Raw genomic sequence first — 55218 nt, forward strand, 5'->3', positions numbered from 1 at the left:
CGCGCGGGCGCCTGAGCCGGCGCGCCACTGGCGTGGAATAGAACGGCCTCGCGTTCGTCTATAACAAGACTCGCTGCGCCCAGCACCAGGAGACTGCCATGTCGATACGCAAGCCCGGCCCCGCGCCGCTCCCTTCTGAAATCACGCCGGAAGCGGTCTGGCAGTCGCGCCGCGCCTGGCTGGCGCGCGCCGGCCTGGCCGCCGCGGCCGCCGGCCTGCCGGGCTGGGCCATGCGCCAGGCCGCCGCCCAGGAAACCGGCGGAGCCGCGTTGCCAGGGCAGCCCAGCCCGCAATTCACGGTCATGGACAAGCAGACGTCGTTCAAGGACGTCACTACCTACAACAACTACTACGAGTTCGGCATCGACAAGGGCGACCCCGCCCAGTACGCCGGCCGGCTGCAGACCCGCCCCTGGACGGTCAGCGTCGAGGGCGAAGTGCTGCGCCCGCGGACATTCGACATCGACGAACTGCTCAAGCTGGCGCCGCTCGAAGAGCGCGTCTACCGCCTGCGCTGCGTCGAGGGCTGGTCCATGGTGATCCCCTGGGTGGGCTATCCGCTGGCGGCGCTGCTCAAGCAGGTGGAGCCCACCGGCAATGCCAGGTATGTCGAGTTCACCACCGTCATGCAGCGCGACAACATGCCGGGCCTGCGCTATCCAGTGCTCGACTGGCCCTATGTCGAAGGCTTGCGCCTCGACGAGGCCATGCATCCGCTGGCGCTGCTGGTCTTCGGCCTGTATGGCAAGGTGCTGCCCAACCAGAACGGCGCGCCGCTGCGCCTGGCGGTGCCCTGGAAATACGGCTTCAAGTCGGCCAAGTCGCTGGTGCGCATCCGCCTGGTCGAGCGCCAGCCCACCAGCTCCTGGATGCAGGCGGCCGCGCGGGAATACGGTTTCTATGCCAACGTGAATCCCGACGTCCCGCACCCGCGCTGGAGCCAGGCCACCGAGCGCCGCATCGGCGAAGACGGCCTGTTCACGCCCAAGCGCAAGACCCTGCTGTTCAACGGCTACGCCGAGCAGGTGGCGGCGCTCTACCAGGGCATGGACCTGAGGGCCAATTACTAGCGCCTGTTGACGCCGGGAAACCCGCATGACGAGGCCCTACTAGCATGGCAGGCACCCAGACCGCCCCGCGCCCGGCGCAGTGGTCGGCCGCGGCAATCGGGCGGTTCAAGCCCATCCTGTTCGCCGCCGGCCTGTTGCCGTTCGCCCGCTGGATCTGGCTGGGCCTGCACGACGGCCTGACCGCCAATCCGGTCGAGTTCCTGACCCGCTCTTCCGGCACCTGGACGCTGGTGTGCCTGCTGGTGACGCTGTCCATCACGCCCCTGCGACGCCTGCTGCGCCAGCCCGCCCTGGTGCGCCTGCGCCGGCCCTGCGGGTTGTTCGCCTTTTTCTACGGCAGCCTGCATTTCCTGGCGTGGGTATGGTGGGACCGCGGGCTGGACCCGGCCTCCATGCTGCGCGACGTGGCCGAGCGTCCCTTCATCACCGCCGGCTTCGCGGCCTTCGTGTGCATGACGGCGCTGGCCGCCACCTCGACACAATGGGCCATGCGCAAGCTGGGCCGCCGCTGGCAGGCGCTGCACCGCGCCGTCTACCTGATCGGGGTGCTGGCCATCGTGCATCTCTGGTGGCACAAGGCTGGCAAGCACGATTTCCAGCAGCCCCTGGCTTACGGGGCCGTGCTGCTGGCGCTGCTGGGCTGGCGCGTGGCGGCCTGGCTGCGGGCGCGCGCCTAGGGGGGGCAGGCCCTAGCCTGGCGCCGGCAGCGCCATCATGATGGCCGCTGTCTCGGCGTCGGGCCGCCCGCTGTAGTCGGCCGGGCGGTAGTGCATCTGGAATGCCGCCAGCACGTTGCGCGTGGCCCGGTCCAGCCGCCCGTGCTGCGGGCAGGCGTAGCCCAGGCGCGCCAGTTGCCGCTGGAACCAGGCCACGTCCGGCGTGCCCTCGCGCTGCAGCGTGATCCAGTGCGAGGCCGCCAGGGCTTCGTCGTACCAGCGGCCGATGCCGGCCTGCGCAAGCCGTTTCCAGGGGAAGAGGGGGCCGGGGTCGGTCTTGCGCTGCGGTGCGATGTCGCTATGGCCCACGATGTTCTCGGGGCGCACATGGTGCCGTGCGAGCAGGTCCTGCAGCAGTCGCACCAATGTCTCGATCTGCGCGTCGGAGTAGGGCTGCCAGGCAGGGGCGCCGCCGGCGCCGTCCCGGCGGCCGGCGTTGACCAGCTCGATGCCGATCGACACCGGGTTCAGCGACACCTGGTCGTACCAGGCGCTCTCGCCCGCATGCCAGGCGCTGCGGGTTTCGTCGACCAGGCGGTAGATGCGCGGCCGCGCATCGTCGGTGATCAGGTAGTGGGTGCTGACGCCGCCGCGCGACAGCAGTTCGAGCGCCCGGTCGCGCCCGGCCGAGGTGTAGTGCAGCACGATATAGCGCACCCGGCTGTCCTGGCTGGCCGCCGTCAGCGACGTGTCGACGTCGAGCTGGTCGGGCGCGCGACTGGCGCATCCGCCCAGCAGCAGCACGGCCGCCGCGAGCGCCACCAGGCGGGCAGGGATGCGCGACCGGCTCATGGGCGGCCGGCCAGGTACAGGAACAGGGTCGGCCGCTTGTCCAGCTCGGGCGCTGGGCGGGTCTTCCATTCAGCGATGCTGTGCGTGCGCACCCATTCGTCGGCGGTCGTCAGGGACCGGGCCACGCACAGGCGCGTGTCGCCGCGCAGCGAGGCCAGCAAGGCGGCGAACATGGCCGCATTGCGGTAGGGTGTTTCGATCAGCAGCTGCGTCTGGTGGTGGCGCGCCGAGAGCTGTTCCCAGGCGCGCAACTGGCGGGCACGCTCGGCGGGGTCGACCGGGGCATAGCCATGGAAGGCGAAGCGCTGGCCGTCCAGGCCGCTGGCCATCAGGCCCAGCAGGATCGACGACGGCCCCACCCAGGGACGCACCGGCACCCCCAGGCGGTGCGCCGCCGCCACTACCGCGGCGCCCGGGTCGGCCACCGCCGGGCAGCCGGCTTCCGAGACCAGGCCGATATCGCGGCCCTGGCGCGCCGGGGCCAGCCATTGCTGTATCTGGCCGGCGCCGGTCTTGTCGGTCAGCGTGTGGATGGTGATTTCCTGCAGGGGGCGCGTCGTGCCGACCTGTTTCAGGAAGGCGCGCGCCGTCTTGGCGTTCTCGGCGATATAGGTATCGAGGCTGCCGGCCAGGGCGCGGGCGTCGGCGGGCAGCCAGCGTTCGGGCGGCGCCTCGCCCAGGCCGACCGGGATCAGGTGCAGGGCGCCGCTCATGCCGCGCCCTGGTTGAGCGGATCCAGGCCGAACGAGGCCAGCATGCCGGTGAGCGCGATCAGCGGCAGGCCGATGATGGCCGTGGGATCGTCGCTTTGGATGGATTCCATCAGCGCAATGCCCAGGCTTTCCGCCTTGGCGCTGCCCGCGGTATCGTAGGGCTCCTCGGCGCGCAGGTAGGCATCGATGGCGGCGTCCGTCAGGGGGCGGAAGCGGCAGCGCGTCACGACATCGGCTTTTTCCACCCGCTCGCCGTCGGTCACCGCCAGGGCGCTATGGAACTCGACCTGGCGGCCGGCCAGCGCCCGCAGCTGGGCCTGGGCGCGGGCGAAATCGCCTGGCTTGCCGATGGGCTGGCCGTCGGCCGTGGCGACCTGGTCGGAGCCGATCACGATGCAGCCCGGATGGCGCGCGGCGATTGCCATCGCCTTGTCGACCGACAGCCGCAGCGCCAGCGCGGCCGGGGTTTCCCCGGCCCGCGGCGTTTCGTCGACATCCGGCGAGATGGCCTCGAATGGCAGGCGTAGCCGGGACAGCAGCTCGCGCCGGTAGCGCGAGCTGGAGGCAAGGATCAGGCGAGGGGGGAAAGTAGGCATGCAAAGTTTGACGATGATACGTAAGTCACGGTATTATCTAACGTTTTGCGGGATTTTTGCAGGAGCCGGGTTTTCTGGCCAGGGCCGTGGTTTGCGCAAGCGGTGTGGTCCTGTGGCTCGCGTTGTCGGCAAAAGCATGTCAGCATGGAGTTCGCATGAGCAAGAATGAACGGACGGAAGCGGCACGGCTGCCCGGTCCGGTTGGCTCGGCTGCGGCGAATACCGTGATCGATGCGTTTGCGCTGGCCCGCAAGGGCGATACGGTACAGGGTACCGTGCCGCTCGCGCGCTTGGCCAGGGCCGTCGAAGGGCTGCCCGGGCAGCCCGGCGGCGAAGCTGGCCTGGTCAAGTGGTCCGTGCGGGGCGAAATCGGCAAGGGCGTGGCCAAGACCGGCATCGCCGCCGGCCAGCCGCTGCTGAACCTGCATGTGCAGGCCAGTCCGGTGCTGGTTTGCCAGCGTTGCAATGCCCCGTTTGCTTATGCGATAGATTCCCGGACAGTGCTGCAGCTGGTCGAGTCCGAAGACGAACTCGACGATGACCTGTCCCTTGATACGCAAGACCCGGATCTCGCGGACTCGCTGCCCGAAAAGGTAGTGGGCTCGCATCGCTTCGATCTGTTGGCCCAGGTCGAAGACGAGCTCATCCTGAGCATTCCATACGTACCCAGGCATGATGAATGCCCGGGCGCGCAGGCCAAAGACGGCGACGCCCCCCGGGCTCCCGCCGCCGAGCGTCCGTCGCCGTTCGCGGTGCTCGAACAACTGAAGCATAAAGATTAGGTCAACATCGGGCCGCATCGCGTACAATGCGGCCCGTTTCTAGGAGTCATCATGGCTGTTCAACAAAACAAGAAGTCCCCGTCCAAGCGCGGCATGCATCGCTCGCACGACTTTCTGGTCAACCCGCCGACGGCGATCGAGCCCAACACGGGCGAAACCCACCTGCGCCACCACATCAGCCCCAACGGCTTCTATCGCGGCCGCAAGGTCCTGAAGACCAAGGCCGACGAGTAAGCCGCGGCGGAGCCCGCTTCCCGGACGATTACGGCAGCGCTGAACTGGCACCCGTGATACGCATCGCCATCGACTGCATGGGCGGCGACTTCGGTCTGCCCGTCACGATTCCGGCCGCCATCGAGTTCGCCCGGAAATTCCCGGACTCCCGGTTGCTGCTGGTCGGCCTGCCCGATGCCATCGAGGCGGCGTTGGCCGAGCACAAGGACGCGCCGCGCGAGCGCCTCGAAATCGTGCCGGCCACCGAGGTCGTCTCCATGGACGACCCGGTGGAGGTCGCCCTGCGCCGCAAGAAGGACTCCTCCATGCGCCTGGCGGCCCAGGCCGTCAAGGACGGCCGCGCCGATGCCTGCGTGTCGGCCGGCAATACCGGCGCCTGGATGGCCATCTCGCGCTACGTGCTCAAGACGCTGGACGGCATCGACCGGCCGGCCATTGCCACGTCCATCCCCAACCAGACCGGCCGCGCCACCACCGTGCTGGATCTTGGCGCCAACGTCGACTGCACGGCCGAACACCTGCTGCAGTTCGCCATCATGGGCGCGGCGCTGACCCAGGCGGTCGATCACCGCGACAATCCTTCGGTGGGCCTGCTGAACATCGGCGAGGAAGTCATCAAGGGCAACGAGGTGGTCAAGGAAGCCGCCGAGCTGCTGCGCCGCAGTCCGCTCAATTTCCAGGGCAACGTCGAGGGCAACGATATCTTCAAGGGCACGGTCGATGTCGTGGTCTGCGACGGCTTCGTCGGCAATGTGGTGCTGAAGTCCGTCGAAGGCCTGGCCAAGATGCTCTCGAGCGTGATCCGCGAGGAATTCAAGCGCAACCTGGTCACGCTGCTGGCGGGCGCCATCGCCAAGCCGGTCCTCAATCGCCTGCGCAACCGCGTCGACAACCGCCGCTACAATGGCGCCGCATTGCTGGGTCTGCGCGGCGTGGTCATCAAGAGCCACGGCTCGGCCGACGTCTACGCCTATGGCTTCGCCCTGCAGCGCGCGCGCGAGGCGGTGGTGAGTAAACTGCAGGAACGCACCGCCCAGGCGGTGGCGCTCATTACCCAGCGCGTCCAGATGGGCGAGGCCGCCGCCGGCGCGCCCGAGGCGGCCGGGGACACCGTTTGATGGATACCGCAATGACTTACGCCGTGATTGCCGGCTCGGGCAGCTTCCTGCCGGAGCGGGTCGTGTCCAACGACGAGCTGGCCGCCGAGCTGGCTACGCGCAACATCGCCACTTCCGACGAGTGGATCGTCGAGCGCACCGGCATTCGCCAGCGGCACCTGGCCGAGCGCGGCGTCACCACCAGCCAGCTGGCCACCGAGGCCGCGCAGCGCGCCATGGCCGACGCCGGCGTGCAGGCCGCCGATCTCGATCTCATCATCGTCGCCACTTCCACGCCCGATTTCGTCTTTCCCAGCACCGCCTGCCTGGTGCAGGCCAACCTGGGCGCCAAGGGTGGCGCCGCCTTCGACGTGCAGGCCGTGTGCAGCGGCTTCGTCTATGCCCTGAGCACCGCCGACGCCTTCATCCGGGCCGGCCGCGCGCGCTGCGCGCTGGTCATCGGCGCCGAGGTTTTCTCCCGCATCCTCGACTGGAACGATCGCCGCACCTGCGTGCTGTTCGGCGATGGCGCGGGGGCGGTCGTGCTCAAGGCTTCCGACCGGCCCGGCATCCTGGCCGCGCATTTGCATGCCGATGGCTCGCAAACCAGCATTCTCTGCGCGGCCGGCAACGTCGCCTATGGCGATGTCACGGGCGACCCGTTCCTGCGCATGGACGGGCAGGCCGTGTTCAAGCAGGCCGTCACGGTGCTCGACCGGTCGGCGCGCGACGTCTGCGCCGAGGCCGGGGTCGACGTGGCCGACGTCGACTGGCTGGTCCCGCACCAGGCCAACGTCCGCATCCTCAATTTCCTGGCGCGCAAGTTGCGTGTTCCCACCGAAAAGGTGGTGATCACCGTCGATTCGCACGCCAACACCTCGGCGGCCAGCGTGCCGCTGGCGCTCGACGCCGCGCGCCGCGATGGGCGCATCAAGCCCGGCCAGCTCGTGCTGATGCAGGGCGTCGGGGGCGGCTTCACCTGGGGTTCGGTCCTGGTGCGCATGTAACGCCGGGCCTGCCGCCCGGGCACCGCGCCCCGAGGTCGGGTTATCCTCATCGATTCTGCATTCAAGTCGATACACTCCATCATGAAAATCGCCTTTGTCTTTCCCGGCCAGGGATCCCAGTCGGTCGGCATGCTCGATGCCTGGGCCGGCAACGTGGCCGTGGCCGATGTCGTGGCCCGGGCCGGCGGGGCGCTCGGCCAGGACCTGGGCGCCCTGATCGCCCAGGGGCCGGCCGAGCAACTCAACCTCACCACCAACACCCAGCCCGCCATGCTGACCGCGGGCCTGGCCGTATTCGCCGCCTGGCGCGCCGCCGGGGGGCGCCTGCCCGACGTGATGGCCGGCCACAGCCTGGGCGAATACGCCGCCCTGGCCGCCGCCGGCGCGCTGGCGCTCGAAGATGCCGTGCGCCTGGTGCGCATCCGCGCCGACGCCATGCAGGCCGCCGTGCCGGTGGGCACGGGCGCCATGGCCGCCATCCTGGGGCTGGACGACGATGCGGTGCGCGCCGCGTGCGCGCAGGCCGCCCAGGGCGAAGTAGTGGAAGCCGTCAACTTCAATGCGCCCGCCCAGGTGGTCATTGCCGGACACAAGGCCGCCGTGGAGCGCGCCTGCGAGGCCGCCAAGGCGGCTGGCGCCAAGCGCGCGCTGCCGTTGCCGGTATCGGCGCCGTTCCATTCCAGCCTGCTGCGTCCGGCCGCCGAAGTGCTGGCCGGCGCGCTGGCGCAGGCCGCGGTGTCCGCACCGCAAGTGCCCGTCATCAACAATGTCGACGTGGCGGCGCCGGCCGAACCCGCCGCGATCCGGGATGCACTGGTGCGGCAGGCATGGCATCCTGTGCGCTGGGTCGAGACCCTGCGCGCCATGAAGGCGCAGGGCGTGACCCATGTCGTGGAATGCGGCCCCGGCAAGGTATTGGCCGGACTGACCAAGCGCATCGACGGCGAGCTCACCGGCCTGTCGATCACCGACCCGGCCTCGCTCGACGCCGCGCTGGCCGCCCTGGGCAGGGACTGACAAAGGCGCGCCCCGTGGCGGGGCGGGCCGCCGACAACGGAAACTGACATGGAAAAACAATCCGCAGATTTGCAGGGCAAGATGGCCCTGGTGACCGGCGCCACGCGCGGCATCGGCAAGGCCATCGCACAGGAACTGGCGGCGCGCGGCGCCGTGGTGGTGGGCACCGCCACCAGCGAGTCCGGCGCGCAGGCCATCACCGATGCGCTGGCGCCCCTGGGCGGACGCGGCGTGGTGCTCGACGTCACCGATGCGCAGGCCTGCGACGCCCTGATCGATGCGCTGGGCAAGGAAACCGGCGGCGGGCCGCACATCCTGGTCAACAACGCCGGCATCACGCGCGACAACCTGGCCATGCGCATGAAGGACGACGACTGGTCGGCAGTCATCGACACGAACCTGGCGGCGGTCTTCCGCCTGTCGCGCGCCGTGCTGCGCGGCATGATGAAAGCCCGCTGGGGCCGCATCATCAATGTGACATCCGTGGTCGGGGCCAGCGGCAACGCCGGCCAGGCCAACTACGCGGCCGCCAAGGCGGGCGTCGCCGGCATGTCGCGGGCGCTGGCGCGCGAACTGGGCAGCCGCAACATCACCGTCAATTGCGTGGCGCCCGGTTTCATCGACACCGACATGACCCGCGCGCTGGGCGAAGACCAGACCGCCGCGCTGCTGCAACAGATTCCCCTGGGGCGGCTGGGGGCGCCCGTTGACATCGCTCATGCGGTGGCCTTTTTATCGAGCCCCCAGGCAGGTTACATTACCGGAACCACCTTGCACGTCAACGGCGGCATGTATATGCAATAAGGCCGCCCCAGAGCGGCCAGCCAGGGGCACACAGTCATTTTTGTCACGGCCGGGCGTTGGCATTCCTCTACGCTTGGCTATAATTCGCGGGATTTTTCCCAATTGGAGATCTGCATGGAAAGCATCGAACAGCGCGTCAAGAAGATCGTCGCTGAACAACTTGGCGTCAACGAAGCCGAGATCAAGAACGAATCCTCCTTCCTTGACGACCTCGGTGCCGATTCGCTCGATATGGTTGAGCTGGTCATGGCGCTCGAAGATGAATTCGAGACCGAGATCCCCGACGAAGAGGCCGAAAAGATCACCACCGTGCAGCAAGCGATTGACTACATCAATTCGCACGGTAAGCAGTAAGCTCAACCTGTATTCTCCCGGACGCCACCGCCTCGCGGGCGCGGCCGGGAAGCGGGGCGGTTTCAGGAGTGCCGTGCGGTCCGTGCGCGGGGACGTCCTAGCGATGTCTCCGCGGTCGGGCGTTCCGCACGTGCAGCGCATCCGAAAACCGCCTTTCTTTTGTCTGTTTTAGGAGTCATCCGTGAAGCGACGAGTCGTCATCACCGGCCTCGGTATCGTGTCGCCCGTGGGCAACGACATTTCCAGCGCCTGGGACAATATCGTCAACGGACGTTCCGGCATCGGCCGCATCACCCGTTTCGATCCTTCGGCCATCACCACGCACATCGCGGGAGAGGTCAAGGATTTCGACGTCACCGCCTACCTGCCCGCCAAGGAAGCCCGCCAGATGGATACCTTCATCCATTACGGCATGGCCGCCGGCATACAGGCATGGCGCGACAGCGGGCTCGAAGTCACCGACGCCAATGCCGAGCGCATCGGCGTGATCGTGGGTTCCGGCATCGGCGGGCTGCCCCGCATCGAGGAAACCCAGACCGAGCTGCTGGCCAAGGGCCCGCGGCGCATTTCGCCGTTCTTCGTGCCGGGCTCGCTCATCAACCTGATCTCCGGCCAGCTGTCCATCATGTTCGGCATGAAGGGCCCCAGCTACGCCGTCGTATCGGCCTGCACCACGGGCCTGCACTGCATCGGCGACGCCGCGCGCCTGATCGAATACGGCGATGCCGACATCATGCTGGCGGGCGGCGCCGAGTCCACGGTGTCGCCGCTGGGCATCGGCGGCTTCGCGGCCATGCGGGCGCTCTCCACGCGCAACGACGACCCCGCCACCGCTTCGCGTCCCTGGGACCGCGATCGCGACGGCTTCGTGCTGGGCGAGGGCGCCGGCGTGCTGGTGCTTGAGGAATACGAACATGCCAAGAAGCGCGGCGCACGCATCTACGGCGAGTTCGCGGGCTATGGCATGAGCTCCGACGCCCACCACATCACCGCTCCCGACAAGGACGGGCCGCGCCGCGGGGTGCTCAACGCCCTGCGCAATGGCGGCATCAACCTCGACGAGGTCGACTACGTCAACGCGCACGGCACGTCCACGCCGCTGGGCGACAAGAACGAGTCCGACGCCCTGAAGCTAGCCTTCGGCGACCATGCCAAGAAACTGGTGGTCAACTCCACCAAGTCCATGACCGGCCACCTGCTGGGCGCCGCGGGTGGCATCGAGGCCGTGTTCACCACCCTGGCGGTCTACCACCAGAAATCGCCTCCCACTATCAACATCTTCAACCAGGATCCGGAATGCGACCTGGATTACTGCGCCAACCAGGCGCGGGACATGAAGATCGACGTGGCGATTTCCAATTCCTTCGGTTTCGGCGGCACCAACGGCTCCATGGCCGTTCGCCGGATCTGATTTGGACTTGCGCCGGGATCTCGGCCGCCGGACGCTGCGCGTGCCGGTGCGCTGCCCGAACAGCGTGGCGCTGCTGGGCCGTACGGCCATGGCGGGCGCCGCGGCCGGCCTCGCGGCGTCCGTCTGGTGGCAGGCGGGGGCTGCCGGGCTGGCGGTCCTGGCCGGCACGGCCGGGGGCGCTGCCATGATTCGCCGGCCGCGCCGCGGCGGCGCATCCGTCCAGGCGGTCCGGGCCGTCGCGGGCACGCGGCGCTGGCAGGTGCGGTGCGCGGGCCAATGGCGCCACGCCACGCTGTCCGGCAGCTGGCGCGGGGCCTGCTGGCTTGACCTGCGGCTGCGGCTCGAGGCCATGCCGGGGTCCGCTGTTACAAATTGCCGGGCCACCGTATGGCGGGCCGGCCTGTCCGCGCCCCGCTGGCGCCGGCTCTGCCTGCTGGCCGGGGCCGCGCAGCGCCTGGCGCCACCCGCCGAGGGGGCGCCATGAGCGAACGCGACGTCGACGCCGAACTGGTCGCCCGCGTCCAGCGCGGCGACAAGAAAGCCTTCGACCTGCTGGTCCTGAAATACCAGCGCAAGATCCTCCGCCTGCTGAGCCGCATGATCCGCGACCCGGCCGAGATCGAGGATGTCGCCCAGGAGGCCTTCATCAAGGCCTACCGGGCCCTGCCGCAGTTCCGCGGCGAAAGCGCTTTTTACACTTGGCTGTATCGTATTGCCGTCAATACGGCCCGGAACTGGCTGGCCTCGGCCGGGCGGCGTCCCAGCGCGCCCAACGCGATCGAGACCGAAGACGGTGAAACTTTTAACGAAACAGACAACCTAACCGATATCAGCACGCCGGAAGCCATGGTCGCCAGCCGCGAGATCGCCGAAACGGTCAACGCGGTCATCGAGGAATTGCCCGAAGAGCTCCGGACCGCTATCGTGCTGCGTGAAATCGAAGGTATGAGTTACGAAGACATCGCCCAGAGCATGGATTGCCCGATTGGTACCGTGCGTTCCCGTATTTTCCGGGCGCGCGAAGCCATTGCCAATCGGTTGCGTCCCCTGCTGGACACCGATGCCGAGCGTCGTTGGTAAGGAGCGGCAGTCATGCAAACAGCAGCCAAATCCGCGGTGGATGCCGATATATCCCTGGAGGAATCGGTCTCTGCCTGGATGGACGGCGAAGCGTCCGAAGACATTTTCCACGATCTCGCCTCCCCGCAGGGCCGCCGAACCTGGGACACCTATCACCTGATCGGCGATGCCCTGCGCAACGCCGACCTGGCCGTCAACCCCAGCGCGGGGTTCCATGCGCGCCTGTCGCGGGCGCTGGACGCCGAATTGCCCATCGTGGCCCCGCAGCGGCGCCGCTCGCCGCTGCGCCTGGGGCTGTCCGGCCTGGCCGTGGTCGCCGCCGTGGCCACCGTGGCCTGGGTGGCGCAGCCGTACATCATGGGCGGCTCGAGCCGGCCGGCCGACACGCGCGTGCTGGCCGACGCGTCGACATCCGAAACCCCCGGCCTGCGCGACTATCTCGAAGCCCATCGCCAGATGGCCGGCCCCAGCGCGGTACGCCAGGTCTCGTTCGATGCCGGAGCCGGACGTTGATCGCACAGTTGCAACAGTTCTGTCGACCCCGCGGCCTGGCCCGCTGGCCCGCCCAAAGCGCCGGCTGGGCCCTGACCGCGGCCTTCCTGGTGGCGCTGGCCGGCCACGAGGCGGCCCGGGCGGCCGAACCGTCCCAGTCCAGCGCGGCCTCCATCCAGCTCCTGTACGACATCCAGCAGGCGGCCCGCAAGCAGGACTACGCCGGGGTGTTCCTGTACCAGCAGGGCGAGGTCATCCAGTCGTCGCGCCTGGTGCACGTCATCGACGGCACGGGCGAGCGCGAGCGGCTCGAGATCCTCGACGGGCAGCCGCGCGAGTACCTGCGCCACAACGACGAAATCCAGTGCCTGATCCCCGAGCGCAAGACGGTCCTCATGGAGCCGCGCCGCGGTGATCGCTTCCCGGGCCTGCTGCTGGGCAATCCCACCGACCTGGCCCAGCATTACGACATCCGCGCCCAGGACAAGCTCCATCGCGTCGCCGACCGCCAGTGCCGCATCGTCACCATCGAGCCGCGCGACGGCCTGCGCTATGGCTATCGCCTGTGCGCCGACGTCGACACCAACCTGCTGCTCAAGGCCCAGACCGTCGATCCCGAGCAGGGCGTGGTGGAGCAGGTATCGTTCACGTCCATCCAGGTGGGCGGCGGCGTCGACCCCGCCGAGCTATCCTCGCGCTGGAGCACGCGCGACTGGAAAGTACTGCAGCCGCGCATCGAGCCGGTCGACCTGGCCGCCCAGGGCTGGCGCATCCCGGCGCCCAGGGGCTTCGTGGCCATGATGCAGGTGAAGCGCTCGATGGGCCGCAGCACGGTCAACCAGCTGGTGCTGTCCGACGGCCTGGCGGCCATTTCGGTGTTCATCGAGCCGTACGACAGCGAGCGCGAGCATCCCATGTCGGCCGGCGCGGCGCGGCGCGGCGCCATCAATATCTACGGCACGCGCATTGCTGATTTCTGGCTGACCGCGCTGGGCGAGGTCCCGGCCGCCACGCTGGAACAGCTCGCCACGTCCACTGAATACGTGCCCGTATCACCTCAATAACAACAAAGCCTGCAAAAGGTTGGGGAATTTTCGGAGTCCTCTCATGAAAACACTTTCAGTGTCGAACTCTTTTTTCCGGCGCTTCCTCCTGGCCCTGCTGGCCGCCGTCATGCTGGCTGGCGCCTACGGGCCCGTGGCGCAGGCCCAGACTCAATCCGCCCCGCCCGCGGTGGCGCTGCCCGATTTCAGCGGCATCATTGCCAAGGTCGATCCCGGCGTCGTGAACATCCGCACCACGGCCAACGTGCCGGTGCGCTCGCCCGGCGGCACCGATCCCTACGAATTGTTCCGCTGGTTCTTCGGCCCCGATTTCCAGCCGCCCGGCATGCCGCCGCAGCAGCAGATGCCGCGCCAGGCCCCCGAGGAACGCAAGGTGCCGCGCGGCGTGGGGTCCGGCTTCTTCATCTCCGAAGACGGCTATATCCTCACCAATAACCACGTCGTCAGCGACGCGGCCGATATCTACGTGACGCTCACCGACGGGCGCGAATTCAAGGCCAAGGTCATCGGCACCGACGAGCGCACCGACGTGGCCCTGATCAAAGTCGACGCGAAGGGCATGACACCGCTGTCCATCGGCAATCCGAAACAGCTCAAGAAGGGCCAGTGGGTACTGGCCATCGGTTCGCCGTTCGGCCTGGATTCCACCGCCACCGCCGGCATCGTCAGCGCCATCGGCCGCGACACCGGCGAATACCTGCCTTTCATCCAGACCGACGTGGCGGTCAACCCGGGCAACTCGGGCGGTCCGCTGCTCAACCTGAACGGTGAAGTGGTCGGCATCAATTCGCAGATCATCTCGCGCAGCGGCGGCTTCATGGGCATTTCGCTGGCGATCCCGATCGACGAGGCCATGCGCGTGGCCGACCAGCTGCGCGCCACCGGCAAGGTGACGCGCGGCCGCATCGGCGTGCAGATCAGCGAAGTCGGCAAGGACGTCGCCGAGGCGATCGGCCTGCCTCGCGCCGAGGGCGCGCTGGTCAGCAACGTCGAGGCCGACGGCCCGGCCGGCGACGCCGGGGTGAAGCCGGGCGACGTGATCACCTCGTTCCATGGCGAGCCGATCAAGCGCTGGTCCGACTTGCCGCGCATCGTCGGCGAGACCAAGCCCGGCACCCGCGCCGACATGGAAGTGTGGCGCCGTGGCAAGACGATCACGCTGTCGGTCAAGGTGGGCGAGCTCACCAGCACGGCCGCGGCCGCCGACGACCAGCAAGAAGCCGTGCCCGAGCAGACCGGCAATGCGCTGGGGCTGGCGGTGGTCGACCTGCCGGCCGACGTCCAGCGCAAGCTTGGCGTCAAGGGCGGGGTACAGGTGCGCGTCGCCGACGGCCCGGCCGCCATGGCGGGCCTGCGGCCGGGCGACATCGTGCTGGCCGTCAACAACACCGACGTGACCGGCGCCAGCCAGTTCCACGACCTGGTCAAGCGCCTGCCGAAGGGCAAGGCGGCCGGCTTGCTGGTGCGCCGCGGCGAGCAGACCCAGTGGGTGGCGGTAGAGCCGTCCAAATAAACCGCAAGACCAGCTAAAATGGCTGGTTGCCGCAAAAAGGGGGCGCCATGCGCCCCCTCGTTTTTGGCCCGCCGCCGGGCGGGCGCACGCGCCGGTCCCGCGCGATTTGTCCCTTTTTAATCCACCCTATGCAGCATATCCGCAATTTTTCCATCATTGCCCATATCGATCATGGCAAATCGACCCTGGCCGATCGCCTGATCCAGCGTTGCGGCGGATTGGCGGCGCGCGAAATGTCCGCGCAGGTGCTGGATTCCATGGACATCGAGCGCGAACGCGGCATCACCATCAAGGCCCAGACCGCGGCCTTGCAGTACCAGGCCCAGGATGGCAAGGTCTACAACCTGAACCTGATCGACACCCCGGGCCACGTGGACTTCTCGTACGAAGTCAGCCGTTCGCTGTCGGCGTGCGAGGGCGCGCTGCTGGTGGTGGATGCCTCGCAGGGCGTCGAGGCCCAGACGGTGGCCAATTGCTATACCGCCATCGAACTGGGCGTCGAGGTGCTGCCCGTATTGAACAAGATGGACCTGCCCCAGGCCGACCCCGATGCCGCACGCCAGGAAGTCGAGGACGTCATCGGCATCGATGCCTCGCAGGCGGTGCTGGCCAGCGCCAAGACCGGCCAGGGCATCGACGAGATCCTCGAAACCATCGTGGCGCGCGTGCCGCCGCCCCAGGGCGATCCCGACGCGCCGCTGCAGGCGCTGATCATCGATTCCTGGTTCGACAACTACGTCGGCGTGGTCATGCTGGTGCGCATCATCAACGGCGTGCTGCGTCCCAAGGACAAGATCCTGCTGATGGCCTCCGGCGCCACCCACCTGTGCGAGCAGACCGGCGTGTTCACGCCCAAGTCGCAGCCACGCGCCGAATTGTCGGCCGGCGAGGTGGGCTTCGTCATCGCCGGCATCAAGGAACTGGCCCACGCCAAAGTGGGCGATACCATCACCCTGGCCGGCAAGCCGGCCTCCAGCCCGCTGCCCGGCTTCAAGGAAGTCAAGCCGCAGGTGTTCGCCGGCCTGTATCCGGTCGAAAGTTCGGAATACGACCAACTGCGCGATTCGCTCGAGAAGCTCAAGCTCAACGACGCGGCGCTGATGTTCGAGCCCGAGGTTTCGCAGGCGCTCGGCTTCGGTTTCCGTTGCGGCTTCCTGGGGCTGCTGCACATGGAGATCGTGCAGGAACGCCTGGAGCGCGAATTCGACATGGACATCATCACCACCGCGCCGTCGGTGGTATATGAAGTCGAGCAGCGCGACGGCAGCCTCGAGGTCATCGACAGCCCGTCGCGCATGCCGGAGATCGGCAAGATCGCCGACATCCGCGAGCCCATCGTCAAGGTGACGCTGTTCATGCCCCAGGAATACGTGGGGCCGGTCATGACGCTGTGCAACAACAAGCGCGGCGTGCAGATCAACATGAGCTATCACGGGCGCCAGGTGCACCTGACCTACGAGATCCCGCTGGCCGAGATCGTGCTCGATTTCTTCGACCGGCTCAAATCCGTGTCGCGCGGCTACGCCTCGATGGACTACGAGTTCCTCGAGTACCGCTCGGCCGACGTGGTCCGGGTCGACCTGCTCATCAACGGCGACAAGGTCGATGCGCTGGCCATGATCGTGCACCGCGCCAATGCCCGGCATCGGGCCCGCGACGTGGTCACCCGCATGCGGGGCCTGATCCCGCGCCAGATGTTCGACGTGGCCATCCAGGCGGCCATCGGCGCCGAAGTCATCGCGCGCGAGAACGTCAAGGCATTGCGCAAGAACGTGCTGGCCAAGTGCTACGGCGGCGACATCACCCGCAAGAAGAAACTGCTCGAAAAGCAGAAGGCCGGCAAGAAACGCATGAAGCAGGTTGGCAGCGTAGAAATCCCGCAAGAGGCTTTCCTGGCCATTCTGCAAGTCGAAGACAAGTAGCGATAAAAGGCGGCATAACCCATGAGTTGGAATTTTGCACTGATACTTTTTGTGCTGCTGGTAGTAACCGGCGTCATCTGGGCCCTGGATATCGCGGTATTGCGGCGCCGGCGCGCGCAACGCGGCCAGGCGGCCGCCGCGGCGACCGACACCAGCCATGCCGCGGATCCCCAGGAAGCGGCGCGCCTGCGCCAGGAAGCCACCTCGGCCGCCACCCGCGTGCCGTGGTGGGTCGAATACGCGGTCAGCTTCTTCCCGGTGATCCTGTTCGTGTTCGTGCTGCGCTCGTTCGTGGTGGAGCCGTTCCGCATCCCGTCGGGTTCGATGCTGCCCACGCTGCAATCGGGCGATCTCATCCTGGTCAACAAATTCAGCTATGGCATACGCCTGCCCATCGTCGACCAGAAGATCATCGACGTGGGCTCGCCGCAGCGCGGCGACGTGGTGGTGTTCCGCTATCCCGTCGACCCCGCGGTCGACTACATCAAGCGCATCGTCGGCCTGCCGGGCGACGAGGTCGCCTACGTGGACAAGAAGCTCTACGTCAATGGCCAACTCGTGCCGCACAGTGCCGACGGCCAGTATTTCGAGCCGGACCGGGTTTCTTATATTGCCCAGTATAAAGAGAAATTGGGCGAAATTGAGCACAAAATCCTGCTTGATGAAGGCAAATCGCAGATTTACGGCCCGATCTGGAAATTTCCGAACCTGAAGAACTGCGATTACGCCCGTAATGGAGTACGCTGCAAAGTGCCTGAAGGCCATTATTTCGCCATGGGCGACAACCGGGACAACAGCGCCGACAGCCGCTACTGGGGGTTCGTCCCTGACGCTAATATCGTCGGGAAGGCATTCTTCGTCTGGATGAACTTCAGCGACCTCAGCCGTATCGGCAGCTTTAATTGACATGTCCCTCGCCACGCTGGAAACCCGCCTGGATCACCGCTTCGGCAACCCCGCCCTGCTCGAGCAGGCGCTGACGCACCGAAGCCACAGCGCTCGCCACAACGAGCGCCTGGAGTTCCTGGGTGATTCCGTGCTGAATTTCGTCGTGGCGGCCATGTTGTTCGAACGTTTTCCCAAGCTCGACGAAGGCGATCTGTCGCGGCTGCGGGCCAACCTGGTCAAGCAGGCGTCGCTGGCCGACATCGGCCAGCGGCTGGAACTCTCGCAACACCTGCGCCTGGGCGAGGGCGAGCTCAAGAGCGGCGGCTTTCGCCGCCCATCCATCCTGGCCGACGCGGTCGAGGCGATTTTCGGCGCCACGTTCCTGGACGCCGGCTTCGAGGCGGCGCGCAAAGTCATCGTGCGCCAGTACCAGCCGGTGCTGGCCAGCGTCGACCCCAAGACGCTCGGCAAGGACGCCAAGACCCTGTTGCAGGAATTCCTGCAGGGCCGCAAGCTGGCCCTGCCGCTGTACACCGTGGTGGCCACCCATGGCGCCGCGCACAGCCAGCAATTCGAGGTCGAATGCGCCATTCCGGCGCTTGAGATCAAAGTCGTGGCGCCCGGCGCCAGCCGGCGCGCGGCCGAGCAATCGGCCGCCAAGCTGGCGCTCGAGGCCGCCCAGACCATCAGCCCGGCCAGCCGTGCCGCGCGCAAGTCCGGCAAGGCGCGCAAAACCGCGCAACTGTCGCTGCCCGTGGCGGTTGCCCAAGAGGTCAAATGAGCGATACCCCTTTCCGGACCGGCTTCGTGGCCGTGGTCGGCCGTCCCAATGTCGGCAAGTCGACGCTCACCAACGCCCTGATCGGCTCGAAGATCTCCATCGTGTCGCGCAAGGCGCAGACTACCCGGCACCGCATCCATGGCGTGCTGACGCGCGAGCGCGAGCAGTTCGTGTTCGTCGACACGCCGGGTTTCCAGACGCGCCACGGCGGCGCCATGAACCGCATGATGAACCGGGTGGTCACGCAGGCGCTGGCCGAAGTGGACGTCGTGGTGCATGTGGTCGAGGCGGGCAAGTGGACCGACGGCGACGCCAAGCTGCTGCCGCTGCTGCCCGATCCGCGCCGGACCATCCTGGTGGTCAGCAAGATCGACGCGCTCAAGCGCCGCGACGAGCTTTATCCGTTCGTCTCCAGGATCGTCGCCCAGCATCCCTATGATGCCGTGGTGCCGGTCAGCGCCGCCAAGAACCAGCAACTCGGCGAGCTGCTCGACGAGATCGCCAGCCGCCTGCCCGAGGGCGAGCCGCTGTTCGAGGAAGACACGCTGACGGACCGGCCGGTGCGCTTCATCGCCGCCGAGCTGCTGCGCGAGAAGATCTTCCGCCTGGTGGGCGACGAACTGCCCTACGGCTGTACCGTCGTCATCGAGCAATGGGAGGAAACCGACCAGAACGCCCGCGTGGCCGCCTGTGTCGTGGTCGAGCGCGACAGCCACCGGCCCATCCTGCTGGGCGCCGGCGGCGCGCACATGAAGCGCATCGCCACCGAGGCGCGCCAGGACATCGCCAAGCTGCTCGACAAGCCGGTGCACCTGGAGGTCTATATCAAGGTGCGCAAGGGCTGGTCGGACCGCGAAAGCGCGCTGCGCGACCTGGGCTATGAGTAGACGGGCGCACCGCGTCCAGGATTGCGCCGCCTATATGCTCCACGCCACCGCGTGGCGCGAGACATCCCTGATCGTCCAGAGTTTTTCCCGCGAACACGGCTGCGTGGCGCTGGTGGCCAAGGGCGCCAAGCGCCCGTATTCGGTGTTGCGGCCGGTGCTGTCGGCCTTCCAGCCGCTGCTGCTGTCCTGGAGCGGCGCCGGCGAGGTGAAGACGCTGACCCGCGCCGAGGTCGCCGGGCTGCGCGCGCTGACCGGCACGGGCCTGATGTCGGCCTGGTACATGAACGAACTGCTGCTGCGCCTGCTGCCGCGCGAAGACGCCCACCCGGCGTTGTTCGACGCCTACGACACCGCCTTGCAGCAACTGGCGGGCGGGACGCGGGCGGCTGGCGCGTTGCGGCGCTTCGAATGGACCCTGCTGCGCGAGACGGGCTACGGCATCGACGAGGCCGAGCCGGATTTCGACGATCCCGCCATCGAACCGGCGCTGCGGCGCGACCTGCGCGAACGGCTGGCCGCAAACCTGGCCGGCCGGCCCCTGTCGACGCGGCGGGTGCTGCTGGACCTGCAGCGGATCTGACCACGGCGCGCCGCCATGACCTTCACGCTCAAGCAGGTCGAAACCTTCCGCACCGTCTACGAAACCGAGAGCGTGACGGCCGCGGCCCGGCGCCTGGATGTCTCGCCAGCCACCGTCAGCGCCACGCTGGCCGCGCTGGAGGCCAGCATAGAGCTGCGGCTGTTCGAGCGGGTGCGCCAGCGCATGCAGCGCACCCCCGAGGCGACCCTGCTGTATGAGGAGATCCGGCGCCTGAACGTGGGCCTGGAAAGCCTGGGGCGCAAGATCCGCGCCATCCGCGGCGCGGCGCAGCCGCGCCTGCGGGTCGGCAGCATCCATGCTTATAGCGGCGTGGTGGTCAGTCCGGCCATCGGGCGCTTTCGCGCACGCTATCCCGACACGCCGCTGTACCTGCAGATCCGCGACTCCAATACCCTGCGGGACATGGTGGTGTCGGGCGAACTCGACCTGGCCCTGGTGGCCGACGAGTCCGAGCTCGAAGGGCTGCGCGGGCACCGGCTGGCGAGCCTGCGGGCAGTGGCGGTGTTTCCGAGGACGCACCCCATGACGCGCCTGGAGCAAGTGGACCTGGCCTGCCTGGCCGAGGCGGATGTGATCGCGCTCAACAGCGAAGACGGCTCGCGCAAGCGCCTGGATGCCCTGTTGCGGGCGGCCGGCGAGACCCTGCGCGTGGCGATCGAGACGCCATATTCCAGCACAGTGTGCCAGCTGGCGCTGGCGGGCCATGGCGTGGGTATTGCCAACCCGGCCACGGCGGTAGGCATGGAAGCCATGGGGCTGGCGTTCCGGCCCCTGGCCGTGCCGGTGCATTTCGAGTGCCACATGATCCTGCACGGCAGCCGGCCGCTGTCCGAGGCCGGCAAATTCTGGGCGACCTGCCTGCGCGAGGCCTTGGCGCCGCTGGTGCAGCGGTTCGGCGTCTGACCGCCCCGCGCGGCCGGTCCGATGCCGCGCGACCGCGCCCCGGCCGTCCTCAGCCGCGCCGGCCGTCCGACGTCAGCAGCAGCACCACTGACGATTCCGCATCGACCAAGCCGGCTTGCTTGAGCTGCGCGATGCCCGCCAGGGCCGCGGCCGATGACAGCTCGGTGGCCAGCCCCAGGTGCGCCAGCCGTTGCTGCGCCTGTGCGGCGGCGGCGTCGGAAACCGCCAGCGGCGTGCCGCCGGAGCGCGCCAGCGCCTGCAGCGATTGCAGGGTGCAGGTGCCGCCGGCGATCGAATACTGCCCGGTGGTGCCATCCCACAAGCCCCGCGCATCGCCGCTGGCAAGGGCCCGCGCCAGGCGCGGGTACGGCTCGATGGCGTGCAGCCGCGGCACGCGAGCCACCCGGCCCGTGTCGCGCAGGTGCTGCCAGCCCAGCATAATGCCCCACAGCAGATCGCCGCGCGCGGTCGGCACCAGGATGTCCGTCGGCAGGCCGGCGCTGTCGAGGATTTCCTCGGCGATCGGCTTGTAGCCCTCCACGCCGAACGCGTGCGTGCCCACGGGCGGGTTCAGGTAGTTGGTGCCGGCGAAGGCGCCTTCCTCGCGGCACAGCCGCGCCACATACGGCCAGCGCGCCAGGCTGTCCTCGAAAGTGGCGAGCTGGGCGCCGAAGCGCTCCATGGCTTCGCGCTGCAGCGGCGGACAATTGCGCATGATGGCGATGTCGGCCTGCAGCCCCGCGGCCGCGCAATAGGCCGCCAGCGCCACGCCGGCATTGCCGCTGGAAGCGGCCGCCACGCGTGCGGCGCCCGCCAGCCGGGCGCGCGAGACCAACTGGGCCGCCATGCGGTCCTTGTGGCTGCCGGTCGGGTTGGCGCCCTCGCATTTCAGCCATACGCTGCCCACGCCCTCGGCGAGCGCCAGGGCGGGGGCGGGCAGGCAGGGCGTGGCGCCTTCCCCCAGCGTGACCGGATCGAGCACCGGCAAGGGCATGCGCGTGTCGCTGGACGGTTCATACAGGCACTCGAGCGAGGCGGGGTGGCCGGCGGCCAGGCAGTGCGGGCAGCCCTCGGGATAATCGGCCACGGGCAGGACGGCCTGGCAGCGGATGCAGCGCAGGCTGGACAAGCGGGGGTTCATCAGCATGGTTCAGTACAGCTCGACAAGGGAATCCAGGGCGCGGGCGGGCGCCACTTGCAGCAGGCAGTCGCCATCGTCGCTGCGGGCCATGGCGCGCAGGCAGACGACCGTGCCGGCCTGCGGGCTGGCAAGCGCCAGTGAGGGGGTATCCGGGCGGGCCGGCTCGACCATCTGGCCTACCGCCTGCCCGGCCGCGACCGCATCGCCCAGTTCGACGGCGGGCACGAATACGCCGCCATGGCGGGCGCGCAGGGTGGCGGCCGGCGCATCCAGGTCGTAGAGCGCGGGCGGCGCGGTAGTACGGTCGCGCGCCTCGAGCAGCCCCAGCTCCGCCAGGCATCCCAGCAAGCCGTCGCGGCATTGCCGGACCAGCGCGGCGCGGGTTTCCGCGCCGCCGCCGATTTCGGCGCTCAGGCGCAGCACGCCGTGGCGGCTGGCGGCCGCCGGCATGGAGCCGTCTTCGCCTGACCGGAAAAATACGCAATGGGGCAGGCCGAAAGCCCGCGCCAGCGCGGGCAGGCGCGGATCGCAGGCATCCGAGCCGTAGCGCGTGATCACCGAGGCGGGCAGGTAGCGCAGCGAGGCGCCCCCGCTGTGCACGTCGATCATCGCGTCGATGCGCGGCAGCAAACGCGCCTCGAGCGCGGCCGCCACGCTTTCCGTATAGCCGCGCACCGGCGCGCCCAGGAAGGCGCGGTTGAGGTTGCCGCCATCGGAGGGCGAGAGCCGGGTGCCGGCCAGGGAGGCCTCGGCGTTGGCGGCGGGCAGCAGGTAAACCGTCCCGCGCTGCAGGCTGTCCGGCAGGCTGTGCCAGAGCTCCAGCATGGCCGCCTGGCCCTCCCATTCGTCGCCGTGCACGCCGGCCACCAGGGCGACGGCTGGGCCGGGGCCCGCGTCAATGCGCAATACCGGCACCGTGACGCGGCGATAAGCCGAGGCATTGGTCGCGGCGGCGCAGGAGAAGTCTTCGCGGCTGGTCTTGGCCATGTGGCGGGGTTCCTCGCTTCAATCCAGGGTGGTGCCGGAGGCTTTGATGATGCGCTCCCACTTGGGCAGTTCCTTCGCGATCTGGACCTGGACGTCAGCCGGCTTGCCGCCCAGCGGCTCTTGCGAACGGCCGCGCAGTTCCTGGCTGACCGCGGGCGAGGCCAGGGCCGCGTTGAGCGCAGCGTTCAGGCGTTCGATCGCTTGCGGCGGGGTGCCGGCAGGCGCCACCAGCGCGCTCCAGGCCGATTGCTCGTAGTCCGGATAGCCTTGCTCGGCGACAGTGGGCACGTCCGGGTTGGAAGCGGCCCGCTGCCGGGTGGTGACGGCCAGCGCGCGCAGGCGGCCGTCCTTCAAATTGCCCAGCAGCGGCGGCAAGTTCTCCATCATGGAATCCACATGGCCGCCCAGCAGGTCGGCCAATTGCGCCGCGGTGGCCTTGTAGGGAATCTGGCGCACGGCGGCGCCGGTCTGCGCGACGAACAGCTTGACGCCCACTTCGCTGGTCGTGCCGGGGTCCGCCGACGTCATGGTCAGGCGGTCGGGCTGGGCCTTGGACGCCTCGATGAAGCCGCGCAGGTCTTGCCACGGCGACGAGGCGTTCACCACGATCACGTTGGGCGTCTCGGCCACCAGGCCGATCGGCACGATGTCCTTGTCGAGGTCGTAGAGCTGTTGCTTGAACAGGTAGCGGTGCAGCACCAGGGTGCCTACATGCGCGTAGCCGATGGTGTAGCCGTCGGGCTTGGCGCGCGCCAGGGCCTGCGTGCCGATGCGACCACCCGCGCCCACGCGATTCTCGATCACCACGGGCTGGCCCAGTTGCTGGCTCATGGCCTGGCCGACCAGGCGGGCAGTGATGTCGGCATTGCCGCCCGCGGCGGCGGGCACGATCAGGGTAATGGCGCGTTCAGGGTAATCGGCCATGGCGGGCGGCGCGGCCAGCAGCAGGGCCAGGGCGGCAAGACGGATAGTGTTTTTCATGACGACCTCCCGAGTCGTTGAGGGCTGCGCCATTGTGCGGCGCGGCCGTGGGGAAGTCGTTCGTTTTCTTGATATGGATGTTCGATAAAAGCGAATAGGTGCCATTGAGCGCGACGCTCATCCTAGGCTGAGCGCCGCCTCCACCTCGTATATCGGCAAGCCCTGCCCGATGCGCTCGCGCATTTCGTCAAGCAAGGGCCCATCGCGCAGGATCGCCATGCCCGCTGTCTTCGGCCGACTGCCTGGCCGGCCCTTCAAGTGTTCGGGGCAATTCTCGAACATGGCGCGATTGCCGGTGTCGACGTAGGATTCGACCGGCACGCCTTCCGCGATCAGGATATCAAAGCTCTCGAGCTCAATATGGAAATATTCGAAGACGGCGAGCGAGTCGTCCTGGGCGATGGTCGTGCCGTTAACAAGCAGGTACGCGGCGACCAGCTTGCCGTTTATATATAGATGGTGCCCGGGGGAAAGCGCCAGCTCCCGCTTCGGCATGTCTGGCCCAAGAGAGCCGGCGGCGAACCGAATGGGAAATGCGCGCGGGGCTTGTCCGGGCGGGATCCAGTTCTTGCGCAGCCTGCGGGTACCGATCCACTTTATGGCGGTGGCGCCTCCACGATGAAGCGAGACCAGGTCGCCGCATTGCAACGTTTCCACCGGCTTGTCACCTTGAGGTGTGGCGATCAGCGTGCCGCGCAGGAAGCAGGCAAAGCTGACCGAACCGTCGGGCTCCACCTCGAATCGAGTGTCTTCGGGCACGCCGGGCATGCCAAACCTCGCGATGGGCACATCCCCGTTGTACGCAGTCAGGACCCCATCGGCGAATTCCACGCGGGTCGCCGACGAGACAGATCCGTCCGCGTTTTCCTGCACGATCTGCAAGGTGCTTTCGGGTCCCATGGGCGCCTGTTCGGATATGCGGGGAAAGAGGGAAAGATCCGGCGCGCCCTCCAGAGCCGTGTATTTGATCAGCGAGGGGCCACTGGAAAAGCTGAACTCGGTCAGGCCCAGGGAGGCTGCATCGAAGGTATCCCCACGGAACGATACGGAGCAGTTATCCTGCAGATAAATGCCGGCCGTCTGGCCTTCCTTCAAGCCCGTGAAATTGGTGAGCTCGACGTCCGAATTGCTCTCGATCGAGATCCGGTTCTCGCCCGGAGCATCCCCCACGATGCGGACATCGAGTATCCCGTGGAATTCAACCCCGCTTCTTTCCGAGCCCGCAAAGAAATAATTCTCGCCCTGCATCAGCAAAGTGAAATCATTGAACGGAGGAAGGTCCTCCGACCAGATGCCTTCGCCGGGCAATTGATACTCCACCGGGTGTCCCATGTGCGTCTCCTCAGCTGGCTTCCGAGAGCGGCCGTTCGACCGCGCCGGTCTGCAGGATGTTCAGAGAGCAGTCAGGGTAGCCCTTTTTATTTCGTCAGGACTTTTCCGGCATTGAAAAGTAGTGATATGTCTGATTTTGACATGAATTCGGAGTGGCACCGGCTTGGCCCAGGGTGCTCCCTGGACTACGGCATCTTCGCCAATGCCGGCAGCCAGCGCAGGCGCTTGCCGTCCTCGATCTTGTAGACGTCCAGCGTCCGGTAGTTGCCCGAGCCCGCCGTGACGAGGGTCACCGCCAGTTCAGGCTGCCCGTCGCCGTCCAGGTCCTTCAGCTCGGCCTGCCGCAATTCACCGTCGCGCGGCCGGATCAAGCCATCGGCATAGTCGCCCACGGAAAGATCGCGGTACAGGCGCACGCTGTACGAGCCGATCGAGGCCGGTTCGCCTGGTTCCTGGGCCACCACCACCGCAGCGGGCGCGGCGGCCAGCGGCACCACGATGGGCGCGGGCGCGGCGGCGTCGGCCGGGCTGGCAGAGCCGGTCCATTCGACGACGCTGGCCTGGCCGCTGCGCCGATCCACCAGGCACAGCATGCTGACCGGCACGCCCTTCATATGGGGCTGGGTGGCGTTGCCGCGCACCAGCAAGGCGGTCTGGCCGGAGCGGTCGTCGAATTGCATCGGCGTGCCAACCTGTTCGGCCTGCGCCAGCCCCGAGGCTTGCGCGCATTGACGCAGGGCCTTGTCCTGCTGCTGTTGCCAGGCGGCCGGCGAACTCGCCAGGGCCGGCTGGCCGGCCAGCGATGCGGCGAGCAGGGCGGCGGCCAAGGTTGGGCGGAGGGCGTGCGGGGTCATCCGGTTTCTCGCGAAGGGTGGGGGCATAGGTCATTTAGCACGCGCCGTGCCTGCTGTCCATGGCGCATGAAAAAGGGCCCGCAGCGGCGGGCCCCGAAATGCGGAGTATGGCGGGTTATTCGCGGTCGCCGCCGAAGATGCCGAGCAGCATCAGCAGGTTCGAGAAGACGTTGTAGACATCCAGGTAGATGGCCAGGGTGGCGGACACGTAGTTGGTTTCGCCGCCGTTGACCACGCGCTGCAGGTCCACCAGCATGAAGGCCGAGAAAATGACGATGGCCAGCACCGAGATGGTGAGCATGAGGGCCGGCATCTGAAGGAAGATGTTGGCCAGCGCCGCCACCAGGATGACCACTGCGCCGGTGAACAGCCACTTCTGCATGCTGGACAGGTCGCGCTTGATGGTGGTGGCCAGCGTGGCCATGGTGCCGAACACCACGGCGGTGCCGCCGAAGGCCGTCATGACCAGCTGGGCGCCGTTGCCCATGCCCAGCACGAAGCCCAGCAGGCGCGACAGCATGATGCCCATGAAGAACGTGAATGCCAGCAGCAGGGCCACGCCCACCGAGCTGTGCTTGTTTTTCTCGATGGCGAACATCAGGCCGAAGGCGCCCACCAGGAACACGATGGCCGACAGGCCGGGGCTGGCCATCATCACCTGGTTCACGCCGGTGTACAGCCCGACCGCCGCGCCCAGCACGGTGGGGATCAGCGACAGGGCCAGCAGCCAGTAAGTGTTGCGCAGGACCTTGTTGCGGACGACTTCGCCCGGCGCGCCGGCGTAGGCGCCGGAGCGGTTGAAGGGGGAAGGACGGTATTCGTTCATGGACGGCTCCTCTGAGCGGCAGATAAGGGGTTGCCCAATGGGTTTAGAGGGTTAGGATACCTGACAGTTCCCTGAAAAATCCATTCCCGGGGCTTTTTTTCGCGGGTCCGTGTTCCGGGAGCCACCCGGCGGTGGACGGGCGCGGGCTCAGCCCGGGCGCACGCTGCGTACCGCCCGGTCGATCAGGGCGGGCAGCTCGGCCTCGAGCCGGGCGCGCAGGTTCGCCGAGGCGTCGTCGAGGGCCCGCTGCAGGGCCTGCTCCAGTTCGGCTTGCAGGGCGGCGCGCAGCACGGTGTCGCCGGCGCCCACGCCCGTGGCGGTGCTCCAGGCCGCGTGCGGCAAGCCGGTGCCGCCGGCGGCGTGCGCCGGCATCGGAGGCGCCTGCTCGTCGGCGACCTGTGTCAGCACCGGCAGGTCCGGGGCTGCGGGGGCGGAGGAGTGGGCCGGCGGGGCCGTTTCCGTGGGCGGCGCCAGGGTGGGTTCGGCGCGCTGCGTCAAGGTAGGAATGCCGGGGTCCGAATAGCGTGGCATCGGGGGCTCCTGAGAGTGGCCGTCAGGCGGTGCGGCCGGCCAGGTCATGGCTGTGCGGCGCATGGCCGGCGGCCTGGTAGGCGCGCCAGCGCTGCCGGGCCGCCTGGCGGTCGGCCGGGTCGTCGGAGACGATTTCGAGCAGGCGGGCGAAGCCATCGTAGGCCGGCGGGCAGTCGTCGTCCAGGTTGAGCAGCCAGGCTTCGCCGTCGGCGCTGCCGGCGGCGGCGCGCGGATCGGCTGCCGTGAGCACGACCGGCGTGTCCGGCGCCAGCGGGTCATTGGCCAGCACGTGCGGCACGAATGAGGTGTCGTCGAACGCCCAGAGCATCCGGTCGAAGGCGGCCAGGCGCGCGCCGTCGGCACAGTAGACCACCAGCCGCTGGCCCGCCAGGTAGCGCTTGCGCGCGGTCTGGCAGGCCGCGCGCAAGCGGTCCTGGGCGCCGAAGGCGAAGTCGATGCGCGTCATGGGCGTGGCCGGGGCCGGCTCAGGCCTGGTCGAGCAGGAACTGCATCAGCAGGGGTACCGGGCGACCGGTGGCGCCCTTGTCCTTGCCGCTGCGCCAGGCGGTGCCGGCGATGTCGAGGTGGGCCCAGCGGTAGGCCTTGGCGAAGCGCGACAGGAAGCAGGCCGCGGTGACGGCGCCGCCCGGAGGGCCGCCGATGTTGGCGATATCCGCGAAATTCGACTTGAGCTGGTCCTGGTAGGCGTCGTCCAGGGGCATGCGCCAGGCCGTGTCGAGCGCCTGGCGGCCGGCCGCCAGCAGGGCGTCGGCCAGGGCGTCGTCCGGCGTGAACAGGCCGGTATTGACGTGGCCCAGCGCCACCACGCAGGCGCCCGTCAGGGTGGCGATGTCGACCACGGCCGAGGGCTTGAAGCGTTCCGCGTAGGTGAGGGCGTCGCACAGGACCAGACGGCCTTCGGCGTCGGTGTTGAGGATCTCGATGGTCTGGCCCGACATGCTGGTGACGATGTCGCCAGGCTTGTTGGCCTTGCCGCTGGGCAGGTTCTCGCAGGCGGCGATCAGGCCCACCACGTCGACCGGCAGTTCGAGCTCGGCCAGGGCGCGGAAGGTGCCCAGCACGCTGGCCGCGCCGCACATGTCGTACTTCATTTCGTCCATGGTGGCGGCGGGCTTGAGCGAGATGCCGCCGGCATCGAAGGTGATGCCCTTGCCCACCAGCACCACCGGCCCCGCCTTGGCGGGCTTCTTGGCCGCCTTGCCGGCATGGCGCAGCACGATGAAGCGCAGCGGCTCGTCGGAGCCGCGCGCCACCGACAGGAACGAGCCCATGCCGAGCGCCTCGACCTGCTTGCGGTCCAGGACTTCGACCTTGAGCGACTTGAATTCGCGCGCGAGTTTCTTGGCGGTGTCGCCCAGGTAGGTAGGCGTGCACACGTTGCCCGGCAGGTTGCCCAGCGTGCGGGTGAGTTCCATGCCGTGCGCGATGGCGGCGCCCTCGCGCAGCCCCTGCTGGGCCTGCGCGGCGTCGCCGCGTTCGACGACCTGGACGATTTTCTTGAGTTTGGGGCGGGCGTCGCGGTCGGGTTTGCCGAAGGTCGCGTCGTAATGGTAGGTGGCATTGCCCGCCGCGACAGCCGCGGCGCGCGCGCGGGCGCGCATGGCCACGTCGGCGATGGGGTTGGCCGCCAGCGTCGAGACGCCCTCGGTGACGCGCGCCGCCACGCAAGCCGCCGCGAAGCCTTGTTCGGCGGCGGCATGCGCGCGCGCGCCGTATTCGGCCTGCTTGCCCAGGCCCACCAGCACCACGCGCTGCGCCGATACGCCGGGCAGGGCGCGCAGCACCAGCGTGGCGCCGGCGCGGCCGCGGAATTCGGCCTTGACGACCGTGCGCACCGCGTTGTTGCTGGCGCGGTCGATGATGTCGGCGGCCGGGCTGAGTTCGCCGTCGGCGTACACGCCCACCGCCAGCGCGGCGGTTTTGATCTGGTGCAGGGAAGCGGTGGTCTGTGTGCTAAATTCCATGGAGGATTCCCGTGTGCGTGATGCAGTGCGGTTGATTATCCCGCATATTTTCACATGTCTCTATTCAAACGGTCTGTCGTCGCCGAGATCACCAGCCACGCGGGCGTCGTCTTCTCCACCCTGGTGGTTGTCTGGCTCAGCGTGCTGCTGGTGCGCCTGCTGGGCGAAGCCGCGGGCGGCACCATCGGCGCCGACGTGGTGCTGGGCCTGGCCGCCTTTTCGACCATCACCGCGCTGCCCACTGTGCTGGCGGTGTCGCTTTTCATCGCCGTGCTGACCACCGTGACCCGCAATTACCGCGAGTCGGAAATGGTCGTGTGGTTCGCCAGCGGCCTGTCGCTGGCGGACTGGCTGCGGCCGGTGCTGCGCGTGGCGGTACCGGTGGCGGCGGTGGTCGCGGTGCTCACACTGGCGGCGTCGCCCTGGGCCTACCGGCAGATCGCCGAATACCGCGAGCGCTTCGAGCAACGTTCGGACCTGTCCAAGGTTACCGCCGGCCAGTTCGCTGAATCGGGCGAGGGCGAGCGCGTGTTTTTCGCCGAAGAGCCCACCAACCCGGACGACGAACTCGGCAACGTGTTCGCCCGCGAGACCGGGCCGGAGTGGCTCAGCGTCATGACCGCCAGCAGCGCGCGCATCCAGACCGAAACCAACGGCGACCGCTTCCTGGTGCTGGGACGCGGCCACCGCTACGACCTCAAGCCCGGCACGCCCGAGATCCGCCTGGTCGACTTCGCGCAGTATGGCGTGCGGCTCGAAAGCAAATCGGGCGACCCCATCGCCGAGGCGCGCGCGGCCGCCGAACGTTCCAGCAAGGCGCGTCCGACGCTGCAGCTCATTGCCGACGACACCGACAGTTCGTGGGCCCAGATCATGTGGCGCATATCGCTGCCGCTGGCGGCGCTGAACCTGGCCTTGCTGGCCATTCCGCTGGGGGCGGTGAACCCGCGGCTGGGGCGTTCGGGCGACTTGCTCATCGCCGGCCTGGTGGGGCTGCTCTATATGAATCTGATCAACCTGTCGCGCGCCTGGATCAGCAGCGGCAAGTTGCCCTTCGGCGTCGGCGTGTGGGCGGTGCATGCCGTGGTGGTGGCATTGGCCGCCTATCTGCTGATGCGGCGGCTGCGCGTCAAGGCGCCGCGCACGTCCTAGCGCCCGTGCCGCGGCGCCCGCGCCCTGCTATGGCAGGTAGCGCATGGCGCCTTGCCGGCCGGCCAGCAGCTCGGCATTGTGCGTGGCCGAGCGGCGCATGAAATCCCACAGCACGGCCATGCGCTTGAGCTTGTGCAGGTCCTCGTGGCAGTACATCCAGAAGCTGCGGGTGATGGCGATATCGTCGCCCAGCACCGGCACCAGGCGCGCGTCCTGGGCCGCGATGAAGCAGGGCAGGATGGCCAGCGAGCGGCCCTGCAGCGCGGCGTGGTATTGCGCGATGACGCTGGTGCTGCGCAATACCACGCGGCTCTCCGGCAGCAGGTCCTCCAGATAGCGCAGCCGTTCGCTGAACAGCAGTTCGTCCACATAGCCGATGAAGGTGTGGCCGGCCAGGTCGCCGCGCGTCGCGATGGGCGGGTGGCGCGCCAGGTAGCCCGGGGTGCCGTACAGGCGCAGCGTGTAGTCGCACAGCTTGGTGCACACATAGGGGCCGCGCTGCGGGCGTTCGATCGTGATGGCGAGGTCCGCCTCGCGCTTGGACAGGCTGACGAAGCGCGGCACCGGCAGGATGTCGAGCGTGATGTGCGGGTAGCGGCGCTGGAAATCGGCTGCCAGCGGCGTCAGCACATAACTGCCGAAGCCCTCCGTGGCGCCGATGCGCAGGTGGCCGGACAGCGCCTGACCGATGCCGGACAGATTCTCCCGCGCGCTTTGCACCGCGCTCTCCATCTGTTCCGCGTAGACGAACAGGCGCTGCCCGTCCTCGGTGAGGACGAAGCCCGCGCCGCGCGACTTTTCGAACAGCAGGCTGTCCAGTTCGGCTTCCAGGGCGCGGATGCGACGTGACACCGTGGTATGTTCGACGCCCAGGCGGCGCGCCGCCGCGCTGACTCGCTGCGTGCGGGCCACCTCGAGGAAATAGCGCAGGCCGTCCCAGTCCAGCATTTGGCGTTCCCTTGTTCATTTATGCACAACGAATGTGCAATTTGTGCTGTTGCTGGCCGATTTTTACACATCTACACTAGACTGGCAGGCCCGCATCCGTCGGCGCCGCCGCCAACGACAGCAAAAATCACCGGAGACAAGCCATGACATTGCACGCTCGCGGGTTCGCCGCAGGCCTCTGCCTGGGCGCCGTGCTGGCCGCCCCGGCGCTCGCCGCCGACCGTCCCCCCGTCAAGATCGGCGTCCTGACCGATATGTCGGGAACCTACGCGGCCATGGGCGGGGCCGGCTCGGTGGCCGCCGCCCAACTGGCCATTGACGACTGCCTGGCGGCCGAATGCAAGGGCATGCAGATCGAGCTGGTGTCGGCCGACAACCAGAACAAGGCCGACGTCGGCGCCGCCCGCGCGCGCGAATGGTTCGACCGCGACGGCGTGACCGCCATCGCCGACCTGACCAATTCGGCGGTGGCGTTGGCCGTGCAGGGCATCGCGCGCGAGAAGAACAAGGTCGTGATGTTCTCCGGCCCGGCCACCACCGCGCTGACCAACAAGGAATGCTCGCCGGTGGGATTCCACTGGATGTTCGATACGTATTCGCAATCGGCCGGCGGCGCCAAGGCGACCGTGCGGGCCGGCGGCAAGTCCTGGTACTTCATCACGGTTGACTATGCATTCGGGCATTCCCTGGAAGCCGACACCGCCAAGGCCGTCAAGGCGCTGGGCGGCACGGTGGCCGGCAGCGTGCGCCATCCGCTGAATGCGCCCGACTTCGCCTCGTACCTGCTGCAGGCGCAGAGTTCCGGCGCGCAGGTGGTGGCGCTGGCCAACGGCGGGCAGGATACGGTCAACGCGGTCAAGCAGGCGCGCGAGTTCGGCATCGTCGAAGGCGGCCAGCGCCTGGTCTCGCTGCTGATCTTCCTGTCGGACCTGCGCGCCCTGGGCCTGGAAAACGCCCAGGGCCTGTCGTATGTGGACGGCTTCTACTGGGACTACGACGACCAGACGCGCGCCTGGTCCAGCCGCTTCGAGAAAGCGTTCCGCGGGCTCAAGCCCACCATGACGCAGGCCGGCGTCTATTCCAGCGTGCTGCACTACCTGCGCGCGGTGGCCGCCGCCGGCAGCACCGATGGGCGCGTGGTGGCCGACAAGATGCGCGAACTGCCCATCAAGGACCCGATCATGCGCAATGCCAGCATCCGGCCCGATGGCCGGGTCATCCATGACATGTATCTGTACGAGGTAAAGAAGCCGGGCGATTCCAAGGGCGGCTGGGATTATTCCAAGCTGGTCGCCACCATCCCGGCCGACGAGGCCTTCCAGCCGCTGGCGGACTCGACCTGCCCGCTGCTGAAGCAGTAAAACGGACGTACGGGGCGGCCCGCGGGCAGCCCTGGCGGCCGGCGGTATCCCGTTATTCATGAGGAGCATCCAATGAGCGAAGTCCCCAGCGTGCCGCTGTTGATCGGCGGCAAGCTCGTGCAATCCAAGACCACCGAATGGCGCGACGTGATTGACCCCGCCACCCAGAAAGTGGTCGCCCGCGTTCCCTTTGCCACGCGCGAGGAGCTGGACCTGGCGGTCGCCAACGCCAAAGAGGCCTTCCAGACCTGGCGCAACACCGGGCAGGGCGCGCGCATGCGCGTCATGCTGAAGCTGCAGCAGCTGCTGCGCGAGAACACCGGCAAGCTGGCCGAGATGATCACCCGCGAGCATGGCAAGACCCTGCCCGACGCCGAGGGCGAAGTCGGCCGCGGCCTGGAAGTGGTCGAGCATGCCTGCTCGATCGCCAACCTGCAGTTGGGCGAATATGCGGAGAACGCCGCCGGCGGCATCGACGTCTACACGCTGATCCAGCCGCTGGGCGTGTGCGCCGGCATCACGGCGTTCAATTTCCCGGTAATGCTGCCGTGCTTCATGTTTCCCATCGCGGTGGCCTGCGGCAACACCTTCGTGCTCAAGCCGTCCGAGCAGGACCCGACCTCCTCGCTGTTCCTGGCGCAGCTCGCGCTCGAGGCCGGCCTGCCGCCCGGCGTGTTGAACGTGGTGCACGGCGGCCCCGAGATCGCCAATGGCCTGTGCGAGCATCCCGACATCAAGGCGGTGTCGTTCATCGGCTCGACCCGCGTCGGCTCCGAGATCTACCACCGCGCCTCGAACGCCGGCAAGCGCTGCCAGGCCATGATGGGCGCCAAGAACCATTGCGTGATCCTGCCCGACGCCGACCCCGAAGTGGCGCTGAACCAGCTGGTGGGCGCGGCGTTCGGCGCCGCCGGCCAGCGCTGCATGGCCGCCTCGGTGGCCGTGCTGGTCGGCGAGGCGCGCAATTGGCTGCCTGATTTCGTCGAGCGCGCCAAGCGCTTGAAAGTCAATGCCGGCACCGACCGCGAAGCCGACCTGGGCCCGCTGGTGTCGCCCAATGCCAAGAAGCGCGTCGAAAGCCTGATCCAGCAAGGGGTGGACGAAGGCGCCAAGCTGCTGCTGGACGGCCGCAACCTGAAAGTGGCGGGCTTCGAGCAGGGCAACTTCGTGGGGCCGACGGTGTTCGAGGGCGTCACCGAGAACATGACCATCTATACCGAGGAAATCTTCGGGCCGGTGCTGTGCGTGGTAGGCGTCGAGACGCTGGAAGACGCGGTGGCCTTCATCAACCGCAATCCGAACGGCAATGGCGTGGCGCTGTTCACGCAGGACGGCGGCGCGGCGCGCTATTTCCAGAACAACATCGACGTCGGGCAGGTGGGCATCAACATTCCCATCCCGGTGCCGGTGGCCTGGTTCAGCTTCACCGGTTCGCGCGGCTCGAAGCTGGGCGACCTGGGCCCGAACGGCAAGCAGGCGGTGCAGTTCTGGACCCAGACCAAGACCGTGACCGCGCGCTGGTCGGCGCACGGGCGCACGGTCAACACCACCATCTCGATGCGTTGACCTGGCGGCGGCGCGGCGTCCATTGCCGCGCCGCCGGACTCAGCCGTGGCCGGCGGCCGACGGCTGCGGCAGGTGGTCCAGCGGCAGGGCAGTCTGGCCCTTGATCGTGGCGATCGCGAAATTGCTGCGGATGTCGCTGACGCCGGGCAGCTTGAGCAGCGCTTCCATCAGCAGCGACTCGTAGGCGGCCAGGTCCGGCACGACCACCTGCAGCAGGAAATCGGATTCACCGGACACCAGGTGGCATGACACCACCGCCGGCAGCAGCGCCACCGCTTCCCGGAATGCCGCGGCCTCTTCGGCATGATGGCGGTCTACCTTGATTCCCACGAATACCGTCAGCCCCAGGCCGATGCCGGTGCGGTCCAGCGCCGCGTGATAGCCGCCGATGATGCCGGCCTCTTCCAGCAGGCGCACGCGGCGCAGGCAGGGGGAAGGGGACAGGCCGACCTCTTCGGCCAGTTGTACATTGGTCAGGCGCGCGTCGCGCTGCAGCGCCGCCAGGATGCGCCGATCGAGGTTGTCGAGTTTCATTGGCATAAAATCAAAATTTCAAGGTGCCTAGTGGCGTAATGTGCCATTTCTAGGCTGGAAAATACACAATTACGCAATACGCGCCGGCCAGGCAGCCGATATGCTTTTGTCGATGAATTGCCTCGACAAAGGTTCGCATGCCTGACATTGCAATGTTCGTGGGTGCCCTCGTGGCGGTATACCTGGTGCCAGGGCCCGATATGGTGCTGGTGCTGCAGACTTCCGCCACGCAAGGACGCGCCGCGGCCATGGCGGCGGCCGCCGGCCTGGCCCTGGCGCGCGCGTCCCACGTAGCCCTGGCGGCGCTCGGGCTGGCGGCGCTGTTGCAAACGGCGCCCTGGGTATTCGAGGCCGTCAGGGTGGCCGGCGCGGCTTATCTGGTGTGGCTGGGGATCAAGATCGGCCGCACGGCATCGCTGGTGCCCGGCGCCTTCCCGGCCGGCCCGGCCGGCCGGCGCCAGGCATACGCCCGCGCTGCCTGGCGGGGCCTCTTGACCAGCGGCTCCAACCCCAAGGCGTTGCTGTTCTGTTCGGTGTTGTTGCCGCAATTCGTCCATGCCGAGCGCGGCTCGGTGGCGAGCCAGTTCCTGGGGCTGGGCGTGATCGTCGTGGCCCTGGGCCTGCTATTCGATGCCTTGCTCGCCGTGGCCGGGACGGGGTTGGGGCGCTGGCTGCGCAGTCGCCCCCTGGCCCAGCATATCCAGCGCTGGACATTCGCCGCGCTGCTGATCGGATTCGGCGCCCGCCTGGCATTGTCGGGTCGACCTCAATAAGGCAGTGCGACCGCACGCACGGCTTGACCTGCCGCAAGGAAGTGGCGAATACCGCGCTACTTTCTAAGTTTATAACTAGAAATAATATAGAAGTCGTTCTTTATTACTTATAATTGGCCCGTCTATCAGGGGCCACCATGAACCTGCAGCAATTCCGTTTTGTGCGCGAAACCATCCGCCGCGACTTCAACCTGACCGAAGCCGCGCGCATGCTCTACACGTCGCAACCCGGCGTGTCCAAAGCCATTATCGAGTTCGAGGACGAGCTGGGCATCAAGATCTTCGAACGCCACGGCAAGCGCATCAAGGGGCTGACCAAGCCCGGCCTGGCGGTGTCGCAGGTCATCGACCGCATCATGCGCGAAGTCGACAACCTGAAGAAAGTCAGCGACGAATTCGCCCGCCGCGATGAAGGCGGCCTGATCATCGCCTGCACCCATACCCAGGCGCGCTACCTGTTGCCGCGCGTCATCCCCGGTTTCCGCCAGCAGTTTCCCAAAGTGCATCTCTCGCTGGCCGAGGGCAGCCCCGCCCAACTGGCCGAAATGGTGCTCCATGAGCAGGCCGACCTGGCGCTGGCCACCGAGTCGCTGGCGCTGACCCCCGGCCTGGCCACCTTGCCCGTCTACACCTGGGAGCACACCGTGGTGGTGCGGCCCGACCATCCGCTGGCCGAACTGACTTCCAGCGCCGCCAAGAACCTGAAGCTGGCGCAACTGGCCGAATACCCCATCGTGACCTACGACCGTGCGTTCACCGGCCGCAGCACCATCGACGAAGTCTTCGCCAGCCAGGGCATCCATCCCGACATCGTGCTGGAAGCCATCGATGCCGATGTGATCAAGACCTACGTGGGTGTCGGCCTGGGCATCGGCATCATCGCCGGCGTGGCGTATGATCCGCGCCGCGACGGCAACCTGGTGGGCCTGCCGGTGGGGCACCTGTTCGGCACGCACACCACCCGGGTCGGCGTGAAGGCTGGCGTGTTCCTGCGCGACTATGTCTACACATTCCTGGAGATGATGTCTCCCTCGCTGACCCGCCAGGTCGTGACCGAGGCGGTCCAGGGCGACAAGGCCTGATTGCGCCGCGAACCGGCCCCAAAAGCCCGGCCCAGGCGGCCGGGCTTTTTATTGCGCGCCCGCTCCGGGGGCCTTCGCTATGCCGGGCTGATGGCCGATAAAAATAATTAAATAAGAACCGATCTCATTTATGTTGACTAAAAAATGGGAATCATTATCATTAACTCCACGTCTCAATGATCTGGAGTACATATCATGGCAGCAGCGCTTAGCGCGGTGGTGGTGGGCGCCGACAGGCTGGGGAATATTCCGGACCTGCTGAAGGGGCACAATATTTCGATCACGCACCACATCAGTGGCCGCGATCCGTCGCACCAGAAGAAAACGCTGCAGCTGCCCTCCGGCACGCAGCTTGTCATTTTGCTGACCGATTTTCTCGGGCACAACGTCATGAAGACCTTCCGGAATGCGGCGCAGCGCGGCGGCATCCGGGTGGTGGCGTGTCGGCGTTCGGTTTGCAGCATGCAGCAGGCCCTGCAGCAGTGCGGCCTGTGCACCGGGCACTGACGGCGCTGTGGACCGGCCTAGCGCCGGGAGGCGGCCCCGGCCGCGGCCAGCAGGCCGCCATCGAGGCGGCGCGCGCCGTTGTAGCGCTTGGCCCAATAGGCCAGCGTCATTTTTTCGATGCGCACCACGCCGCCGGAACTGGGCGAATGCACGAAGCGGTCGTCGCCCAGGTAGATGCCCACATGCGAATAACGGCGGCCCAGCGTGTTGAAGAACACCAGGTCGCCCGGCTGCAACTGCTTGCGCTCGATGGCCGTGCCCATCAGGGCCATCGATGAGGAATTGCGCGGCAGCTTCAGCCCCAGGCCGCGTTCGGCCGAATAGGCCACCAGGCCGCTGCAATCGAAACCTTCTTCGGGCGACGAGCCCCCGTACCGGTAGCGCACGCCGAGCTGGTCAAGCGCTTCGTCGATCAGCGGATCGGCGATCGCCTGCTGGCGTTCGCGGCTGAGCTTGCGTGTGACGAGCGCGCCGATCGGGTCGCTGGACGAGGCGGCCCAGGCCAGGTCCTGAGATTCGAGCGAGGCGGAGTCCCGGCGCGGGCCGCTGCCCGCGCAGCCGGCCAGCAGCACGCAGGCGGCGAGCGCCGACAGGGCGGCACCCCGGTGGATCGATCCGAGGCGTGGATTGCCAGGTTGCGCGCGCGTGAGGTGCCAGTGCATGCCCGCCCGGACGGGCCGGGCGGCCCGCCTTAGGTAATGAGGTTGGCGCGATTCTATCAAACTGCCGTGTCGCCAGGTCGGCGGCGCCCGCCGGTCTTGCCATGTCGCAAGCGGCATGGCCGGCCTGGGGAATACCCCAGGTCGGGGGGCAAGCCTGGTGCAAGTTTTGCCGGCCACAATAGCGGGGAATGGCCGCAGAGCCACCCAAGGAGAGCCCGCGCATCTACGGAGACACGCATGCAAAAGACCCGCGATTTCCACCGCCGATCCATCGAAGACCGCGACGCATTCTGGCGCGAGGAGGCCGGCCGCATCCATTGGGAAACCCCGTTCGGGCAGGTACTCGATTACTCCCGCCCGCCGTTCGCGCGCTGGTTCGTCGGCGGGCGCACCAACCTCTGCTACAACGCGGTGGATCGCTGGCTGCCCCAGCAGGCCGACAAGCCGGCCCTGGTCTGGGTGTCGACCGAGGTCGACCGCGAAACGGTCTACACCCGCCGGCAGCTCCACGAGGAAGTCAACGCCGTCGCCGCCATGCTGCGCGAGCAGGGCGTGGGGCAGGGTGACCGGGTGCTGCTCTACATGCCGATGGTCCCGGAAGCGGTGTTCACCATGCTGGCCTGTGCGCGGCTGGGGGCGGTGCATTCGGTGGTGTTCGGGGGCTTCGCCTCGGTCAACCTCGCCCAGCGCATCGATGATGCCGCGCCGAAGGTCATCGTTTCCACCGACGCCGGCTCGCGCGGCGGCAAGGTGGTGCCCTACAAGCCGCTGCTCGACCGGGCGCTGGGCCTGTGCAGCCGGCCGCCCGGCGCGGTCATCGTGCTCGACCGCGGGCTGGCGCCGTGCGAGCGCCAGCCCGGCCGCGACCTCGACTACGCCGAGCTGCGGGCGCGCCACCAGGGCGCGCAAGTGCCGGTGCAGTGGGTCGAATCCTCCGACCCCAGCTACATCCTTTATACGTCGGGCACCACCGGCAAGCCCAAGGGCGTGCAGCGCGACACCGGCGGCTACGCCGTGGCGCTGGCCGCGTCCATGGAATACCTGTTCGACGGCAAGCCGGGCGACACCTACTTCTGCACCAGCGACATCGGCTGGGTGGTGGGGCACTCGTACATCGTCTACGGCCCGCTCATCGGCGGCCAGGCCACCATTCTCTACGAAGGCACGCCGGTACGGCCCGACGGCGCCATTCTCTGGAAGCTGGTGGAGCGCTTCCAGGTCAATACGCTGTTCTCGGCGCCCACCGCGGTGCGCGTGCTGAAGCGACAGGCGCCCGAGCTGCTGGCGCGCCACGACCTTTCCTCGCTGCGGGCCGTCTATCTGGCCGGCGAGCCGCTCGACGAACCCACCGCGCAATGGATCTCGCAGGGGCTCGGCAAGCCCATCATCGATAACTACTGGCAGACCGAATCCGGGTGGCCCATCCTGTCGGCGCAGCCCGGGGTCGAGCGCGTGCCCACGCGCTTCGGCAGTCCGTCCTTCCCGGTGTACGGGTTCGACGCCCGCATCGTCAGCGAGTCCACCGGCGAGGACCTCCCGCCCGGCAGCAAGGGGGTGGTGGCCATCGCGCCGCCGCTGCCGCCGGGCGCCATGTCCACCATCTGGGGCGACGACGCGCGTTTCGTGCAAACCTACTTCACTTCCATCCCGGGCCGGCAGCTGTATTCCACTTTCGACTGGGGGCGGGTCGACCAGGACGGCTACTGGTTCATCCTGGGCCGCACCGACGACGTCATCAATGTCGCCGGCCATCGCCTCGGCACGCGCGAGATCGAGGAGTCCATCAACAGCCACAGTGGCGTGGCCGAATGCGCCGTGGTGGGCGTGGCCGATGCGCTCAAGGGCCAGGCCGCCATGGCCTTCGCCGTGCTGAAGGACCCGGCCGGCGCCGCCGGGCCCGATGCCGCGCGAGCCCTGGAAGGCGATATCATGCGCGTGGTGGAAGACCAGCTCGGCGCCGTCGCCCGGCCCGCCCGCATCCGCTTCGTGGCGGCATTGCCCAAGACGCGGTCCGGCAAGGTGCTGCGGCGCGCCATCGTGGCCATCTGCGAAGGCCGCGACCCCGGCGATCTCACCACCATCGAAGATCCCACCTCACTCGACCAGATCAAGGAATCGCTGCAATGAAAAGCAAACCCGCGTTGACCGCCGAAGATGTCAAGAAAGCGCTGGCGGCCGCCGAAGCACATGCCGTGAAGAACGGCTGGGCGGTCACCATCGCCATCGTCGACGACGGCGGACATACGCTGGGCATGCTGCGGCTCGACGGCGCGGCGCCCATCTCCAGCCGCATCGCGCCGGCCAAGGCGCAAACCGCCGCGCTTGGCTGCCGCGAATCGCGCGCCTACGAAGAGATCATCAACAACGGCCGCTACGCGTTCCTGTCGGCGCCGCTGCTCGAAGGCATGCTCGAGGGCGGGGTGCCCATCGTGGCCGATGGCCAGGTGGTGGGCGCGGTCGGAGTCTCGGGCGTGAAATCGTCCGAAGACGCCGAGATCGCGCGGGCCGGCATCGCGGCGCTCGGCCTGTGACGCATCCCCTGCCGCCCGAGGCAGGGCCGCAGCCGGCCGCCGGCGTGTCCGGCGGCGCGCTCAACCCGGGCGTCGCGCGCCGCGAGGTCTGGGCCTGGGCCATGTACGACTTCGCCAACTCGGGCTACACCACGGTGATCCTCACCACCGTGTTCAGCACCTATTTCGTCAGCGTGGTCGGCGGCCGCGCGCACTGGGCCACGCTGGCCTGGACGGCGGCGCTGTCGCTGTCGTACCTGGCGATCATGCTCACCATGCCGACCCTCGGCGCGCGCGCCGACGCGCGCGCGGCCAAGCGCCGGCTGCTCTATACCAGCACGGCCGGCTGCGTGGCCGCCACGCTGGTGCTGACCCAGGCGGGGCCGGGCGATGTCTGGCTGGCGCTGGCGGCGGTGGCCGTCTCGAATTACTGCTATTGCGTGGGCGAATCGGTGGTCGCCGCCTTCCTGCCCGAACTGGCGCGGCCGGCCGCGCTGGGCAAGGTATCGGGCTGGGGCTGGAGCTTCGGCTATTGCGGGGGCATGCTCACGCTGGGCCTGTCGCTGGCGCTCGTCACGCTGGGCGAGGCCCGCGGCCTGGACGCGCCGCAATATGTCCCGTGGGTCATCATGGTGACGTGCGCCGTATTCGCGCTGGCCGCCCTGCCTTCGTTCTTCCTGCTGCGCGAGCGCGCCGTCCCGCACGCCGTGGCGCTGCGGGCGCCCGACATGCTGCGCCGCCTGGCCGCCGCCTGGCGCGATACTGGCAGGCATTACCCCGAGTTCCGCCGCCTGCTGATGTGCGGCGCCTGCTACCAGGCCGGCATCGCGGTGGTGGTCACGCTGGCGGCCGTCTACGCCGAGCAGGTCATGGGCTTTTCTATGCCGCAGATCATGCTGCTGGTGTTCACCGTCAATATCGGCGCGGCGGCGGGGGCGTTCGGTTTCGGCTACCTGCAGGACCGCATCGGCCACAAGCGGGCGCTGGGCATCACGCTGGCCGGCTGGATCCTCATGGTGCTGGTCGCGTACGCGGCCGTGACCGTGCCGGTGTTCTGGGCGGCGGCGATCCTGGCCGGCCTGTGCATGGGCACCAGCCAGAGCGCCGGGCGCGCCATGGTCGGCGCGCTGGCGCCGCCGGGCCGGCTGGCCGAGTTTTTCGCGCTCTGGACCTTCGCCGTGCAGCTCGCCGCCGTCGTGGGGCCGCTGACCTACGGCCTGGTGACCTGGCTCACCGCTGGCAATCACCGGCTCGCCATCCTGGTCACCGGGGTGTTCTTCGTGGGCGGCCTGGCTTTGCTGACGCGCGTCGACGTGCGCAAGGGCTTGGCCCGGCGGGCGCTGCACGGCTGAGGTATTCCATGGCCGGCTGGTATTCTTATGACTGCAGCCGCAGGCGCGTTTGCGCACGGACGGGCCGCTCCAGCCCTTCTGCGTAAGGTGCCCGTAAGAGCGCGGCGATACGGTTGGGTAGCCGCAGGATGCAGTCATACCCACAAATCACGAACCCGGAGACAATCATGTCCAATACCATCGAATCCGTCCTGGTCGAAACGCGCGTGTTTCCGCCACCCGAGCGCGCCGTGCAAGGCGCGCGCATCGCCAGCATGGATGCCTATCGGGCCCTGTGCCAGGAAGTCGAGCAGGACTTCGACGGCTTCTGGACCCGCCAGGCCCGCGAGAACCTGACCTGGACCAAGCCGTTCACCCAGGTGCTCGACGAATCCGACGCGCCGTTCTACCGCTGGTTCGGCGACGGCGAGCTCAACGTGTCGGCCAACTGCCTCGACGCGCACCTCGCCAACGGCAACGCCGACAAGACCGCCATCATCTTCGAATCCGACGACGGTCGCGTCGACAAGGTCACCTACCGCGAACTGCTGGCGCGCGTCTGCCGCTTCGCCAACGGCCTGAAATCGCTGGGCTACAAGAAGGGCGATCGCGCCATCATCTACATGCCCATGTCGATCCAGGCGGTGGTGGCCATGCAGGCCTGCGCCCGCCTGGGCGTGACGCACTCGGTGGTGTTCGGCGGCTTTTCCGCCAAGAGCCTGCAGGAGCGCATCGTCGACGTCGGCGCCTCGGTGGTCATCACGGCCGACGAGCAGGTGCGCGGCGGCAAGACCATCCCGCTCAAGCCGGCGGTCGAGGAAGCCATCGCCATGGGCGGCTGCGACGCCGTCACCAAGGTCATCGTCTACAAGCGCACCGGCGGCAACGTACCCTGGAACGACGGCCGCGACCTCTGGATGCACGATGTCGAGGCCGGGCAGCCCGATACCTGCGAACCGGTGCCGGTCAATGCCGAACACCCGCTGTTCATCCTGTATACGTCCGGTTCCACCGGCAAGCCCAAGGGGGTGCAGCATTCGTCCGCGGGCTACCTGCTGTGGGCGCTGCTCACCGTGAAATGGACCTTCGACGCCCGCAACGACGACGTCTACTGGTGCACCGCCGACGTCGGCTGGGTCACGGGCCATACCTACATCACCTACGGGCCGCTGGCCGCCGGCCTGACGCAGATCGTCTTCGAGGGCGTTCCCACCTATCCCGACGCCGGCCGCTTCTGGGACATGATCGCGCGCCACAAGGTCACCACCTTCTATACCGCGCCCACCGCCATCCGCTCGCTGATCAAGGCCGCCGAGGCCACGCCGGACGTGCACCCGCGCAACTACGACCTCGACAGCCTGCGCATCATCGGCACGGTGGGCGAACCCATCAACCCGGAAGCCTGGATCTGGTACCACAAGAACGTCGGCCGCGAGCGCTGCCCCATCGTGGATACCTGGTGGCAGACCGAGACCGGCGGGCACATGATCAACCCGCTGCCGGGCGCCACGCCTACCAAGCCCGGCTCGTGCACGCTGCCGCTGCCCGGCATCGCGGCCGCGGTGGTCGACGAGACCGGCGCCGAGGTCGAACCGGGCAATGGCGGGTTCCTGGCCATCAAGCGCCCCTGGCCCTCGATGATCCGCACCATCTGGGGCGATCCGGAACGCTTCAAGAAAAGCTATTTCCCGCCCGAGCTGCGCGGCTACTACCTGGCCGGCGACGGCGCGCAGCGCGATGCCGACGGCTATTTCTGGATCATGGGTCGCATCGACGACGTGCTGAACGTGTCCGGCCACCGCCTGGGCACCATGGAAGTCGAGTCGGCGCTGGTTGCGCATGAACTGGTGGCCGAGGCGGCCGTGGTGGGCCGGCCCGACGACACCACCGGCGAAGCCGTGGTGGCGTTCGTGGTGCTCAAGCGCGCCCGCCCCGAAGGCGAGGAGGCCCTGGCCATTGCCAAGCAGTTGCGCGACTGGGTCGGCAAGGAGATCGGCCCGATCGCCAAGCCCAAGGACATCCGCTTCGGCGACAACCTGCCCAAGACGCGCTCCGGCAAGATCATGCGCCGCCTGCTGCGGGTGGTGGCCAAGGGCGAGGAAGTCACGCAGGACGTCTCCACGCTCGAGAACCCCGCCATCCTCGACCAGCTCTCCAAGTCCGTCTGAGCGCAGGCGCCCGGCGCCACGATCATGGCGGCACCATAGGAGTATCATCAGATGCGCCCGCCCGGCCCAGCCGGGCGGGCGCTTTTTCTTTGACCTGGAAGCCCTCGCGTGAGCCACAGCAATTTCGACCGCACCGGACTGGCCTTGATGTTCACAACCATCCTGGTGTGGGCCGGCAGCTGGATCGCGATGAAGCTGGTGGTGCCGTACATCGGGCCGTTCCAGTTCGTGGCGGTGCGCTATTTGTCGGGCAGCATGGTGCTGTTCGCGCTGCTGGTGGCGTTGCGCCGGCCGCTGGGCATGACGCCCTGGAAGCTGACGCTGCTGACCGGCCTGACGCAGACGGCCGGGTTCCAGGGGTTCGTGCAGATCGCGCTGGTGTCGGGCGGCGTCGGCAAGGTTTCGCTGATGGCCTACACCATGCCGTTCTGGGTGGTGCTGTTTGCCTGGTGGATCCTGAAAGAACGGCCCACCACCCGCCATGCCATGGGCATCGCCCTGGCGGCGGCCGGGCTGGTGTGTTTCTTGGAGCCCTGGGGCGGCATGGGCGACGCGGCGCCGGTGCTGCTGGCCCTGGGCAGCGGCCTGTGCTGGGGGCTCGGCACGGTGCTGTCCAAGCGCATCTTCGACCTGCACGCGCCCGACCTGATGACCTTCACCGCGTGGCAGATGCTGCTGGGCGGCCTGGTGATGACGCCGGTGGCGCTGTGGGTGCCGCATTTCCCGGCACAATGGGGCTGGCAGCTATGGACCGGCATGATCTACATTGTCCTGATCGCCACCGCGGCGGGCTGGCTGCTGTGGCTGTCGGTGGTGCGGCGCGTGCCTGCCTCGATCGCCGGCCTGTCCAGCCTGGGCGTGCCCGTCGTGGCCGTGCTGCTGGCGTGGGGCCTGCTGGGCGAGCAGCCGACCCTGGCCGAGGCGGCCGGCATGGCGCTCATCCTGTGCGGCCTGTGGGTCGTCAGCCGCGCCGCGCGCCCGCCGACCCGATGACACAAGCGCGGTTTTCCCCTGGCGGGCCGCGGGCCGGCCAGCATACCGACACACTGGAGCATTCATGATCGATTTGCGCAGCGATACCGTCACGCGGCCGACCGCCGCCATGTTGCAGGCCATGACCTCGGCGCCCGTGGGCGACGACGTGATGAACGACGATCCCACCGTGCGGCGCCTGCAGCAGGCCGTGGCCGAGCGGGCCGGCAAGGAGGCCGGGCTGTTCTTTCCGTCCGGCACGCAGAGCAACCTGGCGGCGTTGATGGCGCATTGCGGCCGCGGCGACGAGTACCTGGTCGGCCAGCTTGCCCACACCTACAAGTACGAGGGCGGCGGCGCCGCCGTGCTGGGCAGCATCCAGCCGCAGCCGGTCGAGCATGCGCCCGACGGCACGCTGCCGCTGGAAAAGCTGGCCGCCGCCGTCAAGCCGCATGACGATCCCCACTATGCGCGTACGCGCCTGCTGGCGCTGGAAAACACCTTCCATGGCAAGGTCATCCCGGCCAGCTACATCGACGCGGCGGCGGCCTTCGCGCGCGAGCGCGGGCTGGCCTTGCACCTGGACGGGGCGCGTGTGTTCAATGCCGCGGTGGCGTCCGGCCGTCCGGTGAATGCCGTGTGCGCGCCGTTCGATACGGTGTCGATCTGCTTTTCCAAAGGTCTGGGCGCGCCGGTGGGCTCGGTGCTGGTCGGCAGCCGGGCGCTGATCGACGCCGCGCGCCGCTGGCGCAAGGTGCTGGGCGGCGGCATGCGCCAGTCGGGCGTGCTGGCGGCCGCCTGCCTGCACGCGCTCGAGCACCACGTCGAACGCCTGGCGCAGGATCACGACAATGCCCGGCTGCTGGCGGACGGGCTGCGCGGCATCGAGGCCGTGCAGGTCTTGTCCCAGGACACCAACATGGTGTTCGTGCAATTCGAACCGGCCCATTGCGAGCCGCTGACGCGCGCGCTGCAAGAGCAGGGCATCCTGGTGCGCGCCGTCTATGGCGGCCCGACCCGCCTGGTCACGCACCTGGACGTTTCGCAGGACGACGTCCGGCAAGTGGTGCGCGCCGTCCAGGCGTATTTCGGCTGACGCGGCCGGCCGGCCAGGGGCCGGTTCCCGCACAGGCGAAGCCCCGCTCAGCGGGGCTTTTTCATGCCCGGCCGCCGGCTGCCCGAGCGGCCGGGCGAGGCTGCATCATGGAAAACCCTTAAAACGCATAATGAATAATGAATGCATTATTCATATATCATGAGCCCACAGCCCGACGACGGATGCCATGCATGTCCGTCGCGACGCCCGGTTCTCCGGGTCCATCCATCATTCTGGAGAGACAATGAACACCACATCATCGTGGTCCGCCGGCCTGCTGGTCTGCGCGGTATTGGCCGCGAGCCCGGTCCAGGCACAGCAATGGCAGCCCGAGCGGCCGATCGAGTTCGTCGCCTCGGCGGGGGCGGGCGGCGGCACGGATATCTTCGCGCGCGCCATCCAGTCGGTCATCACCAAGGACAAGCTGGTCGACACGCCCATCATCGTCACCAACAAGGGCGGCGGCAGCGGCGCGGAGGCGTACATCTACGCCAAGGGCAATGCCGGCGACCCCTACAAGGTGTACTTCGGCACGCAGGAGGTCTACGTGCTGCCGATCGCCTCCAAGCTGTCGTACAGCGTGAGCGACGTGACGCCGGTGTCGACCATGATCTTCGACCCCTTCCTGCTGTGGGTGAACCCCGAGTCCGGCATCAAGGACGTGCCTGGTTTCGTGGCGCGCGCCAAGCAGGGCGGCATGAAGGTGGGCGGCGCCCGCGCCAAGGAAGCCGACGAGACGCTGGTGTCGCTGGTCCAGAAGGCCATCGGCGCCAAGTTCATCTATATCCCGTTCCGCAGCGGCAGCGAGACCGCCGTGCAACTGGCGGGCGGCCATATCCAGGCCAACGTCAACAACCCGAGCGAGAGCGTCGAGCAATGGCGCGCCGGCAAGCAGCAGCCGCTGTGCGTATTCAGCGCCGAACGCATGCCCGGCAAGGACAAGGTCACGGCCACCCAGTCGTGGTCGGACATTCCCACTTGCCGGGAAGCGGGGCTGGACGTACCCGTGTTCGAACAGCCGCGCATGATGTGGCTGGCCGCCGGCACGCCGCCCGAGGCGGTCGCCTTCTACCGCGAGCTGTTCAGGAAAGTGAGCGAATCGCCCGAGTGGCAGGCCTACGTGGCCCGCGCCGCGCAGATCCCGCGGGTGATCTCGGGCGACGCCCTGGCGGACTTCGTGCGCAAGGACCAGGCCCGCTACGGCGAGATCTACGCCAGCAACGGCTGGGCCAAATAGGCCGCGCGCGGACGCCGTCGCCAGCCATCCACCAGGAGCAGGCATGACCATCACTCGCTACGCCATGGAAGTGGCCGCCGCCTGCGCCACAGCGGCGGCGGCCATTCTGATCGGCGCCTCCTCCCATGCCCTGGGCATCGGGTGGAGCGACGCCGGCCCCGAGTCGGGCTACTTCCCGTTCTACATCAGCGTGCTGCTGCTGTTGGGCAGCCTGGCCAACCTGGCGCGGGCGCTGGCGGGGCGCCGGCGGCTGGGGCAGCCGTTCATCGAGCCCGGCCGCAGCGGCGCGGTGGCGGTGTTCGCCTTGACGCTGCTGGGCTTCGCCGTGCTGTGCGCGGTGCTCGGCATGTACCCGGCCATTGCCATCTATCTGTGCGGGCTTACCTGGTGGCGCGGCGGCTTGGGCGCCGGCCGGGCCGCCGCCCTGGGCCTGGGCGTGGCCCTGTTCCTGTACGGCGCGTTCGAATACGCCTTCCAGCTGCCGCTGCCGAAAGGCCCGCTGCTCAACCTGCTGGGCGTGTACTGAACCCCGGCCGATTCCAGGATCCCGCGCAATGGGCAACTTCAACGAACTGCTTCATGGTTTCGGCATTGCACTGACTTTCCAGCACGTGCTGATCATCGTCGGCGGCGTGCTGCTGGGGCTGGTGGTGGGGGTGCTGCCCGGGCTGGGCGCGCCCAACGGTGTCTCGCTGTTGCTGCCGCTGACCTTCACCATGGACCAGGTCAGCGCCATCATCCTGCTCACCAGCATGTACTGGGGCGCGCTGTTCGGCGGGTCGACCACATCGATCCTGTTCAACATACCGGGCGAGCCGTCGTCGGTGGCCACCACCTTCGACGGCTACCCCATGGCGCGCCGCGGGCAGACCGCACGCGCCCTGACCCTGGCCTTCGGCTCGGCCGGCTTCGGCGCGCTCAGCGGGGTGGTGGTGATTACCTTGCTGGCCAACTGGATGGCATCTTTCGCGCTGCAGTTCGGGCCGGCCGAATACTTCGCCGTGTATTTCATGGCGTTCGCCGGGTTCGTGGGCATGTCCAGCAACGGAGCCGGCAAGACCGTGGTGTCGATGATGCTGGGTTTCGCGTGCGCCACGGTGGGCATCGACACCATCTCGGGCAGCGCCCGGCTGACCTTCGGCATGGACTCGCTCATCTCGGGCATCAGCTTCCTGACCGCGGTGATCGGCCTGTTCGGCCTCGGCGAGTTGCTGATGACCATCGAGGAGGGCACCAAGTTCCAGGGCGCCAAGGCGCGCATGCCGGCGCGCGAGATCCTCGCCACGCTGGCCGAGATCCCGCGCTATTGGCGCACCGTGATCCGCAGCACCCTGATCGGCTGCTGGATGGGCATCACGCCCGGCGGGCCAACCGCCGCTTCGTTCACCAGCTACGGCATGGCGCGCCGCATGTCGCGCAACGGCGCGCAGTTCGGCCAGGGGCAGCCCGAGGGCATCGTGGCCCCGGAGGCGGCCGACCATTCGGCCGGCTCGTGCGCGCTGTTGCCCATGCTGACGCTGGGCATCCCGGGCTCCGCCACCGCGGCGGTGATGATGGGCGGCCTGATGATCTGGGGCCTGTCGCCCGGCCCCATGCTGTTTTCCGAGCGGCCGGATTTCGTCTGGGGGCTGATCGCCAGCATGTACATGGGCAATGTCATCGCCATGGTGCTGGTGCTGGCCACGGTGCCGCTGTTCGCCGCCTTCCTGCGCGTGCCCTTCAAGATCATCGGGCCGGTCATCGCCGTCGTGTGCCTGACCGGCGCCTTCACGGTGGCCAGCAAGGAGTTCGACATCTGGCTGGCGCTGGCTTTCGGCGCGGCCGGCTACATCTTCAAGAAGCTGGATTATCCGCTGGCGCCGTTCGTGCTGGCGATGGTGCTGGGCGACAAGGCCGAAGACGCCTTCCGCCAGGCGATGTTGTCTTCCGGAGGCGAGGCCAGTATCTTCTGGGCGAACAAGCTGGTCGGCGCCATGATGGTGATCGGGATCCTCCTGCTGGCCCTGCCGCTTGTCGCGCCGCTCTGGCGCCGGGCGTCGGGGCGCGGCAAATCGTCCGCCGCGCCGCGTCCCACGGTCGCCAAAGAGAGCTGAAGCCGCCGGCGCTGTCTACCGGTTTCTACTGATCGAGCCTCATCATGGACCACCCCGAGACCTCGGAAAAAATCGTACGCGTCAGCCTGCACGACACGCTGATCGCCAATTTGCGGGCGCTGCTCATCCGCGGCGAGCTCAAGCCCGGCCAGAAAGTGCCGGAACAGGCCCTGTGCCGCCGCTTCGGCATCTCGCGCACGCCCATGCGCGAAGCCTTGAAGGTGCTGGCGTCGGAAGGCGTGCTGCAACTGCTGCCCAATCGCGGCGCCATCGTGGCCGTGCTGCGCGACGAGGAAGTCGAGCAGCATTTCCCCGTCATGGCGGCGCTGGAGGCGGTGGCCGGCGAAACCGCCTGTCGCCGGGCCACCGATGCCGACATCGCGCGGGTGCGCGCCATGCATGACGCCATGATCGAGCACTACCGCGCCGGCGACGAAGTGTCGTACCTGAAATACGGCCGCGCCATTCACTACGCGTTCTTCGAGATCGCCGACAACGCCGTGCTTACCGGCTTCTACGACCAGATCCTGATGCGCGTGCACAACGCCCGCTATGTGCGCAGCAAGTCGCAGGACAACTGGGATCGCGCCGTGCGCGAGCACGAAGCCATCATCGAAGCGTTCGAGGCGCGCGACGCCGAGCGGCTTGGGCAATTGCTCAAGGCGCACGTCGCGGGCACCGTCGTGAATATCGCCAAGGAATCCATCCAGCGCGACCAGCCGCCCACCCAGCCCTGACCGGCCGGCGGGTGCCCGCGCGCTTCACCTCTCGATACGAGCGAGGACTTCAGCATGAACCAAGCCACCCCGAGCGCCACGCCGTCTGCCCGTCCATTGCCGCTGGCCGGCGTGCGAGTCATCGACCTGACCCAGGTCATGGCGGGCCCGTATTGCACCATGCTACTGGCCGACATGGGTGCCGACGTCATCAAGGTCGAGCCGCCCGGCACGGGCGACCAGACGCGCGGCGCCATGGGGTTCAAGATGAAGGGCGACGACAGCCTCGGCTTCATGAACCTGAACCGCAACAAGCGCAGCGTCACGCTGAATCTCAAGAGCGAGGCAGGCCGCGATGTGCTGCTGCGCCTGGTCGAGCAGGCCGACATCCTGGTCGAGAACTACCGCCCGGGCGTCATGCGGCGCCTGGGACTGGACTACGACACCCTGCGCGAGATCAACCCCGGCCTGGTGTACGCCAGCATCTCGGGGTTCGGCCAGAGCGGCCCGTGGTCGCAGCGGCCCGGCTACGACCTGATGGCGCAGGCCATGTCGGGCGTCATGAGCGTGACCGGCCACCCCGGCGGGCCCCCGGTCAAGGCCGGCGTGCCGGTGGCCGACATCGGCTGCGCCCTGTTCGCCACCTACGCGGTGCTGGCGGCGCAGATCGGCAAGATGCGTGGCGGCGGCGGCCAGTTCATCGACGCCTCGTTGTTCGACTCGGCCATGGCGTTCTCAGTATGGGACATCTCGGAATACTGGGGTACCGGCAAGGTGCCCACCCCGCTGGGCACCGCCAACCGCATGAGCGCGCCCTACCAGGCGGTGGCAGCGTCCGACGGCTACTTCGTGATGGGCGCCACCAACAACAAGCTGTGGAAGCTGCTGTGCGACACCATCGGCCGCCCCGAGCTGCTGGCCGACGAGCGGTTCAAGGATATCTCCGCGCGGCTGGCCAACCGCGAGGTGCTGATCGAGGCCCTGGAGCAGACCTTCCGCACCCGCACGCGCGCCTACTGGACCGAGGCGTTGCTGGCGGCCGGCATCCCGGCCGGCCCCATGCAAAGCTACCCCGAGGCATTCGAAAGCGAGCATGCGCGGCATCGCGGCATGCGGCTCGACATCGCGCATCCGGTCGAGGGGTCGATCCCCAACATCGGCTTCGCGGTGAAATTGTCGGATACGCCGCAGCAGGTGCGCATGCCGCCGCCCTTGCTGGGCGAGCACACGCAAGCGGTGCTGGCCGAGCTGGGGATCGGCGGCGCCGAGTTCGATCGTCTGCAGGCGTCCGGAGCGTTCGCATCATGACTGACGGAAAAGTCCATTTGCACATCGAGGGCGGCATCGCGGCCGTGGTCTTCGACCGGCCCGACGCGCGCAATGCCATGACCTGGTCCATGTACGACGAGCTGGCGTCGATCTGCCAGACGCTGGCCAGGCGCGACGATATCCGCGTGGCCACGCTGCGCGGCGCGGGCGGCCAGGCGTTCGTGGCTGGCACCGATATCGAGCAGTTCCGTGCGTTCGCCTCGGGCGAGGACGGCATCCGCTACGAGGCCACGATCGACGAGCGCGTGCAACTGCTCGAGAGCCTGCCGTTTCCGACCGTGGCCGTGATCGACGGTTATGCCATCGGCGGCGGCCTGGCGCTGGCGGCCGCCTGCGATTTCCGCGTTGCCACGCCGGCCGCCTCGTTCGGCGTGCCGATCGCCCGTACCCTGGGCAATTGCCTGTCCAGCGCCAATACGGCGCGGGTCGTGGCGGGTTTCGGCGCCGCGCGCGCCAAGCGCATGCTGATCCTGGCCGAGACCATCGGCGCGGCCGAGGCGCGCGATTGTGGCTTCGTGCACGAAATCGTCGAGCCCGATGCGCTCGACGCCAAGGTAGCTGCCTTGTGCCAGCGCCTGGCCGGCAACGCGCCCCTGACGATCAAGGCCGCCAAGGAAACGATCCGCCGCCTCACCGTCGAGGGCCTGGCGCGCAACGACGACCTGGTGCGCGAATGCTACGGCAGCCGCGACTTCCACATCGGCATCGAGGCCTTCCTCGACAAGCGCCGTCCGGAGTGGACCGGCCGCTGAGCTGTGGCGCCCGGCTGTAGGTGTCTGACACCCCGAGTCGCGTTCGTTGCCGGCGCAGGGCATTCCATGGGGTGTCAGACACCTTGTGCGGGAGACACCTTGTTTGGGAAGCGTGCGGCCGTAGGTGTCTGACACCCCGCGCCGCGTTCGTTGCCGGCGCAGGGCGTTCCATGGGGTGTCAGACACCTTGTGCGGGAGACACCTTGTCTGGGAAGCGTGCGGCCGTAGGTGTCTGACACCCCGAGTCGCGTTCGTTGCCAGTGCAGGGCGTTCCATGGGGTGTCAGACACCTTGTGCGAGCAGCATGGGGTCGTAGGTGTCTGACGCCCCGCGCCGCGTTCGTTGCCGACGCGGGGCGTTCCATGGGGTGTCAGACACCTGGATAGCCGCTGCGCGGGGCCCCGAATTGCGGGATGCGCGCGTTCGGCAGGGGCAGATACCGGAAAGCGCGCGCCAGTGCCGCCACGTCGAGTCCCGCGCGCAGCAGGTGGGCTACCGCCAGGCCGGCCGCTTGCAGTGCGGGCGTGCGTCCCGGGCAGGCATGGCGGCCGGCGCCGAAGGTCCAGGGGGCCGCGCCGGCATGGGCCATGGCCGCCGCGGCCAGCACCAGCAGTACGGTGGCGGCGGCGGGCAGCGCAGTGTCCGCCAGGATCAACGGCCGCGCCAGGTAGCGGCGGGTGTTGTGGACGGGCGGATCGAGCCGCGCGCAGTCGGCCGCCGCCTGCAGGCACAGGCGCTCGTCGGCGCGGGCGGCGGCCGCGCGGGCCGGATCGCGCCCCAGTGCCACCAGCGTATTGCCGATCAGGCCGGCGCCGGCCTCGCACGATTGGAACAGCAGGCCGGCCAGGTTGGCGGCGAGCGTCTCGTCGTCGATGCCGGTACCGGCGGCGCGGCGCCGCAGCGCGGCCAGGGGCGTCGCGGCGGACTGGCGGCGCAGGTGTGCCAGCAGCCTGTGCCGCAGGCGCGCCGCGGCGGCATGGCCGGCGGCGATGTCGGCCGGCCACGCCGCCGCCCGCAGCGCCGCGCGGAACTGCGCGACGTCGCGCGCGCATGGCGCGGCCTCCGCATCGGGCAGACCCAGGCGCCCGGCCTGGGCATACACGGGCGCGTCGAACAGGAAGCGGTCGAGACTGGCCGGGCTGTCCGGCACGGGCGGCCAGTGCGCCGGCGGCCGCGGCGCCGGCTCCGCCAGGAGTGCCTCCAGCAATGGCTTCAGCGCGGCATGCCGCGGGCCGTCGATCATGCGGGCGAAGCGCCCGAACAGCGCGCCTGCCGCGCCATCCTGCAGCGCGGGCGGCACTGGCTCCTGGACCGGCCGTACGCGGGCCGCGGGCTCGTCGAGCAGGACACGGATGACGGCCGGCGCGCACGCAACCCACAGGCCCAGCGCGTCGTCGCGATACAGTGGCCGGCCGCGCGCGAGCGCCCGGTAGTAAGGGTATGGGTCGGGATGCGCGACGGCGCTGAGAGGGTCGGTGGGTTGCATGGCAGCAGTGTGCCGTGCCGTCGGCGGCCGTGATTCGATGCGGCTCGAAGCGTCGGCCGGATTCAGGCCAGCAGCGCGGCGTAGCCGGCGCGCGCATCGGGCCATTGCAAGGCCAGGCCGCTGGCGCGCAGTCGGGCGTTGCTGAGCCGCTTGCTGCCGACGTTGGGCGGCGCCGGCCCGTCAGCCGGCGCCGGGGCGCCCGCCAGGCCGGCCAGGTAGGCGTACAGCTCGTGCAGCGGCAGCGGCGTGTCGTCGCAGCCCAGGTACACCGGCTCGGCGCGTGGCAGGCACAGCAGGTGATCGGCCGCCGCGGCGGCGTCGTCGATATGGATGCGGTTGGCCCAATGCGGCGGGTGGCGCGGCGCGCGCGCCTGTCCGGCGCGCAGGCGCTCGACCAGTTGCAGCCGGCCGGGCCCGTACAGGCCGGCGAGCCGCAGGGCTACGGAGTCGAGCGGCTGGGCGGCGAGCCAGTCTTCGGTGTCGAGCAGGGTCCGCCCATTGAAGCCGAGCGGCGCGGGCGGCGTGGTTTCGTCGACCCAGTCGCCGTGGTGCTCGCCGTAGACGGCCGACGACGAGACGAACAGCACGCGGCGCAGGGCGGCGGTGTCCAGCGCCGCCAGCAGGGCGGGCAGGCCGTCGCGGAACACCGCGCGATACACGGCCGGGTCGCGCGCCCCGGGGGCGGGCAGGTAGGCCAGCCGGGTGATGCCGGCCGGCAGGCCGCGCAGGGTGTCCGGCCGGGTAAGGTCGGCGCGCAGCCAATGGATGCCGCTGGCGTCGTCGGCCGGCGGCTGGCGCCGCAGCGCCCAGACTTCGGCGCCGCGGGCCTGCAGGCGGCGGGCCAGGCGCAGGCCGAGGTCGCCGCAACCGGCCAGCAGCACGCGTTCGGCCATGGCCGCGCCTACATGCCGCTGTAGACCGGGCCTTCGCCGCCTTGCGGAGCGACCCACACGATGTTCTGGGTGGGGTCCTTGATGTCGCAGGTCTTGCAGTGTACGCAGTTCTGCGCGTTGATCTGCAGGCGGTCGTCGCCGTGGTCGTCCTTGACGAACTCGTAGACGCCGGCCGGACAGTAGCGCGCCTCCGGGCCGCCATACTTGGCCAGGTTGACGGCCACCGGCACGGTCGGGTCCTTGAGGGTCAGGTGGACCGGCTCGTTCTCTTCATGGTTGGTGTTCGAGATGAACACCGAACTGAGCCGGTCGAACGTCAGCTTGCCGTCCGGTTTGGGGTAGTCGATGCGCGCGCATTCCGAGGCCGGCTGCAGGCAGGCGTGGTCGGGCTTGGTGCGATGGATGGTCCAGGGGATGTTGCCCTTGAGCACCAGTTGCTCGATGCCGGTCATCAGGGTCGCGATGGTGCGGCCCTTCTTGAACCACTGCTTGAAGTTGCGGGCCTTGTTCAGCTCGGTGTGCAGCCACGACGATTCGAAGGCGGCCGGGTAGGCGGACAGTTCGTCCTGGCGCCGGTCGGCGGCCACGGCGTCGAACGCGGCCTCGGCGGCCAGCATGCCGGTCTTGATGGCGGCGTGGCTGCCCTTGATGCGCGAGGCGTTCAGGAAACCGGCCTCGCAGCCGACCAG

General features: G+C 68.3%; 58 protein-coding genes (2 of these 58 only partly in view). 40 read left to right on the forward strand and 18 right to left on the reverse strand.

The window, feature by feature from the left end:
* The 3 genes from ACKTT0_RS15200 to msrQ all read left to right on the forward strand — a co-directional run.
* On the forward strand, nt 1–15 hold the final stretch of the coding sequence (locus ACKTT0_RS15200) for an HAD family hydrolase (RefSeq protein ID WP_407852437.1). The gene continues 642 nt to the left of window position 1, outside the view; the window shows 15 of its 657 coding nt (coding positions 643–657); its start codon lies off the left edge, out of view; it ends in the stop codon at nt 13–15.
* Between the two features lie 83 nt (nt 16–98).
* The gene (msrP, locus tag ACKTT0_RS15205) at nt 99–1070 is read left to right on the forward strand and encodes a protein-methionine-sulfoxide reductase catalytic subunit MsrP (RefSeq protein ID WP_407850678.1); all 972 of its coding nucleotides are present in this window, start codon (nt 99–101) and stop codon (nt 1068–1070) included.
* 44 nt (nt 1071–1114) lie between these two features.
* Complete coding sequence (msrQ, locus tag ACKTT0_RS15210; RefSeq protein ID WP_407850679.1) at nt 1115–1747, forward strand: protein-methionine-sulfoxide reductase heme-binding subunit MsrQ; 633 nt, start codon at nt 1115–1117, stop codon at nt 1745–1747.
* 12 nt (nt 1748–1759) lie between these two features.
* Here msrQ and ACKTT0_RS15215 read toward each other — a convergent pair whose 3' ends face one another.
* The 3 genes from ACKTT0_RS15215 to ACKTT0_RS15225 are packed head-to-tail and all read right to left on the reverse strand — an operon-like array spanning nt 1760 to nt 3887.
* Nucleotides 1760–2578 (reverse strand): N-acetylmuramoyl-L-alanine amidase, encoded by an 819-nt coding sequence (locus ACKTT0_RS15215; protein WP_407850680.1) that lies wholly within the window; start codon nt 2576–2578, stop codon nt 1760–1762.
* Nucleotides 2575–3291 carry an SAM-dependent methyltransferase gene (locus tag ACKTT0_RS15220; protein WP_407850681.1) on the reverse strand — a complete coding sequence of 239 codons (717 nt, stop codon included), beginning with the start codon at nt 3289–3291 and terminating at the stop codon, nt 2575–2577. The genes ACKTT0_RS15215 and ACKTT0_RS15220 overlap by 4 nt, the downstream gene beginning before the upstream one ends.
* Nucleotides 3288–3887, reverse strand: coding sequence for a Maf family nucleotide pyrophosphatase (locus ACKTT0_RS15225; protein WP_407850682.1), 600 nt, complete (start codon nt 3885–3887; stop codon nt 3288–3290). Before ACKTT0_RS15225 ends, ACKTT0_RS15220 begins: the two co-directional genes overlap by 4 nt.
* A gap of 155 nt (nt 3888–4042) precedes the next feature.
* Between ACKTT0_RS15225 and ACKTT0_RS15230 the strand changes: the two genes are divergently transcribed.
* From ACKTT0_RS15230 to ACKTT0_RS15320, 19 genes are all read left to right on the forward strand, one after another.
* A complete protein-coding gene (locus ACKTT0_RS15230) occupies nt 4043–4669 on the forward strand; it encodes a YceD family protein (protein WP_407850683.1) in 627 nt (208 codons plus the stop codon).
* 51 nt (nt 4670–4720) lie between these two features.
* Complete coding sequence (gene rpmF, locus ACKTT0_RS15235; RefSeq protein ID WP_025517921.1) at nt 4721–4903, forward strand: 50S ribosomal protein L32; 183 nt, start codon at nt 4721–4723, stop codon at nt 4901–4903.
* 53 nt (nt 4904–4956) lie between these two features.
* Nucleotides 4957–6021, forward strand: coding sequence for a phosphate acyltransferase PlsX (plsX, locus tag ACKTT0_RS15240; RefSeq protein WP_407850684.1), 1065 nt, complete (start codon nt 4957–4959; stop codon nt 6019–6021).
* Nucleotides 6021–7007, forward strand: a complete 987-nt coding sequence (locus tag ACKTT0_RS15245; RefSeq protein ID WP_407850685.1) for a beta-ketoacyl-ACP synthase III — start codon at nt 6021–6023, stop codon at nt 7005–7007. The genes plsX and ACKTT0_RS15245 overlap by 1 nt, the downstream gene beginning before the upstream one ends.
* 81 nt (nt 7008–7088) lie before the next feature.
* On the forward strand, nt 7089–8024 hold the full coding sequence (gene fabD, locus ACKTT0_RS15250) for an ACP S-malonyltransferase (RefSeq protein ID WP_407850686.1): 936 nt from the start codon (nt 7089–7091) through the stop codon (nt 8022–8024).
* 48 nt (nt 8025–8072) lie between these two features.
* Nucleotides 8073–8828, forward strand: coding sequence for a 3-oxoacyl-ACP reductase FabG (gene fabG, locus ACKTT0_RS15255; RefSeq protein WP_407850687.1), 756 nt, complete (start codon nt 8073–8075; stop codon nt 8826–8828).
* A 114-nt stretch (nt 8829–8942) separates the two neighbouring features.
* Entirely contained in the window at nt 8943–9182 is a 240-nt protein-coding gene (gene acpP / locus ACKTT0_RS15260; protein ID WP_003813816.1) for an acyl carrier protein, read from the forward strand.
* A gap of 181 nt (nt 9183–9363) precedes the next feature.
* Entirely contained in the window at nt 9364–10593 is a 1230-nt protein-coding gene (gene fabF, locus ACKTT0_RS15265; protein WP_407850688.1) for a beta-ketoacyl-ACP synthase II, read from the forward strand.
* Between the two features lies 1 nt (nt 10594).
* Nucleotides 10595–11077 (forward strand): hypothetical protein, encoded by a 483-nt coding sequence (locus ACKTT0_RS15270; RefSeq protein WP_407850689.1) that lies wholly within the window; start codon nt 10595–10597, stop codon nt 11075–11077.
* On the forward strand, nt 11074–11673 hold the full coding sequence (gene rpoE, locus ACKTT0_RS15275; RefSeq protein WP_028356357.1) for an RNA polymerase sigma factor RpoE: 600 nt from the start codon (nt 11074–11076) through the stop codon (nt 11671–11673). Before ACKTT0_RS15270 ends, rpoE begins: the two co-directional genes overlap by 4 nt.
* 12 nt (nt 11674–11685) lie before the next feature.
* Complete coding sequence (locus ACKTT0_RS15280; RefSeq protein ID WP_407850690.1) at nt 11686–12186, forward strand: sigma-E factor negative regulatory protein; 501 nt, start codon at nt 11686–11688, stop codon at nt 12184–12186.
* Nucleotides 12183–13229: a MucB/RseB C-terminal domain-containing protein gene (locus ACKTT0_RS15285; protein ID WP_407850691.1), complete on the forward strand. Its 1047-nt coding sequence runs from the start codon at nt 12183–12185 to the stop codon at nt 13227–13229. The genes ACKTT0_RS15280 and ACKTT0_RS15285 overlap by 4 nt, the downstream gene beginning before the upstream one ends.
* A 43-nt stretch (nt 13230–13272) precedes the next feature.
* On the forward strand, nt 13273–14742 hold the full coding sequence (locus ACKTT0_RS15290) for a DegQ family serine endoprotease (RefSeq protein WP_407850692.1): 1470 nt from the start codon (nt 13273–13275) through the stop codon (nt 14740–14742).
* Between the two features lie 128 nt (nt 14743–14870).
* The gene (gene lepA / locus ACKTT0_RS15295) at nt 14871–16664 is read left to right on the forward strand and encodes a translation elongation factor 4 (protein WP_407850693.1); all 1794 of its coding nucleotides are present in this window, start codon (nt 14871–14873) and stop codon (nt 16662–16664) included.
* Between the two features lie 21 nt (nt 16665–16685).
* Complete coding sequence (lepB, locus tag ACKTT0_RS15300; RefSeq protein WP_407850694.1) at nt 16686–17570, forward strand: signal peptidase I; 885 nt, start codon at nt 16686–16688, stop codon at nt 17568–17570.
* 1 nt (nt 17571) lies between these two features.
* Nucleotides 17572–18333 (forward strand): ribonuclease III, encoded by a 762-nt coding sequence (gene rnc / locus ACKTT0_RS15305; RefSeq protein ID WP_028356351.1) that lies wholly within the window; start codon nt 17572–17574, stop codon nt 18331–18333.
* On the forward strand, nt 18330–19220 hold the full coding sequence (gene era / locus ACKTT0_RS15310; protein WP_407850695.1) for a GTPase Era: 891 nt from the start codon (nt 18330–18332) through the stop codon (nt 19218–19220). The genes rnc and era overlap by 4 nt, the downstream gene beginning before the upstream one ends.
* Nucleotides 19213–19800 (forward strand): DNA repair protein RecO, encoded by a 588-nt coding sequence (recO, locus tag ACKTT0_RS15315; protein WP_407850696.1) that lies wholly within the window; start codon nt 19213–19215, stop codon nt 19798–19800. Before era ends, recO begins: the two co-directional genes overlap by 8 nt.
* Before the next feature lie 15 nt (nt 19801–19815).
* Nucleotides 19816–20724, forward strand: coding sequence for a LysR family transcriptional regulator (locus ACKTT0_RS15320; protein ID WP_407850697.1), 909 nt, complete (start codon nt 19816–19818; stop codon nt 20722–20724).
* A 49-nt stretch (nt 20725–20773) separates the two neighbouring features.
* On the opposite strand, the gene ACKTT0_RS15325 is transcribed toward ACKTT0_RS15320, so the two are convergent.
* The 9 genes from ACKTT0_RS15325 to ACKTT0_RS15365 all read right to left on the reverse strand — a co-directional run bounded on the left by ACKTT0_RS15325 (nt 20774) and on the right by ACKTT0_RS15365 (nt 29361).
* Nucleotides 20774–21871, reverse strand: coding sequence for a pyridoxal-phosphate dependent enzyme (locus ACKTT0_RS15325; RefSeq protein ID WP_407850698.1), 1098 nt, complete (start codon nt 21869–21871; stop codon nt 20774–20776).
* 3 nt (nt 21872–21874) lie between these two features.
* The gene (locus tag ACKTT0_RS15330; protein ID WP_407850699.1) at nt 21875–22852 is read right to left on the reverse strand and encodes a M14 family metallopeptidase; all 978 of its coding nucleotides are present in this window, start codon (nt 22850–22852) and stop codon (nt 21875–21877) included.
* Nucleotides 22853–22870: 18 nt separating this feature from the next.
* Nucleotides 22871–23833, reverse strand: coding sequence for a Bug family tripartite tricarboxylate transporter substrate binding protein (locus ACKTT0_RS15335; protein WP_407850700.1), 963 nt, complete (start codon nt 23831–23833; stop codon nt 22871–22873).
* 117 nt (nt 23834–23950) lie between these two features.
* The gene (locus ACKTT0_RS15340) at nt 23951–25165 is read right to left on the reverse strand and encodes a Hint domain-containing protein (RefSeq protein ID WP_407850701.1); all 1215 of its coding nucleotides are present in this window, start codon (nt 25163–25165) and stop codon (nt 23951–23953) included.
* A gap of 185 nt (nt 25166–25350) precedes the next feature.
* Nucleotides 25351–25992: a PliI family lysozyme inhibitor of I-type lysozyme gene (locus tag ACKTT0_RS15345; RefSeq protein WP_407850702.1), complete on the reverse strand. Its 642-nt coding sequence runs from the start codon at nt 25990–25992 to the stop codon at nt 25351–25353.
* Nucleotides 25993–26134: 142 nt separating this feature from the next.
* Nucleotides 26135–26845 (reverse strand): Bax inhibitor-1/YccA family protein, encoded by a 711-nt coding sequence (locus ACKTT0_RS15350; RefSeq protein WP_407850703.1) that lies wholly within the window; start codon nt 26843–26845, stop codon nt 26135–26137.
* Nucleotides 26846–26992: 147 nt separating this feature from the next.
* Nucleotides 26993–27376, reverse strand: coding sequence for a hypothetical protein (locus ACKTT0_RS15355; protein ID WP_407850704.1), 384 nt, complete (start codon nt 27374–27376; stop codon nt 26993–26995).
* 22 nt (nt 27377–27398) lie between these two features.
* Nucleotides 27399–27842, reverse strand: coding sequence for a DNA polymerase III subunit chi (locus ACKTT0_RS15360; protein WP_407850705.1), 444 nt, complete (start codon nt 27840–27842; stop codon nt 27399–27401).
* Between the two features lie 19 nt (nt 27843–27861).
* A complete protein-coding gene (locus ACKTT0_RS15365; protein WP_407850706.1) occupies nt 27862–29361 on the reverse strand; it encodes a leucyl aminopeptidase in 1500 nt (499 codons plus the stop codon).
* Nucleotides 29362–29415: 54 nt separating this feature from the next.
* Here ACKTT0_RS15365 and lptF point away from each other — a divergent pair, with 54 nt between their 5' ends.
* The gene (gene lptF, locus ACKTT0_RS15370; protein ID WP_407850707.1) at nt 29416–30513 is read left to right on the forward strand and encodes an LPS export ABC transporter permease LptF; all 1098 of its coding nucleotides are present in this window, start codon (nt 29416–29418) and stop codon (nt 30511–30513) included.
* Between the two features lie 27 nt (nt 30514–30540).
* On the opposite strand, the gene ACKTT0_RS15375 is transcribed toward lptF, so the two are convergent.
* Nucleotides 30541–31461: a LysR family transcriptional regulator gene (locus ACKTT0_RS15375; protein WP_407850708.1), complete on the reverse strand. Its 921-nt coding sequence runs from the start codon at nt 31459–31461 to the stop codon at nt 30541–30543.
* A 143-nt stretch (nt 31462–31604) separates the two neighbouring features.
* Here ACKTT0_RS15375 and ACKTT0_RS15380 point away from each other — a divergent pair, with 143 nt between their 5' ends.
* Nucleotides 31605–32822 (forward strand): ABC transporter substrate-binding protein, encoded by a 1218-nt coding sequence (locus ACKTT0_RS15380; protein WP_407850709.1) that lies wholly within the window; start codon nt 31605–31607, stop codon nt 32820–32822.
* Nucleotides 32823–32894: 72 nt separating this feature from the next.
* Complete coding sequence (locus tag ACKTT0_RS15385) at nt 32895–34388, forward strand: CoA-acylating methylmalonate-semialdehyde dehydrogenase (RefSeq protein ID WP_407850710.1); 1494 nt, start codon at nt 32895–32897, stop codon at nt 34386–34388.
* A 39-nt stretch (nt 34389–34427) separates the two neighbouring features.
* Here the strand turns inward: ACKTT0_RS15385 and ACKTT0_RS15390 are convergent, their stop codons facing one another.
* Nucleotides 34428–34922, reverse strand: a complete 495-nt coding sequence (locus ACKTT0_RS15390; RefSeq protein ID WP_472977669.1) for an Lrp/AsnC family transcriptional regulator — start codon at nt 34920–34922, stop codon at nt 34428–34430.
* A gap of 137 nt (nt 34923–35059) precedes the next feature.
* Here ACKTT0_RS15390 and ACKTT0_RS15395 point away from each other — a divergent pair, with 137 nt between their 5' ends.
* From ACKTT0_RS15395 to ACKTT0_RS15405, 3 genes are all read left to right on the forward strand, one after another.
* Nucleotides 35060–35695, forward strand: a complete 636-nt coding sequence (locus ACKTT0_RS15395; protein ID WP_407850712.1) for a LysE family translocator — start codon at nt 35060–35062, stop codon at nt 35693–35695.
* Nucleotides 35696–35832: 137 nt separating this feature from the next.
* A complete protein-coding gene (locus ACKTT0_RS15400) occupies nt 35833–36777 on the forward strand; it encodes a CysB family HTH-type transcriptional regulator (RefSeq protein ID WP_407850713.1) in 945 nt (314 codons plus the stop codon).
* Between the two features lie 195 nt (nt 36778–36972).
* Nucleotides 36973–37284, forward strand: coding sequence for a DUF2325 domain-containing protein (locus tag ACKTT0_RS15405; protein ID WP_407850714.1), 312 nt, complete (start codon nt 36973–36975; stop codon nt 37282–37284).
* A gap of 17 nt (nt 37285–37301) precedes the next feature.
* Here the strand turns inward: ACKTT0_RS15405 and ACKTT0_RS15410 are convergent, their stop codons facing one another.
* Nucleotides 37302–37946 carry a C40 family peptidase gene (locus ACKTT0_RS15410; protein WP_407850715.1) on the reverse strand — a complete coding sequence of 215 codons (645 nt, stop codon included), beginning with the start codon at nt 37944–37946 and terminating at the stop codon, nt 37302–37304.
* Nucleotides 37947–37982: 36 nt separating this feature from the next.
* Between ACKTT0_RS15410 and ACKTT0_RS15415 the strand changes: the two genes are divergently transcribed.
* The 12 genes from ACKTT0_RS15415 (at nt 37983) to ACKTT0_RS15470 (ending at nt 52150) form a co-directional block, all read left to right on the forward strand.
* Nucleotides 37983–40073 (forward strand): propionate--CoA ligase, encoded by a 2091-nt coding sequence (locus tag ACKTT0_RS15415; protein WP_407850716.1) that lies wholly within the window; start codon nt 37983–37985, stop codon nt 40071–40073.
* Nucleotides 40070–40477, forward strand: coding sequence for a heme-binding protein (locus ACKTT0_RS15420; protein ID WP_289784293.1), 408 nt, complete (start codon nt 40070–40072; stop codon nt 40475–40477). Before ACKTT0_RS15415 ends, ACKTT0_RS15420 begins: the two co-directional genes overlap by 4 nt.
* Complete coding sequence (locus ACKTT0_RS15425) at nt 40474–41808, forward strand: MFS transporter (RefSeq protein WP_407850717.1); 1335 nt, start codon at nt 40474–40476, stop codon at nt 41806–41808. Before ACKTT0_RS15420 ends, ACKTT0_RS15425 begins: the two co-directional genes overlap by 4 nt.
* 167 nt (nt 41809–41975) lie before the next feature.
* The gene (gene acs, locus ACKTT0_RS15430; protein ID WP_407850718.1) at nt 41976–43955 is read left to right on the forward strand and encodes an acetate--CoA ligase; all 1980 of its coding nucleotides are present in this window, start codon (nt 41976–41978) and stop codon (nt 43953–43955) included.
* 108 nt (nt 43956–44063) lie between these two features.
* Nucleotides 44064–44948: a DMT family transporter gene (locus ACKTT0_RS15435; RefSeq protein WP_407850719.1), complete on the forward strand. Its 885-nt coding sequence runs from the start codon at nt 44064–44066 to the stop codon at nt 44946–44948.
* A gap of 64 nt (nt 44949–45012) precedes the next feature.
* A complete protein-coding gene (gene ltaE / locus ACKTT0_RS15440; RefSeq protein ID WP_407850720.1) occupies nt 45013–46023 on the forward strand; it encodes a low-specificity L-threonine aldolase in 1011 nt (336 codons plus the stop codon).
* A 244-nt stretch (nt 46024–46267) separates the two neighbouring features.
* The gene (locus tag ACKTT0_RS15445; RefSeq protein WP_407850721.1) at nt 46268–47260 is read left to right on the forward strand and encodes a Bug family tripartite tricarboxylate transporter substrate binding protein; all 993 of its coding nucleotides are present in this window, start codon (nt 46268–46270) and stop codon (nt 47258–47260) included.
* Between the two features lie 43 nt (nt 47261–47303).
* Complete coding sequence (locus ACKTT0_RS15450; protein ID WP_407850722.1) at nt 47304–47786, forward strand: tripartite tricarboxylate transporter TctB family protein; 483 nt, start codon at nt 47304–47306, stop codon at nt 47784–47786.
* A 28-nt stretch (nt 47787–47814) separates the two neighbouring features.
* Nucleotides 47815–49353, forward strand: a complete 1539-nt coding sequence (locus ACKTT0_RS15455) for a tripartite tricarboxylate transporter permease (protein WP_407850723.1) — start codon at nt 47815–47817, stop codon at nt 49351–49353.
* 44 nt (nt 49354–49397) lie between these two features.
* Complete coding sequence (locus ACKTT0_RS15460; protein WP_407850724.1) at nt 49398–50090, forward strand: GntR family transcriptional regulator; 693 nt, start codon at nt 49398–49400, stop codon at nt 50088–50090.
* Between the two features lie 54 nt (nt 50091–50144).
* Nucleotides 50145–51377 (forward strand): CaiB/BaiF CoA transferase family protein, encoded by a 1233-nt coding sequence (locus ACKTT0_RS15465; protein WP_028356321.1) that lies wholly within the window; start codon nt 50145–50147, stop codon nt 51375–51377.
* Nucleotides 51374–52150 carry an enoyl-CoA hydratase/isomerase family protein gene (locus ACKTT0_RS15470; protein WP_407850725.1) on the forward strand — a complete coding sequence of 259 codons (777 nt, stop codon included), beginning with the start codon at nt 51374–51376 and terminating at the stop codon, nt 52148–52150. The genes ACKTT0_RS15465 and ACKTT0_RS15470 overlap by 4 nt, the downstream gene beginning before the upstream one ends.
* A 370-nt stretch (nt 52151–52520) precedes the next feature.
* On the opposite strand, the gene ACKTT0_RS15475 is transcribed toward ACKTT0_RS15470, so the two are convergent.
* From ACKTT0_RS15475 to ACKTT0_RS15485, 3 genes are all read right to left on the reverse strand, one after another.
* Complete coding sequence (locus ACKTT0_RS15475; RefSeq protein WP_407850726.1) at nt 52521–53636, reverse strand: cytochrome P450 family protein; 1116 nt, start codon at nt 53634–53636, stop codon at nt 52521–52523.
* Nucleotides 53637–53698: 62 nt separating this feature from the next.
* Nucleotides 53699–54529: an NAD-dependent epimerase/dehydratase family protein gene (locus tag ACKTT0_RS15480; RefSeq protein WP_407850727.1), complete on the reverse strand. Its 831-nt coding sequence runs from the start codon at nt 54527–54529 to the stop codon at nt 53699–53701.
* 8 nt (nt 54530–54537) lie between these two features.
* Nucleotides 54538–55218 carry the end of an electron transfer flavoprotein-ubiquinone oxidoreductase gene (locus ACKTT0_RS15485; RefSeq protein ID WP_038854074.1) on the reverse strand. The gene runs 966 nt beyond the window's last position, so only the last 681 of its 1647 coding nucleotides appear in the window; its start codon lies beyond the right edge, outside the window — the gene reads right to left on this strand; its stop codon occupies nt 54538–54540.

The organism is Bordetella saccharivorans (assembly GCF_045862855.1).
Taxonomy (GTDB): Bacteria; Pseudomonadota; Gammaproteobacteria; order Burkholderiales; family Burkholderiaceae_B; genus Bordetella_A; species Bordetella_A petrii_F.

Bases quoted from the DNA above. Each gene is read 5' to 3' on its own strand.
- msrP (WP_407850678.1), top strand. From the start codon at position 99: ATGTCGATACGCAAGCCCGGCCCCGCGCCGCTCCCTTCTGAAATCACG.
- msrQ (WP_407850679.1), top strand. From the start codon at position 1,115: ATGGCAGGCACCCAGACCGCCCCGCGCCCGGCGCAGTGGTCGGCCGCG.
- ACKTT0_RS15215 (WP_407850680.1), bottom strand. From the start codon at position 2,578: ATGAGCCGGTCGCGCATCCCTGCCCGCCTGGTGGCGCTCGCGGCGGCC.
- ACKTT0_RS15220 (WP_407850681.1), bottom strand. From the start codon at position 3,291: ATGAGCGGCGCCCTGCACCTGATCCCGGTCGGCCTGGGCGAGGCGCCG.
- ACKTT0_RS15225 (WP_407850682.1), bottom strand. From the start codon at position 3,887: ATGCCTACTTTCCCCCCTCGCCTGATCCTTGCCTCCAGCTCGCGCTAC.
- ACKTT0_RS15230 (WP_407850683.1), top strand. From the start codon at position 4,043: ATGAGCAAGAATGAACGGACGGAAGCGGCACGGCTGCCCGGTCCGGTT.
- rpmF (WP_025517921.1), top strand. From the start codon at position 4,721: ATGGCTGTTCAACAAAACAAGAAGTCCCCGTCCAAGCGCGGCATGCAT.
- ACKTT0_RS15245 (WP_407850685.1), top strand. From the start codon at position 6,021: ATGGATACCGCAATGACTTACGCCGTGATTGCCGGCTCGGGCAGCTTC.
- fabD (WP_407850686.1), top strand. From the start codon at position 7,089: ATGAAAATCGCCTTTGTCTTTCCCGGCCAGGGATCCCAGTCGGTCGGC.
- fabG (WP_407850687.1), top strand. From the start codon at position 8,073: ATGGAAAAACAATCCGCAGATTTGCAGGGCAAGATGGCCCTGGTGACC.
- acpP (WP_003813816.1), top strand. From the start codon at position 8,943: ATGGAAAGCATCGAACAGCGCGTCAAGAAGATCGTCGCTGAACAACTT.
- rpoE (WP_028356357.1), top strand. From the start codon at position 11,074: ATGAGCGAACGCGACGTCGACGCCGAACTGGTCGCCCGCGTCCAGCGC.
- ACKTT0_RS15280 (WP_407850690.1), top strand. From the start codon at position 11,686: ATGCAAACAGCAGCCAAATCCGCGGTGGATGCCGATATATCCCTGGAG.
- ACKTT0_RS15290 (WP_407850692.1), top strand. From the start codon at position 13,273: ATGAAAACACTTTCAGTGTCGAACTCTTTTTTCCGGCGCTTCCTCCTG.
- lepA (WP_407850693.1), top strand. From the start codon at position 14,871: ATGCAGCATATCCGCAATTTTTCCATCATTGCCCATATCGATCATGGC.
- lepB (WP_407850694.1), top strand. From the start codon at position 16,686: ATGAGTTGGAATTTTGCACTGATACTTTTTGTGCTGCTGGTAGTAACC.
- rnc (WP_028356351.1), top strand. From the start codon at position 17,572: ATGTCCCTCGCCACGCTGGAAACCCGCCTGGATCACCGCTTCGGCAAC.
- era (WP_407850695.1), top strand. From the start codon at position 18,330: ATGAGCGATACCCCTTTCCGGACCGGCTTCGTGGCCGTGGTCGGCCGT.
- recO (WP_407850696.1), top strand. From the start codon at position 19,213: ATGAGTAGACGGGCGCACCGCGTCCAGGATTGCGCCGCCTATATGCTC.
- ACKTT0_RS15320 (WP_407850697.1), top strand. From the start codon at position 19,816: ATGACCTTCACGCTCAAGCAGGTCGAAACCTTCCGCACCGTCTACGAA.
- ACKTT0_RS15325 (WP_407850698.1), bottom strand. From the start codon at position 21,871: ATGCTGATGAACCCCCGCTTGTCCAGCCTGCGCTGCATCCGCTGCCAG.
- ACKTT0_RS15330 (WP_407850699.1), bottom strand. From the start codon at position 22,852: ATGGCCAAGACCAGCCGCGAAGACTTCTCCTGCGCCGCCGCGACCAAT.
- ACKTT0_RS15335 (WP_407850700.1), bottom strand. From the start codon at position 23,833: ATGAAAAACACTATCCGTCTTGCCGCCCTGGCCCTGCTGCTGGCCGCG.
- ACKTT0_RS15340 (WP_407850701.1), bottom strand. From the start codon at position 25,165: ATGGGACACCCGGTGGAGTATCAATTGCCCGGCGAAGGCATCTGGTCG.
- ACKTT0_RS15350 (WP_407850703.1), bottom strand. From the start codon at position 26,845: ATGAACGAATACCGTCCTTCCCCCTTCAACCGCTCCGGCGCCTACGCC.
- ACKTT0_RS15355 (WP_407850704.1), bottom strand. From the start codon at position 27,376: ATGCCACGCTATTCGGACCCCGGCATTCCTACCTTGACGCAGCGCGCC.
- ACKTT0_RS15360 (WP_407850705.1), bottom strand. From the start codon at position 27,842: ATGACGCGCATCGACTTCGCCTTCGGCGCCCAGGACCGCTTGCGCGCG.
- ACKTT0_RS15365 (WP_407850706.1), bottom strand. From the start codon at position 29,361: ATGGAATTTAGCACACAGACCACCGCTTCCCTGCACCAGATCAAAACC.
- lptF (WP_407850707.1), top strand. From the start codon at position 29,416: ATGTCTCTATTCAAACGGTCTGTCGTCGCCGAGATCACCAGCCACGCG.
- ACKTT0_RS15375 (WP_407850708.1), bottom strand. From the start codon at position 31,461: ATGCTGGACTGGGACGGCCTGCGCTATTTCCTCGAGGTGGCCCGCACG.
- ACKTT0_RS15380 (WP_407850709.1), top strand. From the start codon at position 31,605: ATGACATTGCACGCTCGCGGGTTCGCCGCAGGCCTCTGCCTGGGCGCC.
- ACKTT0_RS15385 (WP_407850710.1), top strand. From the start codon at position 32,895: ATGAGCGAAGTCCCCAGCGTGCCGCTGTTGATCGGCGGCAAGCTCGTG.
- ACKTT0_RS15390 (WP_472977669.1), bottom strand. From the start codon at position 34,922: ATGAAACTCGACAACCTCGATCGGCGCATCCTGGCGGCGCTGCAGCGC.
- ACKTT0_RS15395 (WP_407850712.1), top strand. From the start codon at position 35,060: ATGCCTGACATTGCAATGTTCGTGGGTGCCCTCGTGGCGGTATACCTG.
- ACKTT0_RS15400 (WP_407850713.1), top strand. From the start codon at position 35,833: ATGAACCTGCAGCAATTCCGTTTTGTGCGCGAAACCATCCGCCGCGAC.
- ACKTT0_RS15405 (WP_407850714.1), top strand. From the start codon at position 36,973: ATGGCAGCAGCGCTTAGCGCGGTGGTGGTGGGCGCCGACAGGCTGGGG.
- ACKTT0_RS15410 (WP_407850715.1), bottom strand. From the start codon at position 37,946: ATGCACTGGCACCTCACGCGCGCGCAACCTGGCAATCCACGCCTCGGA.
- ACKTT0_RS15415 (WP_407850716.1), top strand. From the start codon at position 37,983: ATGAGGTTGGCGCGATTCTATCAAACTGCCGTGTCGCCAGGTCGGCGG.
- ACKTT0_RS15420 (WP_289784293.1), top strand. From the start codon at position 40,070: ATGAAAAGCAAACCCGCGTTGACCGCCGAAGATGTCAAGAAAGCGCTG.
- acs (WP_407850718.1), top strand. From the start codon at position 41,976: ATGTCCAATACCATCGAATCCGTCCTGGTCGAAACGCGCGTGTTTCCG.
- ltaE (WP_407850720.1), top strand. From the start codon at position 45,013: ATGATCGATTTGCGCAGCGATACCGTCACGCGGCCGACCGCCGCCATG.
- ACKTT0_RS15445 (WP_407850721.1), top strand. From the start codon at position 46,268: ATGAACACCACATCATCGTGGTCCGCCGGCCTGCTGGTCTGCGCGGTA.
- ACKTT0_RS15450 (WP_407850722.1), top strand. From the start codon at position 47,304: ATGACCATCACTCGCTACGCCATGGAAGTGGCCGCCGCCTGCGCCACA.
- ACKTT0_RS15455 (WP_407850723.1), top strand. From the start codon at position 47,815: ATGGGCAACTTCAACGAACTGCTTCATGGTTTCGGCATTGCACTGACT.
- ACKTT0_RS15460 (WP_407850724.1), top strand. From the start codon at position 49,398: ATGGACCACCCCGAGACCTCGGAAAAAATCGTACGCGTCAGCCTGCAC.
- ACKTT0_RS15465 (WP_028356321.1), top strand. From the start codon at position 50,145: ATGAACCAAGCCACCCCGAGCGCCACGCCGTCTGCCCGTCCATTGCCG.
- ACKTT0_RS15470 (WP_407850725.1), top strand. From the start codon at position 51,374: ATGACTGACGGAAAAGTCCATTTGCACATCGAGGGCGGCATCGCGGCC.
- ACKTT0_RS15475 (WP_407850726.1), bottom strand. From the start codon at position 53,636: ATGCAACCCACCGACCCTCTCAGCGCCGTCGCGCATCCCGACCCATAC.
- ACKTT0_RS15480 (WP_407850727.1), bottom strand. From the start codon at position 54,529: ATGGCCGAACGCGTGCTGCTGGCCGGTTGCGGCGACCTCGGCCTGCGC.